We start from the raw sequence: 57,671 nt of genomic DNA, 5'->3' as shown, positions 1-57,671 counted from the left end.
GTTACAACCTCAGTCGTACTTATGCTTGTGCGAGTTTAGAGGCCGATACTTGAAGTTGTTTTAATTGGTAGACCCAAGCAAATATTGCAACATAGAAGATTGAACCGCCCGCAATCACGCCATTCCAACCGAACAGTTGCCAGCAATACAAGAGTAAGAAACCACCTAAGCTCCCGCCAATATAATAGTGAACCAAGTAAAGTGCAGTTGCTGTCGCCTTAGCGCTTGGTGCTTTTTGACTTACCCAAGAGTAGGCAAGGGTATGGGCGAAGAACGCGCCGCCACTAATCAATAACAAGCCTGCTAGCATGAACGGGACTTTGTCGACGGCAGAAATTAGCATTCCGATTAAGCTAATACACACGCCCATCAATATACCGTTTAACGGGTCAAACCGAAGTGTCCATTTGTTGGAGAGCTTAGAGCTTACCGTACCGGCCAAGTAACATAGGAATATCAGTGAAGCTAAGCCCACAGGCACTGAATGAGGTTCGGATACCAACCTAAAGCCCATTACTGAATACAGGTTAACGAATAGCGCGAAGTTAGCGCCACCAATCAACATCGCGAGCCACAAGGTACGGTTTCTTAAGTGCATCACAACCGAGCGGTTATGATGAAAGAACAACCCTTTTTGAGGTTTGAAGTTTTGTTGGTCAGGCAGGCTATACGCAATATAGAGAGCGCCGATTAAGGAGCCGACCACGAAAAACAATACCGTTGCGTGCCAGTCGAAATAATCCGTAATCAAGCCACCCAATACACGCCCGAAGATGCCACCTAATGAATTAGCCGCAATATAACCGCCGATCGCGACTGCGAATGCTTTAGGTGATAACTCTTCGACCATATAGGCAACCGCCACGCCCGCAAAAGCAGCGACTGCGATTCCCATGAATGCTCTGGCAATAACAAGTTGCAGTAGAGTGGTTGTGAACACCATGCTCAATCCGATCAAAGGAATAGCGAACAGACTGAACAGAATGATGGGTTTTCGACCAAAGGTTTCAGAAGCGATTGCCCAAGGCACCAAACTGATGGAAAGCCCCAGCGTTGTCGCGGCAAACAGCCAGTTGATCTGAGTTTCAGATACTTGGAAGTGTTCCGCCATGTGCGGCAAGATAGGCTGAAAGAGGTAAAGGTTACAGAAAATGATAAACGAACCAATCGCCAATGATTGGGTGATACGTTTGTATTGAGGACTGCCTTTATCAAACATTGACGTTGTGCCTGCGCAAGTTAGTAAGCTGTTTGTGAACAAGTTATCAGTACAGGTGCGATTAAAGAAATATATTAAAAATATCACCTCTATATATTAAATATATCGCCATGCTTGAATCAAAACCACTTCGACATTTTCTGGCCGTTGCGCAGTTTGGTAACTTCACCCAGGCTGCCAAAGCGCTGCATATTGCACAGCCTGCATTGAGTATCTCCATTAAAAAACTAGAACAAACACTTGAGTTGATTTTATTCCGTCGTGGAGATAAATCCGTCACCTTAACGGAAGAGGGAAAGGTATTGTTTGAGCATGCGAAGCGAATCGCACAGCAGTTTGACGATGCTCAGCTTGCGATGAATGAACTAAAGGGACTAGAAAAAGGCGAGGTTCGATTAGGCGCTCCAAGCATGATGGGCAGCTACTTTTTCCCTCAAGTTGTGATGGCATTTAAAAGCCAGTACCCAAACCTAAAGTTGACTCTGATTGATGCTGGCACCGCTTCTATTCGCGAAATGTTGTTAAACGGCGAACTCGATATTGGCGTAATTAATCATGAGAACGTTCCTGATGATTTGGAAACGGATCATCTGTTAAGTTCTGAGATGGTCGCCGTTGTCGGTAAGGAGCATCCGTTAGCACAACAGCCTTCGATGACCTTTGAAGAGTTCTTTGCTCAAGAGCTGATCATGTTCAAATCAGGCTACTTCCACCGTGATTTTATCGATGCGACTTGTAAGAAGTACAACCTCGATATGACCATCGCGTTCGAAACCAATTTATTGCCAATGATTCTTTCTATCGTGAAGCGAGAGTTTGCCATCACCGCGTTGCTTAGCTTGGTGACAGAATATGAAAAAGACGTGATAGGCGTGCCATTTAAAGACCCTGTAAAACTGAATCTATCGTTGGCCTGGAGAAAGGAAGGGTATTTGTCGAAAGCCGACAGAACCTTTATTGATTTCGTTAAGCGGTATGTGTGATTGAGTAAGATATAAATAAACAAAGCCCGAGTATCCTAGATTGGATATTCGGGCTTTGTTGCATAGAAGTATTACTGGCTCAGAGCACGTTAGGTGTTCTTTGAGTTATACATCTTATCGAAGTTTTTCTGATTCCAGCCGACCATCACTTGGTCACCGATTTTCAGCACAGGGATAGAACGAGCACCCATCGCTTGTAATTCTTTACGGCCACGCTGCATTTTTGCATTCGTTAGGCGATATTCAATTTTCTTCGAATCCAAATAGCGTTGTGCATCTTTACAGTGCGGGCATTTGTCTGCGACGTACAATACAACACGTTTCATTTTTACAATCTCTTTTTGAGTGTAGCTCTTGGTGAATCTCGCTAAAGTGTAACGAATCCTAGGTGATTAGAAAAGTGTGATCAGTTACACTATGCGGCTCAATTTTCAAGACCACAACGTATTGTCGTGGTGTAACTTGTACGGTCTTTCAGCATGCATCCTTCTTTACGCTATATTCAAGGCTATCCTAAGCACATTCTCGACCCGGTAACTCAACTTGTTGAATCAGGTAAATTGGTGCCGTGGTTTGAAGCTCGCTACCCAAAGAATCATGAAATAAAAAGCGAGAAAGCCCTGTTTGACTATGCGATTGAGATTAAAAATCGCTACATGAAAAAAACGCCACCGATCAGTAAAGTGATTTACGACGGCAAGATACACTTAATTAATAATGCATTAGGTCTGCACTCTTACGTCGCGAAGAATCATGGTGGAAAGATCAAATCGAAGAACGAGATTCGTATCGCCAGTGTTTTTAAAAATGCACCAGAACCTTTGCTGAGAATGCTGGTGGTGCATGAACTGGCGCACATCAAAGAGAAAGAACACGACAAAGCCTTTTACCAACTATGCTGTCACATGGAGCCGGAATACCATCAACTTGAGTTAGATGCCCGTTTATTCATGATGTATTTAGACTTAAAGAAGTAGCCCAATGAGCCAATCACAAAATAGAACTACGCTAAGCCTGTCAAAAAACAGTACCTCATCAGCAAAAACAAAAGACAACCAAGCTGAGCAAGGTAACCGTAAGCACGGTGATATTAAGCCAAATGCCGGCAAGCCAAGCAGCGACAAACATATTTCTACAAAGAACACATCAGAAAAAAACCGTAGAAACAGTGCTCCCAAAGGTGCTGACAACAAAGCAAAGCGACCTTTTGCAAAAGATAGCAAAGGTAAACCGGGTGCGAATAAAGGATCATCGAATAAGGGTTCTTTCAATAAAACTGCATTTAACAAGAACGCTGCACAGAAAAGACGTTCGGCTGAAAAGCCTCAAGGTGGATTACACCCAAGAAACCAACACACAGGTCGCTATGACTTCGAGTTATTGGTTGCAGCCTTGCCTGAGCTAAAAGAACACTTGATCAAGAACCCGGTGGGCGAAGACACCATTAATTTCTCTGATCCATTAGCCGTTAAGCTACTTAACAAGGCTTTACTGGCGCATCACTATGGCGTTAAGCATTGGGATATTCCTGCTGGTTACTTGTGCCCGCCAATTCCTGGCCGTGCAGATTATATTCACAGAGTAGCAGACATCCTTAATAGCGATGGCCAAGGTGAACCTTACAATCATGCTTCTGTGAAAGCACTAGATATCGGTGTTGGTGCAAACTGTATTTATCCAATCATTGGTGCGACAGAGTATAAGTGGCGTTGTACTGGCACGGATGTGGATCCTGTTTCAGTGAAAGCGGCGAACTTTATTGCTGAAAGTAACCCTAATCTAAAAGGTAAGATCCGAGCTCGCCTACAAGCGGACTCTGAATCTATCTTTAAAGGCGTGATTAAGGATAATGAACGTTACGATGTCACTATTTGTAACCCTCCATTCCATAGTTCTCTAGAAGAGGCGGAAAAGGGATCACAACGTAAACTGGATAACCTAGCGGCAAACCGTGCTAAGAAAGCCGGTCAGTCGTTCAAGCCAGAAACGAATAAGAAGCCAGCCAAGCAAGACAAATCGATTAAGCAAGAGAAACCAACCTTAAACTTTGGTGGCCAAAAATCTGAACTTTGGTGTCCGGGTGGCGAAGCTGCTTTCATTATGAAAATGGCGAGAGAGAGCCAACTTTTTGCTACTCAAGTATTGTGGTTCACGACATTGATTTCTAAGAAAGATAACGTCGATATGGTTCGTTCAGAGCTGGGTAAGCTAAGAGCTAAACAAGTAAAAGTGGTTGAGATGTCGCAAGGCCAGAAGGTGAGTCGCTTTATCGCATGGACCTTTATGGACGACGAGCAAAGACAAGAGTGGATTGCGCTTAAATAGCGGCTGTACTTAGTTAAGATATTAAGCAGAAATACGTACGGGCTTGTTGTTAACGCAACAAGCCCGTTTTTTGTGTTTTTCATATGCGCTAAGCAGAAAGTAACTCATCTAACTTACTCTGATATTTCTTCTCTAGAGCACTGTTACCTGCTTTGTTTTCGAGATCGACCAAGATTTTAAGCGATGGAATTTGGTAGCCATAACGCTGGTGGAATTTGAATAAACGAAGCCTAGCGTCGTTGTAATCGGCGTCACTCACTTCAATTTTTGATAGCTGTAGTATCGATTTTACGCGATTTGGATCGTGGTCAATCGCTCGTGTGAAGTAGTATTTTGCTTGGTCGGTATTACCAGCCTTAAACGCGCAGAATGCCGCATTCTCATAACTTGCAGAGACAAGGTAGTAGTAGGGTTGGTCAATAGCGCGATTGAAATATTTATCAGCTTGCTCGTATTCGCCTTGTTTACACAAGAACGTACCGTAGTTATTCAATACATTGCCGTTTCTTGAATCTAGACTGAGTGCTTTGCGGTAAGTGGTTCTTGCTTCATCTACTTCGCCAACTTGCTCGTAATAATGTGCCATCGAAAGTTGGGCGCGGTAATAGCTAGGAGCGTGTTTGATAGCGAGCTCTAGGTTTTCACGTGCCTTGACCATATTACCTTGTCCCATGTAGCCCAAACCCAATTCAATACGTGATTGAGACATCGCAATTGGATCACTTGCCATTTTTGGTGGACCTTCGGTTACAGAAACACAACCTACCAAAGAAAGAGAGGCGAATAGCGTTAGATGAGATATCAGGGTGGATTTTGGTAATAGCGACTTGTTAGGCATGTGCAGCTCCTTTTGAACACAAACCTATGATATGAAATCGAATACATTTAAGTGTTATGTCGATTATGGAATGCGACCCAAACACCATAAAAAAGCCGTGTCCCATTTGGTGTTTTATCAACAACTTATGGAAGACGGCTTAATGTGTTTGTGAATCGGAAGAAAGAACTTAGTCGTCCTTGGTGAAGTTGTCTTCGCTGAAGTGATCCAGATCGTAAGGCGTTTGTTGGTAAACGCAGTAGTTAAGCCAGTTTGAAAACAATAAGTGTCCATGACTACGCCAACTTGCTACAGGCTTGTTGTCTGGATTGTTGTTCGGGTAGTAGTTGATTGGTATCACAGGCTCCATGCCTTCACCCAAATCACGAATGTATTCGTTGTGAAGTGTATGCGCATCGTATTCAGGGTGACCGGTTACAAACACGTTTCGCTTATCTTTGGTTGCCGCAAGGTATACGCCCGCCACATCAGAAGTCGCAAGAACATCAAGGTCGGTATGCTCGGCCAAGTATTCCTGAGAGAAATCAGCATAGCGAGAGTGCGGTGCCAAAAAGGTATCGTCGAAGCCACGTAAAATTGGGTGGTACGGGTTATGTATCTCGTGGTTGTAAACCCCAGAAAGCTTATCTTTACGAGTTCGTTTTGGTAAATCATACAAGAGCTTTAAGCCAGCTTGAGCAGCCCAACACACATACAAGGTTGAGGTCACATGCTTGTTTGCCCATTCCATGATGGTTTTTAGATGATCCCAGTAGATAACGTCTTCAAATTGAACCAAGCCAAGTGGTGCACCAGTGATGATCAATCCATCAAAGTTTCTCCCTTTGACCATTTCAAATTGACGGTAGAAGTTATCAAGGTGTTCTGTCGGAGTGTTTTTACTTGGTCGGTCATCAATACGCAACAGCTCTACATCGACTTGCAATGGGCTGTTCGATAGTAGGCGTAAGAATTGAGTTTCAGTTTCAATCTTCTTCGGCATTAGGTTGAGGATCAAGACTCGAAGTGGACGAATTTCCTGTGTCGATGCTCTTGATAACGGCATCACGAAGATGTTTTCTTCACGAAGAACATCAGATGCTGGCAATTGGTCTGGAATGCGAATAGGCAAAGCTTTCTCCCTAAGCTAGATATGTAGACGTCTATACATCTAAATCTATAGTAGTTTGATACGCTTGTCGATATCCAAAATGGATAGATGTAAATTATTTGTGTTTTCTATCAGAAGCCACCTTCCGACGTCGAGGGAGTCTTATAATGTTTAACGACTACCCGAGTAAGGCATAAGTACTTGGTTCTGTTATGTAGAACTAGGCAGTTATCAGAGCAAGCAGTCAGCATTTACGATAAACTCATGTTTTCGAATTAGCCTGTAAAGTGACAGATGAAGTTAATACTCATTCGAGGGTTGCCCGGTTCTGGCAAGTCAACAAAAGCGAAAACCTACGATGCATTGCATGTCGAAGCGGATATGTATTACGTGAATGAGCAAGGTGACTACCATTTTGATCCTAGGCAGTTACAGCAAGCTCATGAGTGGTGTCAGAACACGGCTGAAAATGGCTTGAAGCAAGGGTTGGATGTTGTTGTTTCGAATACCTTTATTAAGCATTGGGAAATGAAGGCTTACCGTCAACTTGCAAGAAAATACAAAGCTGACTTGATCATCGAAGTGTGCCGAGAGCAATATGGCAGTATTCACGACATCGAACCGTCTGTGATTAAGCGCATGGCAAAAGATTGGCAAGAATAGCCTCGTGCTTATCCAGCTTGGCTGAATGGCAAATAGAATTAAATGAATAGAACAACTTCAAGGTAACGATTGAAATGGCAAAGCGCTCAGTTGTGGTCGACATGACCTCCTATGGTATCTACTCCACATGGGATTCAAAATCTAAAGACCTTCCAAAAATCCAAGAGTTCACCACTACCGTTGATGCCGAAATCGATGTGGAATTTGGCTATATCTTGAATATCAAGAAAGCCAAAGGTGAAAAAATCCGTTACTGCATCTATCACCCGGATATCACCACAGACAAGGGCGAAGTGCTCGAACCGTTCGATGGTGAAGAGCATGTCGGTAACAACGACTGGGATTTCTACTTAGGTGACACCATCTGGGCTCCTGTCTCGAACAAGTTAGGCAAATGGCGCATGACCGTGGAGCTAAAAGGCAACATCATTGCCGATAAGACATTCGACCTTGTTGCAAAAGACGAAGGCCAATTCTGGAAGCGTAGGGGTTTTTAAGCTTAATCTTCTAGCTAAACTCAGACAACAAAAAAGCCGAGTCACACGTCGTATGTGGACTCGGCTTTTTGACATTAACTAGATGGCATTTTCTATCTCATTAACGAGTAAGGTTGTCTAGTTAACAAATAAGACTGGCTAGTTAACCAGTAAGATTATTGAGTCACGTAAGCCACAACAAACTCAGTGATAGCGACCATATCTTTCACTGCAATGTACTCTTCAGTGGTGTGAACTTTCGCCATACCAGTAGAAAGGTTAACCGTTGTTAGACCTTTCGCGTTGAAGTTGTTTGCATCGCTACCGCCGCCAGTGCGTTTAGTGTTTGCTGTTACGCCAAGCTTCTCAAACGCTGATTTGATAGAAAGAATGTGCGGGTGATCGTCTGCGATAACGAATGCATCGTAAGCACGAGTCGATTCGATTTCTACTTCAGCGCCGAACTGTTTTGCACTCTCTTGGAATGTCGAGATCATGTGCTCAACTTGAGCCGTTAGCTTTTCGCCGTTTAGTGAACGTGCTTCAGCCACGACTTTAAGCTCTGGCATTACGATGTTTGTCGCTTGACCGCCTTCAACAATACCTACGTTTGCCGTTGTTTCTTCATCGATACGAAGTAGGTTCATCTTGGTGATCGCGTCTGCAGCAACTTGAATTGCGCTGATGCCTTCTTCTGGCGCTAAACCAGCGTGAGCAGGGCGGCCTTTGATCTTAGCAACAATTTTCTGCTGACCCGGAGCTGCGTTTACGATGGTGCCAATTGGGCCGCCTGTATCTAGAACAATAGCGTGCTCAGATTGAATGTAAGACATATCGAAGTTCAAAGAACCGAATAGACCGCCTTCTTCGAATACGGTGAACGCGATTTCAATGGTTTTGTGCGCTTGGCCTTCAGCTTGGATTACGCGAACCGCTTCCATGATCGCTGCGATACCAGACTTGTCGTCGCCGCCTAGAATCGTATTGCCTTTAGAGCGGATGATGCCGTCTTCAATGATTGGCTCAATGCCGATACCTGGCGTTACTGTGTCCATGTGGCAGCTGAACACTGTGCTACCTGGAAGAGTGCCATCTAGACGAGCGTAGATGTTGAAACCGTTAGACACTTCTTCAGGAACCGCCAGTTTGTGAACTTCAAAACCCAGTTCACCGAGTTGCTCAGCCAAAGCTTCAGCAATCGCTTTTTCGTTACGAGATTCACTATCAATTTTCACTAGATCGCAGAAATGTTCTACGAGACGTTGTTCATTAATTTGGGTCATTGTTAATTCTCATTTTGCTCCGTTGTTTCTAAAGAAGTCACGGAGGCTGGAACAGGAAAATAACTATAACGCCTTTTTACAGAATCATTGCCTGAGTTAAATCAAGAAAATTATCTGATTATTCTAATTTATGAGAAAAATACTACGCGGATCGACCCATGTGCAGGATTTAAATCTCCATATGTGTCGGGTACAATGTGAAACCGCTTAAGGTAACCGTCGATTAAATTGGTATGCAATCAGTAATGGCACTTATAAATGAATAACAACAGAGTGTTAGGCTCATTTTTTCTCGTCGTACTGATCAGTGTTGTACTAGGATTGTATTTGCTCTATCCAACTTATGACGACGATTTACAGACTATTCGACCAGAAACCCCAGGCGCGTACAGTCCCGAAAAAGAGTTATCAGCGACTCAATATGGCGCTGAACTCATTGAAATCCTTAATGTGTCTCGCGGTGATCCAAAGCTTGCCTCCCAAAAGCTTGAAACCTTAAAAGCAACGAGCCCTACGCAACATAAAGCCATCTATCGTGGTTATGAACTAATGATTTTATCGAATCTCGCACAGCATGATCTCGATAAACAGGCTGTGTCTGAATACACACGACAGATCAAGGCATTAGCACAGCGTGAAGATATGGAGTGGTTAAAGGCGCAATCTTTAGTTGAACTAGCGATTGAGCAGATGAGTCAAGGTGAATTAGTAGAGGCTGAATCTCAAGTTAAAGCAGCAATAAGTATCGCTGAATCAATCCAGTATGAAGAACTGTTGATAAAAGCCTACAACACTGTGGGGTCGATCAAAAACATCCAAAATGATTTTTCCGAAGCTCAGTATTTTTTTCATAAGGGCTTAAATCTTGGCAAGAAATACCCACGGCATATCTATAACAGTAAGTTGATGTCGAATATGGCATTGCTTTATATCTATCTGGAAGATTGGCCGAAAGCACTCAAACTTATCGAACAGGCCAAAAAACTCTATATCAAAAGTGGACTACGCGATGGTTCAACCATCGGTGTGTTATATGTTAATGAATCATTTGCTTATCTACGCAGTGGCGACTTAGTAAAAGGTCGAGAGGCTTATAAAAGTGCCACCAAATTTAATGATGATAGCGTAAGTGAAAGGTACAAAATCCTTCTTCTAAAAGCTCAGAGTGAAGTACTGCTAGCAGAAAAGAACTTTGAGTTAGCAAGGAAAGTAACAAACCAATGTATTGGTTACCCGGGTGTTGCAAAGTACACACTCCAACTGGGTCAGTGTTACTTAAACAGAGCTTTAGCAAATATCGGTTTGAACCAAGATAACTTTGTTTTCTTTGATCTAAAACGTTCGTCTACGATGTTTGATATTGTTGGCAGCCGTAGTTGGAAGGTGCTTGGTTTCAAAGCGCTTGCAGAATACTATGAATCTAAAGGCAACAGTGAAATTGGACTTCGGTATTTCAAGCTTTATTACAAGGGCAACAAAGCGCTGTTATTTGAAAAGCGTCAGAGTGATATCTTTTTATTAGAACAAGACTTTGCTACGGCTTCATTAGCGAAAGAGAATGAACTGCTTAATGCAGAAAAAGAGCTCGCAGAGATGACGCTAGATAAACAGAGCTTAAAAGACCGCATTGTTGTCGTACTCGGTGTTATGGTCATCATAAGCTTTGCTGTACTTCTGGTAAGGTTATGCACTATGCATAAGACCAACAAAGAGTTGGTTAAGCAATCGACGAGATGTGAGTTGACAGGTTTATTCAATAGACGCTACCTGGAACAATTGTTAACTCAGCCAATGCCATACCGTTTGTCGCCGTTCGGGTATACGCTTGCTATTTTGGACTTAGATCAATTTAAACGAGTCAATGATACATACGGACATGATATTGGGGACCAAGTTTTGGTAGAGGTTGCTAAGCGTATAGAGCGAGCGCTATCAACAAACGATGTGTTGGCTCGATGGGGTGGGGAAGAGTTCGTTTTACTGCTTGCTGGCACTCAAGACCCAGACGAACAGTTGGAAATGATAAGGCAAACAATCGCTGATCAAACGATAGAAACGTATTCCGGTCCGTTAGCGTTAACTACATCAATTGGTGCGACCATTCATTTAACGTATCAAGAATTAAATAGCAGTACCTACAAACAGCATTTGAAATCAGCAGATGACGCTTTATATCAAGCAAAACAATCAGGGCGCAACCAGGTGGTCATTGCTTAGCGAAAAATACAGCTTAGTGCGAAAATCAGCTTAAATGAACCTGTAATTTAAATACTTGGCAGCCTCATCTGAATCATTCCCCTTAGGCAGAAGCGTTTAAATTTAATCGAGTAAAAGAACCTAAAGCAACCATTCAACTAAGCAACTAAGCAACTAAGGGTGTTATCAACTCCTATTCGCTTAGTTTTTATATTATTTATTAAGAGTATTACTTAGCGATACTTTCCAACATTTCAACCAGTTCACTCTCTGTTGCTGGTTCACGAGCGAGCTCAATGACTGCTGAAGCGCCGCCTTTTAACATATAAGCTTGAGTTCCACAGTGGTCATAATGGAACCATTTACCATCGACACACACATCGGTATAACATCTTGGGTCTTGTTTGAGTTCCATAGTTATTTCCTTATTAACATTTGTCTAACGTTTTTCATGCTAATTGGTCACAACTTGGTGCGATTTGATCTGAATCAATTTAATATGTAATTGATGATTTGATTATTAAATAGGAGATGTGCGTCTTGAACTGTCGAAGCCGATAAAGAGACAGCCTCTGGCGATTAAAGCGTTCAAAGGTCATGATTCCAATTCGCAGCTCTGCTTCTTTTGCTTGCCACGTGACGCTTTTCTACATACGCTAACCACTCTCTTAATCCCTATACAAATGTGATTGTGTTGGAAAATGACTAATATCTTTATCGTTGTAATTGTTCTGGTTGTGTTCTTTTACTTTATTCAAAACTATCTAGTAAAAAATGATGACACCAAAGATCATGCTTATCAAAAGAAAGGCTCGTTAATGTCGGCGCAACAAGCGACCTTCTATAACGCACTCAAATCCGCGGTGGGTAACCATGGGGAAGTATTTGCTAAAGTGAGCATGTCTAACATTGTTGTCCCCGCAAAGGCGCACAATAAAAAGAATTGGTTTATTGCGAACAACAAAATATCACGCAGTTATTTTGACTTTGTAGTGTGCGACCCGCGAACGTTAGAGCCACGTGTAATCATCGAATTGGATAATGGAAAAGAGCTGAATAAAGGAAAGGTTGATCGCGAGAAGCTATTGATGCACGTTTGTAAATCGGCTGGCCTTCCACTTATTGGCGCTTCAATTAAGCACAGTTATCAAGTGAGCCGTTTGAAGAGGTTACTGGCAGCACACATCGATTTGATTGAGCCATCTAAAGAAGTTCGATTCTGTAAGAAATGTAGCAGCCCTATGATCATCAAACTCGCAAGCCATGGCGATTATAAAGGCCGACGTTTCTTTACTTGTAGTCGTCAACCTAACTGTACTTATACCGAGAACTACAACGTCGTGTTCGACATGGATGAAGATTCTAACTAATACATTGCGCCAAAGTGCTCAGTAAAGTAAAGGGAGAAAAGACACGAAGCATGCTGATGTCCGTAATTATCGAAGTTGAACTTAAATGTGATCTACTTCAAGCCATTGATCTGCTTTGTGTTTAAAATTTATTCTGATTGTTGCTTTTAAAAGCAAACGAACAGTTTTGTGCAAATTTATCCTTGCACGTATCCAAATCACTCGCTATTATCCATCTCGTTCTGAAGCGTTAGCCACTTAATAAAGCGGTTAGATAAGTTTCACAGCATTGCCCGCTTAGCTCAGTTGGTTAGAGTACTTGCATGACATGCAAGGTGTCACTGGTTCGAGTCCAGTAGCGGGCACCACATTATACGAAAGAGCCCACCTAGTGTGGGCTTTTTTGTGCCTGTAATTCCTTGCTTTATCAGACTCTTAGCCATTTCCTGGTCCCAAGAGATTCCATGATGTATTGTAAAATCCACCGTTTAAAGTAACACTGTTAGTAACACTACAGGAAATATGGATTGGTGATGTAACTATGGCTAGGAAAACAACCCCATTAACAGCGACTCAGATCTTACAAGCGAAACCAAAAGAAAAGGAATATAGCCTGCTCGATGGTGATGGTCTTGCATTGAGAATTAAGCCCAATGGTTCCAAATTGTGGCTCTTTAACTACTACCGTCCAATTACTCGTAAACGAGCAAACCTCAGTATTGGTAAATACCCATCAGTATCGCTTGCTAAAGCTCGAACCAAGGCTATTGAAGCTAGAGAACTACTTGCTGATGGTATTGACCCTAAAGAGCACCGTGACACTACTCTTCGAGAAAAACAGTTAGAATTGGCGAATACGTTACAGTCGGTGTTTGATGACTGGATTGAAGTGAAGAAAACAAGCGTCAAAGAGCAAACTGCTAAGAAGCTAAAGCAACGAATTGAGAAGTACCTCTTACCTGATCTTGGTAAGTTCCCCCTTGGTGACATTACGGCACCACAAGCGATAAAAACAATTAAACCCATTGCGAATCAAGGTAAATTAGAAACTGTAGGGCGCTTGTGTCGCAACCTCAATGAGATAATGACCTTTGCAGTAAATACTGGTGTGGTTGAGCACAACAAGCTCGCAGGCATTGGTAAAGCCTTTGAAACAGCTAAGGTGACCAATCAAGCCTCGTTAACTCCTGATGAACTTCCAGAGCTTCTCAAAACAATCAACTATGCATCCATTAAACCCATCACTCGCTGCTTGCTAGAATGGCAACTTCATACCATGACAAGACCTGCTGAAACGGCCGGGGCACGTTGGGATGAAATTGATAGAGAAAAGATGCTTTGGATAATTCCTGCTGAACGAATGAAAAAGGGAAGGGTACACACTGTTCCTTTAACAAAACAAACTTTAGACCTATTAGAGACGATTGATTTCATCACGGGTGATAGTGAATACCTTTTCCCTGCTGACAAAAGTAACAAAAATCACATCAACAAAGAGACAGCAAATAAAGCATTGGTACGAATGGGCATGAAGGGTAGGCAAACTTCCCACGGTTTGCGCGCATTAGCCAGTACCACCTTAAATGAGCAAAACTTCGATCCAGATATTATAGAAGCCGCACTTTCTCATGTGGATAGAGATAAGGTAAGAAGCGCATACAACCGCACAGACTACCTTGAACGTCGTAAAGTTCTAATGGCGTGGTGGAGTGATCACATTGAAGAAGCGGCTTCGGGGAACTTGTCGATGAGTGGTAAAAAGAGCCTGAAGGTTGTGGGTTAATAGATTTGAAATTTGATGTCTAGTAAATTAGAGTTACAGTGTAACTTTAAACCTTCAATAAGTTGAAAGGCATTGGCTTAGCGTAGAGTACGGTTTTCTATGGTGCATATAACCTAAATAATTTCAGACATATGTCATTTAAGTGAAATCCACTCACTTGTAAGGTATCAATATGTCAAACGTAACCGCTCGCTTAATTCGTCTCAATGAAGTACTAGTAATGACTGGCTTATCAAGGTCGGGAATGTATCGCTCTATAGAAAAACAGCAGTTTCCATCACAGGTGCCAATTGGAGATAGAGCTGTTGCCTGGGTAGAAAGTGAGGTTCAAGACTGGATTCTTGATAGGGTTGCTCACAGGTAACAAATTATGTAGCGGAGAAGGTTGTCACTTTCCGCTACATAGTAGTTTTATTGCTGCTCAATATATTATTACTTAATTTATCAATAGCTAAAAACGTGATGCCGGAGAAGGAAATTACTCGCATAGTGTTAACCAATAGCTGTTACAATAAACTATTTATAAGGTCTTCGCCGTCCTCCCAACCTTTTGGTACGTAGTCTTTCGTCCCTGTCGTTCAATGACTTTTGTAAGGTTGCATTCTTCTCCTTCAACTCTGTTATCTCTTTTTTTAGCTCCTCAATATCCAACAGTTCTTTTAATAGTGAATCAATCGCGTGCTCTTCTCGTTCCAGTTTTGGAAGAAAAAGGTTGGCCTCGAATTTCTTATTTTTGTTGTTTTTTATAAGGTTAACGGTAGCCACAAGCATTTCATTCACTACACATGTTTTAGATACTTTCCGCCGTTTAGATAGGAAATTGAGGCACTTTTTTGCATTTGGGGATAGTAAAAATGTTGACGTTTTTTCGCGCTTTGAATAACTACGCCATGCGCTTCTTAATAGGTTTACATTGTGCTTGTCTTCGCTACTGATATCGTTTTTACTCGTCCAATTATCGATGAAGTTTTGAGCAAAGCTTTCATCCATTCTGATGTCATTAGGTGGTGTTTTTTTTGCGATTTCTTCTATCCATGTCTGTCTTTTAGCATAGTTTTTTAACCACGCTGCCATTTCTAGATCGTCTGCTTTGAACCAGCTCATTCTACTTTTTAGCGATTTTTCATTCATAAAATAATACACCTGTCATCCACTCTTAAAAGATAGTAAATGTTCTATGTAAAATCTAAAAACTTTATTTTAAACATGTTTTAAATTTGTGATTAAAGTGGTTTTAAAGCTTGTAAGGCTTTCTTATAATTGGATGTAAAATAGGGTTTATATAGTTGGATCTAATGATTGTTATTAAGGTTTTATCTGAAGTTAAGCATCTTTCTCCTGAGGGAAGGTACTTATTTTTAGCAATAATCTTCGAGCAAATTCATGAGAGATATTCGTCGGTAGATGTGTCGATTTCACGTCTCCGTGAAAGCTTTGGGGTCTCTCATAAAGTTGTTTCTGAATTGCTTGAATATTTGCAATGTCATGACCTAGGGGTCGTGACAAAGGTAAAGCATGGAAAGCACAAGTTCACTTTTGATTCAGTCTATTTAGACTCATTGAAGGCGGGTGGTTTTCTATCCGTTCATGAGGCATTTTTTGAAGTTTTTTCATCAAAAATTCAAACCGTTCTAAAAGAAAAAGAGCTTAAACTCAGGCCCTCAAACCTCCTGTTGATCGGGATATTTATCCTCCATACAAATGAATTGGGTTTTATTCAGTCATCCACCACTGGGGGGAATGAAGAACGACTATCAGAAAGTAAGATTCGACGTTTAATGGGGGGGATTAATCAAGGCCGTTTGAAATCTCAACTAGCAACACTGCGTGATATTGAATTTATCAAGAGCGTGGCTGGTGGTGGTGTGTGTCCGATCTACTTCGGCAAGTTTGGCAAGCGATATCAGGTTGATTTAGCCTTTTTCTCATTGAAAAAAAGTGAAAGGAAAGTCATATCTGATAAGGACACAATAAAAAACGTGAATGGCTTAATATATGAGACGCCTGAATGCTATCTGATCTATCAAACAGCAAAAGAGTGCTCTCTGAAATATGAATTTGATTTTGAACTTCCTTTCAAACTCTCTTTTTTTACCCATCAAAAAATCAATCTTCATAAGAGGCTCGAAAAGACGGAATCTAAACGTATAACTAAAACAGATTTCGTTGATGAGTTTGATCTGTCACGACTAGTGCGCGATCCCTTTTTCAGAATGAATGGACTTACTTTAGGTATTTTGGAGAAGCTAGAAATTTTGACGGCTTTGATACTGGTGAGTCATTGGCGATCACTAACCAGTGAAGGATTCGATAAGCTGGATAAGTTACTGGAGTCAGATTCCGAAGTTCAGCAAGTTGTTCTAGAAGATTCAATATTTACGCAGAAATACCTCAATGATTCAAATGATTCAGGGTTATTAAAAGATGTGCATACATTTTGGAAGCATAGTTTGCTCTCTCTTTCTTCAGGGCTAGCAATGTCGTTAGCAAAAGTGATTCGAGGGCATTGTGGTCAAGATGCTGATTTGAAAAAGCTCAATCTCTTGATGCATGATTTTCAACACTACGTACCAAGCAAAGGGAAGTACCCTTTCTGTAATATTTCAGCGGCATATGTTGTTGATGACACCTATTACGACCTAAGTATCATTAGCTCTAAATCTCATGATAGTCAAACACTTCGAAGCGGGCGTTTGGGTGATTCGGATTGTGATAATCGAATGATCAAAGAGCATACCTATTCTATTTGGGCGAAGGCTAATACATGAGCGTTTGGTACTTAATTTCAGAGTAACTTCAAATGCTGGAATTTCGAGTTTATTACCCGGAATTGATTGAACTGTAACGTTGACATCATGTGTTTTGGGTTAAAATCAGAATGGAATGGTTCGACCGGGGCCTATGCATATCTCGTTATTGCGGTATAGTAATATTACGTATATACCATTCATCAACTTACCCTTACCAAACACAATTCAATAAAGATACTCACCTCATTAAATAACCACTCCCAATCATCCTATACCAGAGACATTCACCCCAAAGGTATAATGATGAAAAAACTTAAAACAACGACCAATGATACATTCAATGGATTGCCAATCTTAAAGCCAAAAGGTGGTTTAGTTCTAAGCTACCTTGATAAGCTGTATGACACGATTGATAAAGCCGTCACACAACACCCTCGTACGACAGCCATTAGAGTAGACTTACGTTTAGCTAAATCTTTATTGTTCGATGACACTGGAGTCATCAAGTACTTTATTGCTTCGCTGGATGCTCAGATTCAAGCTGATCTCAGTCGAAAAAAAAAGAGAGGTCAGACTGCTCGTAGTTGTAAGGTTCGATATGCTTGGTGTAAAGAAAGAAGCACGTCATTGAGTCACCATTACCACCTTGTCTTGTTATTGAACAAAGACGTGTACCATTCTCTTGGAAGGTTTGATCAAAAAGGCAATTTATCAGACATGATAAAGAAGGCGTGGTGTCGAGCGTTGGATATAAAAGCTAATGAAGGTGATACCTTAGTCCACTTCCCAGACAACCCTACCTATTGGTTAGATAAAAACTCAGATAAATTCGACCAACAGGTGGATAGCCTGTTTAAACGAGCCAGCTATTTAGCTAAGGTCGAGACCAAGCACTACGGCGATAGATTACGAAGTTTTGGGTGCTCTCGAACCTAAGAAAAGAGGGCAGAACATGCCCTCATTAATCCTTCTAAATAATTAGTTTTGAGTGACGGTTTGCATCTTAATAGCCGTTATTGAACTCACTTCTTTTTCCACTGTAGTACCAGCGTCAAAGTTGATGTAGTACTCGGTAAACGTTCCAGTTGGATATTGATAGAACATCAGTTCATTATCGCTTACGACAGCCATTCGTTCATTGGCGTCGAGTTTAGTACCACTAGACGCATCGATTGTCGTTGTAGCGGCTTGGTTAAGCTCAGCCTTACTGATATCAAAACGCATGAAGCTAGGCCGTGCACTATTATCATCGGCACTTGAGTACATGCAGTACAGTGAGGTTTGGCCTGCATTGGCTACGTGGCCACTATGCGCTTTAGAGGGTTCGAGTTGTGTAATGGTTTTGGTTGTATCATCGAACTGATACACAGAGCAATCTGAATGCATTTTATAATCACCACGAACCACACTCATGGAGGACGGTCTGTACCCATTGGTTGTCCATAGAGCATCGGTTTGGTCTAAGATAGCGCCATTCAACGTAAGCTCGATCAGTGCATCATCGGAATCTCGAATTGCATAGAGTTTATCTGCGTATAGAAATGGAACAGACAACAGTGACGTATCGTAACTAAAGTTGTGCTCGGTACCGTCTGGCTCTAGCCACGTTAAGCTATCACCACTCCAAGGAACGGCGACAATATCACCTGTTGATAGAATGACGTTGTTTCTGAAGTAATCATCAAAGACTTTAGAAATGGTAAACGTACCATCAACAAGCTCCGCTTTATGCAGGCTGAGTTCATCACTGTGCCTTAAGTAAATACGTGTGCTGTCTCCGTTGTGGGAAAAGCGTGTATTGGTGACCCAAGCCTCATGTTCAGCTTCCACCTTCTTATAGATAGGAACGCCGCTCTCGACCAATGGATAAAGATCACCGGTATTCTTGTCCTGTATGAGGGTGTAATTGCCTTCATACACCACGTCATCCACGGTGACGGTGACATTGCTCATGTTGATTGCGGAGTAGGTGGTATTTAGGTCGACGATCATATCGATAGTAGGAGTCACAACGCTCCCAGCATCATCGCCTTCAAAGCTAATCGAGCTTACCTCACCGTTTTCTGGGTTCTCATAAACGTAAGCACTTTGCCCGTCGTCTAAAGGCGTATTGAACGCTGCTGCTCTAGAATATGCACGATAGCCAGTTAGGTCATGACTACGAGGCTTAAAGGTTTGAAAACCATTATTAACAACACTCATGCTTGATATTGAGCGCGTTTGGTCGGCTGGTGGAGACGTTGGAGTATTACTATTAGAGCCCCCTCCGCACGCTGTCAGAGCTAAAGCAATGGAGCTGACGAGAGTTGTCCTGAGTAACTTAGTATTTTTCATGATCATTCCTTGTGTAGTTGTTTGAACATTTGTCTTTAAGTGTTGGTTCTCGTTTAGGTGTAATGACTTCAGATAGTGAAAATCCCTTTGGATAGGTAAACCCGAATGTACTGATGTAGATGTCTTGAATTTGATTGAGAGGGATGGCGCAAACATGGTTTTCGAATTGGTAGATCAATTGAAGGGCTTCACTCTCTAACACAAGCCCAAGTGGACAGACATACTGGAGAGTTTGTTCGCTGTTGAGATGGAGGCGAATTTCACGCTGGTAATAGATTGCTAGACAAAGCTTGTCAAAAAGAGCTTCGTCATAATTTTCTTTCTGATTTATTAACGTGTATCGAATATCAATACGTGGACCTTGGTTGTGGTCCATTAGCAAAAAGGGTGCAAATGCGCCTTGCATACTTGGTAGATAACTTTCAGGAAGTGCTGCTTTTAAACTCTCAAAAGCAAACTCAAGAAGTACAGATTCTTTAGGACCCATGAAGACATTGGGTTGGGATCTTCGATGGTAGCTATAGGGCAGGGTTCTATCGTCTTTTTCAATATCTAGGTAATCCGTCAGAATATTCAAGCAGCGTTGTACGGTACGTTTCGAACGCTTAATCCCAGTACTCGCTAATCGTTCATGAATATCATTAACTGTAACTTTTCGTTGAGTCGGTATGTGGGAGTAAATTTCAAAGACTAACTCTATATGTTCGATGCGTTGTCTGTTTGGTTTAGAAGACATGGGACCACCAAAATTTAAACGTGATCAATCGCCTCAACACTTTTGAGTGATGAGCTAAAGAATCAACTTGGTTAGGGATCGGCTGGTGGCCACACAGCCTGATTCGATTACTTTTTGTAGTTAATGACGAGCTTCTTAGCTAGAGGGTACTTAGCTATTTCATAATCTGGGTTTCTCGTTGCTAAGTTATGCGCCGATATTGCAGCAGCTGAAGCTAATCCAAAAATGACAGCAGGTCCTGAAGTCAAAGTGGCAGCCATCGTTGTAGAGCGACCTGCTGTGTATATTCGACAAGATAGATTTTGAGCCTCTATAAGCCGTTCAATCTTTTTCACTGCTTGAGAGAAGTTTTTTACCCGAGTTATGGTGAACGACTCTTTTCGTTGGATTAAAGCGATGAGCTCTTCATCATTGGTATGATGCAGTACATTACTTGTGGTCATTGTGAATCCTTAGTTGGGTGTCTATGAACCATCACTGATGGCATTAGAATAAGGATGGGTGAGACAAATAACGTCTCACTCAAATTGCGGATAATGATTATGTGAAATGGGCTGTATATTTGAATTTAAATGACCTCGGGAAAGGCCATTATTTATCCTTTGCTGCTTCTAGAATTTCACTTAGTAGATAACCTCTGTTCATCAACTCAATAGTGGCTAAGAGCCGTTTCAGATGGGTGGAAGAAAGGCGTTGAACGAATTCAAACAGTTCGTGGTCTGAACTTTGCTCTACCTCCTTTTTAAAGTGCTGATACTGTTCATTAAGGTAATGACAACTCGCGAGAGCGACTCTGATGAGCGCTTTTGTGAGCTGCTCTTTTAATGGGGAGATATTGGGCATGATTGGTATCACTTATCGGTAATGTAGTGATAAGTCGAGGGGAGGGAGTCAATGATGAAAAGTCATTCAGGCCTTGCTACATATAGGGTTAGCTCTCTCCGAAGCACGACTTTTGATGGCTGTAGTGGTCCGGTGCCTTTGTATCGTGACATAGACCCGGACGGGTTGTTCTCTCATTACGAAGTGATAGATATAGAGTCAAACGCTTCCATATCGATGTAGTTTAAGAAGTTATCCTGCCAAAGCTCGAACATCTCTACAGCGGAATAGTTGCCCTTGATTGGGCTCCATCCCCCGAACTCTGTAAAGAACGCTTGGTCTCGAAAATCAAAGTCTAGACATCGCGCCAATTCTGGATACACATTCCCAACGTAAGCAAAATCAGTGATGTATTCGACATTCCATAGACCACTGGAGATCTGTGTCATCGCGATTTCAACAGGGTGAAATCCACCAGCTTCTGAGCTGTATGAACTATCTCGAAAGTTGAACGTCAGGTAAGTACTTTGGGCTATTGACTCACACTGGGTTAATTGTTGTTGAAAATGGTTGTTTAACAGTGCGTGAAGTTTGTCTGACACAGGTAAACTTGATGGGTGAAAGAGCAGAGTAGACATATTGATGCCTCCTTGAATTTACGTGAAAGAGTGGGGTGATTGGTTAGCCTTAGCGGACTTGAGTGAGTTGTATGTCATCGAAGACATGCTGAGTTAAATGCTCATGGAAAGCGCACATCCAGGCTTGGAACACTTTTGTTGTGACAGGGTGGCTCAGGCTCGCTGCCCCTGCATCTGGTTGATAGCACCAGTGATTAAGTAGGTGGAAATAGAGATACACATCGAGCGAGTCGGTGGATTTGTCTTGATAAGTAAAATTGGCCACGAAAACCAAATTCCAATCAGAGCGTGAATTCTCCCGCTTTAACTGAATTTCTACAGGGGCGACCCCTTCCTTTGTTTTGTAGTAGCTTGTGTTTCGACAGTTGAGTGCAATGCGTGTCGTGTCTTTAGGGATCGAGTAGCGAGCTATGGTTTGCTCTAACTGCTGGTGGAGTTTGCTATTGAGGGTGATGTCACCATAGTGTTTCTCAATCATAACCAGCCTCTCTCTGCAAACGATGTGCATTGTTCCCCGACAACAATATGATCCAGAACTCGAACATCAATGAGCGCTAAAGCATCTTGTAATCTCGTCGTGATGCGCTTGTCTGCTTGGGACGGCTCAGGATCGCCTGATGGATGGTTATGAGCAAAGATAACCGCCGCTGCATTGGCCTTCAGAGCAGTCTTTACTACCTCCCTTGGATAGACGCTTGCCGCATCAATCGTCCCTTGAAACAACTCCTCAAACTCAATTAATCGGTGTTGGTTATCTAGCAACATGACGGCGAACACTTCACGTTCACTGCCGCCAATCTTAAATCGCAAATAGTCTCGGGTAGCTTGTGGGTTGGTAAATACATCGCCTCGTACATAACGATCTTCTAATATCTCAGCGGCTTTTTCTAGAACACGATGTTCATGCTCTTGCTGTGAGAGTAGTGGTGGTGAAAGTGTTCTCATTTTGGTTCTCCTTTAATCAGGCTTTAGGTAATTCACTTTAATGACATATACCTCAAAAAGGTTTGAATCAGAGTAAGCCGAGCCAGCCTCATTTTTTTTAACACTATCTCCTTATCCCATGAGGACCACAGGCATAGGAGAACGTCCCATGAGATTTTTAAAGCTAAAAGAAGTGATTGAGAAAACCGCATTAAGTCGCTCGGCGATATACAGAAAAATGGACGAGGGTGATTTTCCTGTATCGGTAAGCCTGGGAGATAGGGCAGTCGCTTGGGTAGAAGAAGAGGTGAATAACTGGATGGAAATGCGCTTGTCTGAAAGACCAAGCCATTAAGACTGAATTAACGCCACTGCACCAATTAAGGCATTACCAAAATGGTAGGCCAAAACTAGAACAAAGGAGCAAGACCATGAATGAAGAAAACTGTGCAATCTATATCGGTATCGCAACATCAAAAGGAAACGCATCAAAGCTACAGGGTGGGATTGGTATCAGTGTTTATAACTACGATGGGCAGTTAGTTGACAAAAATAATCTATTAGTCGGTGAGATTGCCGATAGTGCTGAGTTAGAGCTTATCGCATTGATAGAAGCTATAGCTTATGCCAGAGATGGAGACTGCCTGTATTCGAGTAGTGAATATTGTGTGAAAGGGTTCAATGAATGGTTAGATAACTGGAAAGCAAAGGGGTGGCGAAAATCTGATAAGAAGCCAGTAGCTAACCGTCATTTATGGCAACAGGTCGATATGCATCGAGCGAGCAAGTTTGTGGAAGTAAGGCGAGCGCATAAGGTCGGGGATTATGAACAGATGGGGAGAGCGGGGGATATGGCTAGGGAGGTGCTTTGAACTGGCTTTATTCTCCGAGATCTTAATCACAGTTATTAACACTTATCAAAGACTTAATCGTCATATTCAAACGACCTATATATTATCGAGTCAGATTGATATATAGGTCGGTTTATGTCGGGAAATACTTCTTATTACAACGAAAACGCGGTTCAGCTTTCAAACCAATATGATTCTTTGGAATTTGAAAATGTCCACCGTGCGTGGCGCATGTATTGGCCTTGTGGTGCTATAAGGGTACTTGATATTGGTGCTGGCTCAGGCCGAGATACGAGGTGGTTTGTTGAGCAAGGCTGCTCAGTGGTCGCCGTTGAACCAGCAAACGAACTTCGCCAGTTAGGGAGCTTAAATTCCTCGACTCAAGTTCAGTGGTTAGACGATGCTCTGCCTGCTTTAAGCAAAGCTAGAGAGCTGTGTAGTCATTACGATTTGATTTTAATTTCAGCGGTATGGATGCATCTAAATTCGGCGGTTCGAAAAGAGTCGATCGCTGTATTGTCTGAGCTGCTCTCCGAGAATGGAAAACTAGTGATCACATTGCGTCATGGCGGCTTTAATGATGGCCGTAGTGCTTACAGTGTTTCAGTCGAACAATTAGAAAGGTTAAGTGAAGCTGTAGGGCTGATAGTCTGTCACGTTACTGAAGACACTGATTCATTGAAGAGAACAGAGGTATCTTGGCAAACCGTAGTGTTAGAACATGCAAGATCTAACAAAAGCAAGGGTCGATAATGGCATTAGAGTACTACTTAGATCGTTTTCAAAATCTGAAAATGAACAATGCTGGTGGCAAAAAAAGTCCTCATAAAGTCTGTATGTTGCTGGCTGTTATGGATCTAATTCAAGCAGGGCATATTTCGACCAATAAGATTTGCCTTAACCAAGCCCTTAAAGAACGGTTTACTTATCACTTTGATAACCTAGCTCAGGGGGCTGACAAAAATACCCCAGAAAACCCTTTCTTCCATTTGAGAAGTGAAGGCTTTTGGCACCTTTTCTTCAATGACGGTTATGACAATACGTCAACCAGTCGTTATTCAGTAAATGCGGTCTCCCACGCATATATTGACGATGAGCTGTTTAGCTACATGAAAAGCTATATCGTTTCTAACGAACTAAAGGATGCTTTAGTTTCTAATCTATCTGATCTAGCGACGTTATATCATCAGTGGTTGATTGATATTGGCAAATCTGAAAAAACCGCGAACAACTACCTTGGGGCCATAAGAGGCTCGATATCTAATTGGTTGATGGATGTTGGCGAGTTAGAAGCACCGCTTACTGATATTAATTCGTATCGTGAGTTTGTTGGTTATGAAGAAAAAGCGAGAAAGTTGGAGCAGTTTCAAATTCGTGACTCTAGGGGGAAGGGGATGTACAGCGCCGCTTTGTCTCATTACCACAAGTTTTTAGCTGACGTATCCCAAGTCGATGTGAATGCAGACATCAAACAAGTGATGGCTGACAACACTCTGTCTGAAACTGAAAAGACCATTTTGGTCAATACAAGGGTAGGACAAGGGCACTTTAGGTCAAAACTGATTCAGATGTGGGGTGGTTGCGCCGTTACAGGGTATCGAAATACACAGCTGTTATTGGCTTCACACATTAAACCCTGGCGAGATTCTAGTAATGAAGAGCGACTAGATAGATTTAATGGTTTGCTGCTTCTTGCCAACCTAGATAAGGCGTTTGATCTCGGTTTTATCTCCTTTGATGATCACGGAAAGGTACTCATTTCAAGCTACTTGGAGTCTCCAGATGTGATCGGTTTAAAGGAAGATATGGCATTTAGCATCATGCCGGATCACAGACCATACCTTCGTTACCATCGAGGCGAGTTATTTAAGGGGCGATAATTGATTAACTCTGCCTTATCATTGAGTTAAAAGATCAGGTATGGTTTCAGCTCTTCAAAGTTCCCCACAATAATCTGCTGACCTCTAGGGTTCGAATTCAACACATTAATATCGATGTTATAAGCATCCAGAACATAGCGAACCAGCGCTGCGTTCGTCGGTATTGCTAGGGTGCCTTTTTCCATACCGTAGTCGTGTGCAATCACTTTGGCCTGGGCTTCGGTTAATCTTGAGTCGGGAATTAACTTAATAGAGAGATGAGTGTTCCAAAGCTCATCTTGTTCTTTCCCTTTTATTTTTTTTGTCTCAAGAGCTGGAACACCTCGAATTCGGCTCAGCACGAAATCTCGATAGTCTTCTGAGTGTTCGCAATAAGCTCGAACATGCCAGCGTAATGGTGTACAAACGAGTGTGTGTGGAGAGATGATCCGTTCTACTTCTTCACCATTCTTCAATGATGTGTAGCTTAAATCGACACGTTTCTTCTCTCTGATTGCTTGGACTAATGGTCGTAAAATTTCGGGTGTAATGTTGCGTGTCACTGGGCGAACCATCGTCGTATTTTCAAAGCCCATATCAAGCTCATTGAAAGTCACAGTCATATCTTCACTTCGAGATAGGATGTGTAAGTATTCATCAGCATGACCGCTCGTTAGCTTTGGATCGAAGCTATCACTGGGCTTGTAGCCTTTCAACTGCTTATCGTAGACAAGGTTGTCAGGCGCAATTTCTACCAGGTAAGTATTGATATCTTTCGACGCTTGCTGTCTACCAATACCGAAGCTTTTAATCAAATGGTTGGTTGTTAGCCGACCTTCCCACAGCGCAATGACCTCTATCATTCTGTATCGAAACAAAAGGTCCCATCTTATTGGCCATTTACTCATTATCTAATTCCTGTCTAGTTATGCGACGTGTATGTGTAATCAGTATTTACGTGTAGCTAATAACGTCATATTATTTTTTGGTTAGTATTACGTCAAGGGCAGTTGAGGAGAAAACCATGAGTGAAATTCACATCACAAGAGCGGTATATCAAGACACCAAAGAGTCGGTATCAATTGAGGACGTCGATCGTGGTCTTCAAGCCAATGTTGTATGCGCTTGCTGTGGAGCTAAATTAGTTGCGAATAAGGGACAAAAGAAAGCTTGGCACTTTTCTCACTATTTTGACGAAGCATGTGTTTTGGCGTACGAGACGCAACTTCATTTAACTGCCAAAGAGTATTTTGCAAAAGCCGGAAAGATACCTATACCGCTTGATACGGGATGGATTACCCCAGATGCTTGCGCAGAACTACAAGTCTCTGATGTGAAAATTGAAGTCTATATGGATGGGAGAAGGCCGGATTTAGTGGCGACGGTCGGAAGCGAACAGTATTGGATTGAGATAGCCAATAAGCACAAATGCGATGACGATAAAGTTTGGTATTGCCGAAGTCATGATAAGAATGTCATTGAGATAGATGTCTCTGAGTGTGGTTATCTAGACCAGTTCGACTCTTTAGAGCATTGTTTAGTGCGAACACAGTCGCTCAATGCTTGTAATGATTACCTTGATGAAATAGCAAAAAGTACAGCGCATAAACATGAAAAAGTTAGAAAACAAATTGAAGTCTTGAAGCGTTCAGAAAAGAAACTTGAAGAGCAAGAAATAAAGCAAGGCAAAGTAGAGAAAACGTTAGAAGAGCGTATCGAAGTACATCAGAAAAAGTATGAAGATCGCTTAGAGAAAATGAAACTTCGCAAAGATGCTCAGGATGAGATTCTTGCTGAATTGGAGAAAGCGATAGACTCTCATCAAACCCTATTAGATTCGGTTCAGGCGCGACATGCCCAGATTGAACATGAGATAGAAGAGAAGGTTACATCGAGGTTTAAGCAGCTTGATGAGCAAAACCAAGCCGTGCTTCTTCAGTTAAAAGGGGAGTTACAACGAGAATGGAATCTGGAGTTGAGAAAAAAGAGAGAGGAGTTTGAACAACAACTTGCGGATGAATTTAATCGACGATTTCAAAGTGAAATCGTGGCGATGGAAGAAAGACAACGAGCACATCAAAAACTAGCTCAAGAGTTAAAGGTTTTGGAACACGAAAAGTTCTTTCTGTGTGATGAGATTGAGTCTTTAGGTTTACGTAAGAAAGCAGTTTTGGAGCAACAAGGGCATGAGTTGCGAGAATCATTTACTCCACTTATTGAACAAAGAAATACCTTGACCGATGAAGTCACCGAATTGACAAAGCAGGTAAAAGCAAAATTGATAGAAGCTGATCTTGTCGATACTTATGCCAACAACCTTGTTGAGGTGAGAGACTTCTGTCTAGCTCGTTCTGACTACCGACAAACGATCAATCAACGAATGAATAAGCTCAAGTCAATAGATCGCCAATGTAAGGAATTAGCGTTTGATTGTGAGCAGAAATTCGAACGATTAGATGTAATGGTAAAACTCTCAAATGAATTCGCTAAAGCATTTAAGACTACCTTCGATTTACTTCAAATGAAGGAACTTTTAAATGAGTTACCGGAAGTCTTAATTAAGCGAGTAAATAAGCACTCCATTATGCTATCAAGAAACGCTCAAGAGGAGCTTGATGATTTTGAACGTATGGAAGTTTGATCATTTCGAATATGTGTGGGGCGAGTTGTGCTCAAAGTGGTTATTAATAGAGCGTTAGATTGCATAATGGAATGGAGATCATTGTCCATTCCTCAATTTTCTCATATTCTCACACCATTAGAATTTTCGACAAAACTATCGAGAGCTAACACGCTGAAATGACTGACCAAATATTAACCTTGAAAGAGGTGGCTGCTTATCTAAAGTTAGCCGAAAAAACAGCATATAGATTAGCAAGCGAAGGAAAGCTTCCTGGTTTCAAAGTCGGCGGTTCATGGCGCTTCAAACGTGAAGATCTTGAAGCGTGGATAGAAGAGAGGAAGCTGGCTAAATGCTAATTGATAACGTAACAACTAAAGTATCTGAAACGATTTCCAATTCGATTCAAGCAAACGATAAGCTGTCTGTAATGACAGGGCTTTTCTCCATCTATGCTTTCGATCATCTAAAAGATTCGTTGAGTCAGTTAGATTCAGCACGATTGTTATTCTCTCAAGCTAAAGGGTTTGATTCACTAGGTAGTGAATCGCCTTTCGGTGCACTGAATGGTACAGCATTAGAAAATAAGTTCCGTAACCAGTTAAATCAAAAAGCAATAGCACAAGAGTTTGCTCATTGGTTAGAGGAAAAGGCATCCGTTCGTTTAGTGCAACAAGCTGGAGCTGTTCATCAGCACATTACGCACGTAAATTCACATTCAGAATCAATTGCAATAAACGGTGCTCAATTCAATGGTCAAGGTATTGGATTAACAGAGTCGAATGGCTTTGACATGATTAGTCTTGCTAATGCAGATCAAGCTAAAGAGCTTTTAGGGTTCTTTAATCGAGTTTGGGGAAGCAAAGCACAAGTTAAAGACGCAAAAGCACTTCTACAAGCGGAGCTTGCCAAATTCACGACTGATCAAACACCACAGTTTATCTACTTCATTACGTTATATAATATTTTTAAAGATTTTGTGGGTGATCTGCAAGAAGATAAGATCCTAAAAACCAAAACAGGATTTAAAGATACAATTGTCTGGAACAAGCTGTATAAGTTTCAGAAAGATGGTGTTTTAGGTGCAATCGACAAACTTGAGCATTTTAACGGTTGTATCATCGCTGATAGTGTTGGTTTAGGTAAGACATTTGAAGCACTTGCCGTAATCAAGTATTACGAGCTTCGCAATGATAAGGTTCTTGTGCTTTGTCCTAAGAAGCTACGTGATAATTGGCTAATCTACACGCAGAACGACAAAAGAAACTTACTTTCTAGTGATCGCTTTAACTACGATGTTTTGAATCACACTGATATGAGTAGAACAGGTGGTTATTCTGGTGATATTAATCTTGAAACTATCAATTGGGGTAACTACGACCTTATAGTGATAGACGAATCTCATAACTTCAGAAACAATAATCCTAAGAAAGACGGTCGAAACCGTTACCAGAGATTACTTGAAGATATCATTCAGGCAGGGGTAAAAACGAAGGTGCTGATGCTCTCAGCTACGCCCGTTAATAACCGTCTAAATGATATGAAAAACCAAGTAGCGTTTATCACTGAGGCGAATGACCAAGCTTTACATGATCACGGTATCAACAGTATTGAAGGGACGCTAAGACAAGCTCAAACTCGCTTCTCTAAGTGGGCTGAACAAGATCCTGATATTCGAACATCGAAAGACCTTTTAGACTCGATGAATTTCGATTATTTCAAATTACTGGATATTTATACAATAGCTCGTTCACGTAAGCATATTGAAAAATATTATGGTACTGTTGATATAGGAAAGTTCCCGACTAGACTACTACCTGTCAACCTAAAAGCATCAATTGATCTTAAAGACCAGTTCCCTCCATTGGAAGAAGTGAATAAGACCATTAGAAGGTTATCACTTGCGTTCTACTCACCGATGAAATACGTGAGAATGGATAAGAAAGCTGAATATGCGAGACGATATGACCAAGAGGTTAAAGGCGGTAAAAGTGTATTTAAACAAGTAGACCGTGAAGAAAGCTTGATCCATCTTATCCGTATCAATCTGCTTAAGCGTATGGAAAGCTCAATCCATTCGTTCACGCTAACATCAGAAAAAGTGCTTACTCAGGTAGATACACTATTAAACAAAATTCATAATTTTAACGCTAATAGTAAGCCGAATCTTAGTGATGAACTGACAGAAGAGTTTGTTGCTCCGCCAATAGAAGAGATTGATGATTTAGAATTTAACTCGCCAGAACTCGCTCCATATCTAATTGGTAATAAAACCAAAGTGCGTATTCAAGATATGGATTTGGTTCGATTCGCCCAAGATCTTGAAGCTGATAGAGTATTCCTTCAAGAAATCGTTAGAGTTTCAAAAAGCATTAACTCGGAGCGTGATGCCAAGCTTTCTATGTTGAAGGAAGCGTATCTTGAGAAATGCAAGAACCCGATAAATGGTAATAATAAAAAAGTTATTATCTTTACTGCTTTTGCCGATACAGCAGAGTATCTATACAAAAACTTATCATCTTGGGCTTCACAAGAGTTGGGTCTTCACTCAGCCATTATTACAGGTCAACGCACTGAAACGACCTTGCGTGGAACGGATGGTAAAAAGTTCAAAACTGACTTGAACAGTCTTCTAACTCATTTCTCACCCAAATCAAAAGAGCGTGAAAAAGTCTTTCCTGAGTTTAAAGAAGAAGTCGATATTCTAATAGCTACCGATTGTATCTCTGAGGGTCAGAACCTTCAGGATTGTGATTACTTAATCAACTATGACATTCATTGGAATCCAGTTCGTATCATTCAGCGTTTTGGACGTATAGACCGTTTAGGTTCAGTAAATGATGTGATCCAACTTGTTAACTTTTGGCCAAACATGGAGTTGGACGAATATATCAATCTAGAAGCAAGAGTTAGCGGAAGAATGGTATTACTTGATATTTCAGCAACAGGTGAAGAAAACGTTATAGAGCAAGATCCTAAAATCAACAAAGGAATGAATGATTTAGAGTATCGCAGAAAGCAACTTGAGCAACTTCAAAATGCGGTAGTTGATCTTGAAGAAATTTCAGGTGGTGTATCTATTACTGATTTGACACTAAATGATTTTAGGATGGACTTGTCTGGGTTCTTGAGTAGCAAAGAGAATGACAATACTAGTGTATTGGAACAATCACCAATAGGTTTGTTTGCGCCAGTGGTTATAGACAAAGAAGCATTTGAATCTGAATCAAGTCAGTTTTCAGGTCTTGGTGATGAGATTGAATCAGGCGTGATCTTTTGTCTAAAAGACATTAAAGGAAAGGTTCAGGTTGAAGAAAGCTATTCGCTTGCACCTTACTATCTGGTTTATATTTCTGATGAAGAAGAAATTTTATTTTCGTTTACTCAGTCAAAACAAATCCTCGATCTGTGTAAAAAACTAGGTTCAGAGTTAACCAATATTGACCAATCAACAGAAGCTTACAATCAGTTTTCAAGATGTTCTCAAAACGGTAAACAAATGAAGCATTACCAGAATCTTTTCGCTAAAGCGGTAGAAAACATTGCTGGTAAGAGTGAAGAGATTGGAGCAACGAGCCTCTTCAATAGAGGTGGGACGGTCTTATCTGCATCAAGCACTCAAAACGTCAATGATTTTGAAGTTGTTAGTTACATGGTGATCTTGTAATGGAGCTAATTAACTTTAGAAATAACGATAAAACAGAACATATCAGTTTGATTGAAAAGGTTTGTGATAATTTAGCCCTTCCTGATTCAACGTTCCTTGGCACTCGTATCACTAAGAAGATGCTGGTGGATAACAATGATCTGACTAGCCATGACAAAAAGCTAGTAACGGACGTTATTCAATCTATCGAGTGGCAGAACACCCTTAAGCCAGAAACTCTCAATGTTCCTATTTATGTAACTGATACCGTTGAGTACATAGAAATAGCGGTAATTCGTGTTGTACTGAAAAGTGATATCAAGAATAAAATCAAACTCAAGAATGTAGCCAAGCTCTTACATACGCTGATTCCTTATCCAGTGATTTTACTTTTAGAACTAGGTGAAGAACTAGCGATAAGCCTAGCCGATAAGCGTATTAACCAAGCAGACAAGAGTAAGCTGGTTATTGAGCATATCTACAACAGTGGTTGGTTAAATTCTTCGGGCTTAACTGAAAGTCAGAATCATTTTCTTAATGATTTTTCACTGAAAAATGTATCTAGTGTTAATTACTTCGAACTCTACCAAGGTTTTATATCAATGATGGTGAGTCTTGAGGTAAGTAATATATCTCGAAGGTATATTTTCTTAAGTGAAACATTGGAAAATGATGATCTAAAGGTTAACTTGAATCTTATTCAACAAAATAATTATGAAAAGAAAAGAATTTTAAATGAAATTAATGGTTATGAAGAAGAACTGATCTCTATCAGGAAAAAATTAAGAAATGAAAGCCAAATGAATACAAAGTTGGCTTTAAATCTTGATGCAAAGAAAATAAAAAATAAATTATCTATGCTCAAGTCACTCGTCTAAAGAGAATAGTTAAAGGTTAATGGATGCCAATTTATAAAGATGTAGGAAAAGACAGGCTTGCTGCAATTGAGTGGGCTTGCAAAAAACTTGATAACTCTATTGACCGTCCCAATATGAACGCACGAGGGGTCTCAGAAGCACTCGATGATAAGGTTATGGGTGATATTGCAACGATTGTAGTTTGTAAATATTTACGTGAAGTTGGCCTTGGAGCGGTAGCTTATGATCAAATAAGAACAGATGGTTTTGAAAAACCAGATCCCGGTTGGGACGTTGTTGTTTCTAAAAATCGAAGTGGACTTAACCGTTGGGCAAGGGGTACAAAGGAACCAACAATTGTGCCTGGCTTTGCATTATCAATATCTGTAAAATCTTCTAGGTTGCCAGCAGCCGACAATATCCAACGTGCATTAAATCAAAGAGATTTTAAGATATTTAATTTAAATAATAATCAAATTTCTTTGGACTTAACTGCTGATATCGAAACTCAGGTTTACTATAACCTTGAGAAAACACAGTTATGTAATCTAAAAGTGACTAAAGAAGATGTAATCAATGCAACAATAAATAGACAAAACTGTAAAGTGATTGACGAAAAACTTATGATTAATGATCGTTATAATGAATGTATTTTGTCTAGGTGGGCTTTCTCTGAAGATATTGTAAATAAAACGAAATCAAGAATACAAGCTAATCAAAAGATTATGTGGAGTTCATTTGGTAAAAGTATGTGGATTGCTCCGCTATCAGAAGGTTTTTCATTTCAACAACTTGAGATGTTAAACAAAAGAATGAATGAAAAATAAGTTGCTTAAATTGTAAAGCTCACGATAGATATTTTAGAGGTTGATATGGAAAAGATTAAATCGGATAGTGAGATAGCTAGAAGTTTAAATATTATAAAAAATAATGTAGAACAAATTGAGAATATTTTTCCTGAAGCATTTTCTGAAGGAAGTATAGATTTTGATATCTTGAAATCATTGTTGGTCGATGGTGGTTGTAAAGTATTTGAACCTAAAGAAGAACGTTTTAGTTTCACTTGGGCTGGTAAGGATAAATCAAAAAAGATCGCTCAAACAACTTCTACAGGAACGTTAAGACCTTGTTTTGATGTTACTGACGCTTCTCTACTGTCAGAAAATATTTTTATTGAAGCAGATAACTTAGAAGTTCTAAAACTTCTGCAAAAGTCATATCATAAGTCTATTAAACTTATTTATATTGACCCCCCATACAATACGGGTAAGGATTTTGTATATAAAGATAATTTCCATAATAATTTAAATAATTATTTCCAACAAACTGGACAGTTGGATGAATCGGGAAGAAAGTTAAGTACAAATTCTGACACATCAGGTCGCTACCATTCTGATTGGTTATCAATGATGTATCCTAGACTCAAGCTTGCAAGAAACCTTTTAGCTGATGATGGAGCTATTTTTATTTCTATTGACGATGGAGAACAAAGCAATCTGAAACAAATTTGTGATGAAATATTTGGTGAGGATAACTTTGTAAATAATATTATCTGGCAAAAAAAATATTCTCCTCAAAATGATGCTAAATGGTTATCTGACAACCACGATTTTATTCTGTGTTATGCAAAAAACAAAGAATTATGGCGTCCTAATTTACTGGCTAGAACCGAAAAACAAAATACAGCATATAAGAATCCTGACAATGATCCTCGTGGAGTATGGAAGGCTACTGATTTGTCCGTTAAAACGTATGCTAGTAATAATGATTATGAAATTACAACACCTTCTGGAAGAGTTGTATCACCACCTGAATCAAGATGTTGGAGTGTGAATAAGGATAAATTTTCAGAACTTGTTGCAGATAATAGAATTTGGTTCGGCTCTAATGGTAATAACGTACCCTCATTAAAGAAATTTATTACTGAAGTTAAAAATGGAATAACCCCCCTAACATTATGGACTTATGAAGAGGTAGGGCATAATCAAACGGCCAAGCAAGAGTTAAAAAAACTGTTTCCTGAGACCAAAGAAGTGTTTGATACGCCAAAGCCTGTTTCTTTGATAAGTAGAATTTTAGATATTGGCGCAGATAAAGATTCGATTGTATTAGACTTTTTTGCTGGTAGTGGCACCACAGCTCATGCAGTAATGGAAAAGAATATTACAGATGAGGGAACTAGACGATTCATTACTGTTCAGTTACCAGAACCAACGGGAAAAAAAGATTTTGAATACATTTCAGATTTCACTTACGAAAGAATCCATAGAGCAAGTGAATCTCTAGGCTACAATGACCCAATGAAGTTTAAGCTTGATGAGACTAATATCCGCCCTTGGGATGCTGACTTTGACAACCTTGAACAAGTCCTTCAGCAAGCAACAGAATCAATCAAGGCTGATCGTTCAAGCGAAGATGTTCTGTATGAAATATTCCTAAAGTATGGCTATGACCTAACCACACCTGTAGAAACAGAAGTGGTTAATGGAAAGACTGTGTACGTTGTTGGTGCAGGTGCTTTGATTGTTTGTTTAGATGATGAGATTACTGGTGAAACTGTAGAAAGCATCGCCAAGCTTAAAGAAGAACTAGATCCAGAAACCACCCAAGTTGTATTCAAAGATGCAGGATTTGCTGATAGCAACGTAAAAACTAATGCTATTCAGATCTTGAAGCAAGCTGGTATTGACGATGTTAAAAGCATTTAGGGGATAAATTATGTCTGAAATGAAGATAAAGTTTAACCCTGATCTTGATCATCAAAAAGAAGCGATTAACGCTATTGTTGGTGTATTTGAAGGACAAGAAACGTTTCAATCCAACTTCACTGTATCAAACGCTGTTCAATCAGATATGTTTGAGAAAAATGATGGTATCGGTGTTGCCAATGCAATTAAGCTGCTCGATGAAGAGCTGTATGAAAATACACGAAATGTTCAGTTGGTTAACGGCTTACCTCAAACAGAAAATGCTAAAAATGCTCTTCCAAGTCTTGATTTTACTGTCGAGATGGAAACTGGTACAGGTAAAACATACGTTTACCTGCGTAGTGCTTTTGAGCTGAATCAACGTTATGGGTTAACAAAATTCATCATCGTTGTTCCATCAGTGGCAATCAAAGAAGGTGTTTATAAGTCTCTGCAAATGACTGAAGAGCATTTCAGAAAAGAGTATAAGAATGTTCAATATGATTACTTTGTCTATGATTCTTCAAAGCGTGAGCAGGTAAGAAACTTCGCTACTAATGATTATATTCAAATCATGGTAATCAACATTGACGCTTTCAGTAAATCCTTCACAGACCCAGAGAAAGAGACGAAAGCTAACCTGATTCACCGAACCGATGACCGTCTGAACGGGATGAAGCCAATTGAATTCATTCAAGCAACAAATCCTGTTGTTCTAATTGATGAACCTCAATCTGTGGCATCTACAGCTAACCGTAAAAAAGCAATTGCGAGTTTAAATCCGCTTTGCACGTTCCGATACTCAGCAACGTTGACTGAAAACTTCAACATGCTTTATAAGCTCGATTCGATAGATGCGTATGAGCGTAAGCTGGTTAAACAGATTGAAGTTGCCTCATTGGAAGTTCAAGACAATCATAACCAAGCGTATATCAAGCTGATTAGTGTTGATAATAAGAAATCACCAATCACCGCTAAAATTGAAATTGATGCTCAAACGAAGACTGGAAAGCTACAACCACGTAAATCAATCACAGTTAAGAGTGGTACGGATTTATTTGAAGCATCGAACGGACGAACTGTTTACGAAGGTTATGTAATCAACGACATTTACTGCGAAGAAGGTAGCGAGTATATCGACTTTACGAGCCGTGATGACATCTTAGAGCTAAGTCAATCCATAGGTGAAGTTGATCAAGATACTTATAAGCGACTACAAGTATCTAAGACCGTTGAAGAACATCTTGAAAAAGAGCTGAAATTCTATAAAAAAATCACGACTGGCGTAGATGTCATGGATCATTCCAAGATTCTAAGCCAGAAAGGCATTAAGGTTTTGAGCCTGTTCTTCATAGATAAAGTAGCGAATTACCGAGGCTATTCAAGTGATGGTGTGCCAGTTCAGGGTAAATTTGCCAAGTGGTTTGAAGAAGAGTTTACACAACAATTAAGAAAGCCAAAGTATCGAGTTTTATATCCTTCAATTTGGGTTAAGAATGATGCAGGTAAGCCAACTTTAAATGAACATGCGCTCAAAGAACTAGCTAGTTCTGTTCACAATGGCTACTTTGCTCAAGATAAGAAAAAAGATTCGTCAGGTAATCCTCTTTTCGCAGAATCAAAACTTTCAGCAAAAGGTGAAGGTGGTAAAACGGCTGCTGATGAATCTGCTTATAACTTGATTATGAAAGACAAAGAAAAGCTTTTATCAATGGATGAAAAGCTTCGATTTATCTTCTCTCACTCTGCCTTGAAAGAAGGCTGGGATAACCCTAACGTATTCCAAATTTGTACTCTAAACGAAACTAATTCTGTGATGAAGAAGCGTCAGGAGATAGGTCGTGGGTTACGTTTAGCAGTAGATCAGTCGGGTGAACGTGTACCGTATGGCTTTGAGGTAAATACTCTTACTGTAATGGCGAATGAATCTTATGATCAGTTTGTTGCAGCTCTTCAAAAAGAGATTGAGGAAGAGGAAGGGATCAAGTTTGGTGCAGTTGAAAAACACCAATTTGCAAATATTGTCATCTCTTCGAATAAAGAGTCTGATGAGCACGATACTAAAGAGTTTCTTGGTGCTAAAAAATCAGAAGAGATTTATCAGCACTTAGCGGATAAAGGTTACATCGACAAGAAAGGCAAAATCTTAGATTCTCTTAAAACTGATCTGGTTGATAATACGGTTAGTTTACCTGAAAGTGTTCAAGAACATTCTGATGCGATTCTTGCAACTTTAACTAAGGTTGCTAAAGGCTTAAGCATTAAGAAACATGAAGAGAAGAAAACGGCAACACTTCGTGAAGATAATGGTAAGCAAATCGTGCTTGGGGATGATTTTAAAGCACTCTGGGACAGAATTAAGTACAAGACGACTTATCGAGTGAATTTTAGCGTTGGTGAGCTTGTACAGAAGTGTATCAAGGAAATCCGAGCGTCAGTTGCGGTTGCTAGTGCTAAGTTTGAATATAAAAAAGTAAAAGTAGCGGTAACAGAAGCGGAACTTGAGACTTTTGATGAAGAGTCAAAGATCCAATACTACCGTAATCGAAATTTCCAACTTCCAGACGTAGTAACGTATCTTGAATCAAACACGAACCTAACCCGTAAGACGGTGGTAGATATCCTACTTGGGCTAGGTGATAAGTTAGAAGCATTCAAGAACAACCCACAGCGATTCATCGAACTTGCTAGTGAAGTGATCCGTAAACAAATGCGTTTAGCTATAGTTGATGGTATCTCATATCACAGAATTGGAGATGAAGATTACTACGCTCAGGAGTTGTTCCAAGAAGAAGAGCTTACTGGTTACCTTAAAAATATGGTTGAGGCGAACAAATCTGTTTACGATTACATCATTTGTGATTCAGATACAGAGTTCGAGTTTGCAGAAAAGCTTGAAGAATCAACAGACGTTAAGCTTTACGCCAAATTACCAGCGTGGTTTAAGATTGATACTCCATTAGGCAGTTATAACCCTGATTGGGCGGTATTGATTGATAAAGAAGATGGTATGGGTGATCAGCTCTATTTTGTAGTTGAAACCAAATCTAGTATCTTCTCTGATGATTTACGTGCTTCTGAGCAAGCTAAAATTGATTGTGGTATTGAGCACTTTAAAGCGTTGTCGCAAGACAAGAACGGTAAAGCCTTAGATAACTCAGCTAAGTTTGTGAAGGCTGATAGTTATAATACTTTTTCAATACAGCTAGAAAGTTAAACCAAAAAAAACACTCTGCATAGAGCAGAGTGTTTTCATCTAGTGGTCCTGGTATTAGTCAACCTAAGTAATGAAGGTCCTCGAAGGCTTTTAGGTTATGCAATGGATTTGATTGTGACCGGAAACCTGAAAGAAGCAAATGGTAATTCTAATCGAAAGTTAAATCGTTATAAATTCTTAAAATCAGAAAGCTCAATGGTAGGGCTACTCCTTCACTCACATTATGCTAAGGAGTCTCCGGATATGCTTAGTTTGAAATTTTGCACATGAGTTTAGAGGTCACTTGATTATTTTTCAGATAATGCAGGTTAGATTCTTCTATAGTAACACCAGAAGTAACACCTTAAAACTCTACTTTTATAATGTTTATATTAATCAATTTGATAGGTGTGATAGTAGAGTCCAGTAGCGGCACCACATTATACGAAAGAGCCCACCTAGTGTGGGCTTTTTTGTGTCTGTAATTCCTTGTTGTATCAAGCTCTTAGTCATATTTTGGCTTCAAGAGAACCCATAGCACGTTGTAAAGTTCACCATTATCCAATGAAATATAGTTAATCTAAGCAGCGATCTACGTCTAGTAAGAGATGTAATTAACAGTTTCGTGAATGTGTAGTTGACGTGATGACCGTTCAAAAAATAAGGTTGGCTTATTCGTATTGATGAATATTCTCATTTTTGAGTACAAATTCACGTTGGTAAGCTAGGTATGGAACTCACTTCGGTATTAAAAGAACTACAAGCTTTTGTGTATGCAGAACATGAAGCTAGCATGGAAAAACTTCTAGAAACTTGGAAGAAACCTTTAGAAGAAAAACTATTAAAAGGCGAAACTCAACGAATAGAGTCAGTAAGATGTTCCGGGTCTAATCATCTGGAAGTCGTATTGGGTGATAATGAATCACGTTTTAGAGAAGGCGACATGATTTGTTTGCATCTTGGTGACCCAAGTAACCATAAAGTGTTTGGTCAAGTAGCGATTGAAGCTGAAAACGATGGAGAGTGGTTGCTCAAAGTCAAAGTAGATCAAAGCTTACTTCCACAACTAAGTGAAGGATGTTATGCCGACCCTGCAGGCATGGACTTAAAACCGTTTTATGACAAAGCTTTGGCTGATGTAGCAACATCGAAAGTCGGCAGAGACGTATTGCTGCCTATGCTTTCCGGACATTTGAATACGGAAACGATTTATGACGAAGACTTTGATGACGCTGCCGATTATGCCGAATCTCGAGGATTAAATGAAAAACAGAGTGAAGCTGTTGGTATTGGTGTCGCATCTAAATACTTAGCGTGTATTCAAGGTCCTCCCGGAACGGGTAAAACAAAAGTTATTAGTATTATCGCCAAGCTTCTTGTAGAGGCAGGGCAGAGAGTTTTCATGACTTCTCATACCCACATGGCGATCAATAATGCACTCAATAAAATTGTAGAGGAAGGGGTTCCTGTTGCAAAAATTTGTGCGAGTGGCGGTAAGAAATCACTGAGCGACAAGGTTCAGCATTTTGAATACGCATCAAAATGGCAAGATATACCGGACACTGGGTATGTGATTGGTGCGACACCTTTTGCTACCTGTAGTGAGCGACTTGAAAGCTTTACATTTGACACCATCATTTTTGACGAAGCTAGCCAAATTACTGTTCCATTGGCGTTAATGGCAATGAGAAAAGGGTGTCGATTTGTATTCGTTGGGGATCATAAGCAGCTTCCTCCTGTGATACTTTCTCAATCCGTTCTTGAGGACAGTTCGGCTTTCTCTAAGATGATTATTGGCAATGAAAAGGTTTCGGTATTGTTAAGCCAAACTTATCGGATGTCTCCAGCCTTAACTGAATGGCCTAGTAACTGTTATTACAAGGGCGAATTAGAATCGAAAAGACCACCAACGCTGTCATCATTTTCTCTACCTAAAAAACCTCACAAGTATTCCGACGTCCTCTCTAGCGATCGACCTTCTGTATTTATCAAAACTCCAGGGGTCAATGCCCGAAGTGTGAATAGAAAAGAAGCGGCGTTAGTGGCCGATTTGATAACCGCGGCTGTTGAAGCGGGTCTATCTGCTGAAGAGATAGGTGTCGTTACACCGTTTCGGGGTCATGCCAAAGCTTTAAAGTCTTGCCTTCAGGATAAGTTGGGGATATTTGGATCAAAATTAGTGGTAACGGATACCGTGGAAAGGATGCAAGGCCAGGAGCGGGAAATGATTATAGTTTCATTTTGCTCCTCAGATCCGCAATACATTAGCGCTATTGCTGAATTCTTTTTCCAAGCGGAACGTCTCAATGTCGCCATTACTAGACCCCAGACTAAGTTGGTTATTGTAGGTCCCGAAATCCCAGAAGGCATGCTGCAACAGGTGGATGATCCTAAGGTGCGACAAAACATTGAAGATTATAAATCTCTGGTTCGTCACTGCTATAAGGTGGAAGTAGATTAATGGCACATATAGATACGATTACAGGCTTAGACCGCAAGCATCGACGTCATTTCAAAAAGGTATTCAATAAACTCAATGACGAATTTTTTATTCGTGAGTCATTATTAGAGTCTTTACAAGTTGCTCCTTGTATTATTGAGGGTCCTTGCAATAGTTGGGTGTTTGTTGGAGTCCATTCAGAGAAACCAGATAGTATTAGTCTTTCTAAATTGTTGAAGTTTAATGACTCGATGTTGACGTTAGGTTTAAAGCCTATTCAGTATCTAGCTGTCGTCGATAATATGATTGTGGAAGAAGAAAGTACTTTCCAAATTGACGGTTCTCTCCAAGTTAATACTTATCCCCAAGTGAATAGTTCTTTCTCTGATTATGTACAAATAATTGAGAACAAAACGTTTATTGAGCGTGGTGAAAAACTAATCCACGCCGCACTAACCGAGTTCACAATCGACTCACATTCACGAATCAAGCGCACGTTTTTTCCAGAGTCGGTTATTCCCGCGCAGTGTAGTACTCGTCGAGGAAAAGCCTCCGTAGACAATACCGCAAAGCTGCTCCCATTTTTTTTAGATTACGATCAAGAATTGGCTACTAGGCTAGATATGGTTGAGTCTGTCGATTCTGAAGAAGAAGGTCAGGAAGACATTTCAGTAAGGTTGATAAATGGGGTCGCTGGGAGTGGGAAAACTCTGATTTTAATTAATCGTGCCGTTTTGTATTGTAAAAAATACCCGGGAAAAAAGGTCCTTCTTGCGATACACAATAAGCCAGTGACGGAAGATATTAAATACAGGTTCGAAACTTGGCTTAAAGGCAAACCAGATAACCTTGAAATTGCTACCTTTCATTCATTTGCGCTAAAGCAGTACAGTAAAAGTCATCAGCGTGTTAAGCCAGTATTTGGCGATGCGAATATGAAAGAAGAAAAGAAGACCGTTTTAAGTGATAAAAATGAAGCTTACACGCAACTATCGTTAACAGATGAGCAGATTTGGTCCGAACTAGAGTACATCAATGACTATTTAATTAAAGACAAAGAAGAGTACTTGGAATTCGATCGACAGGGTCGTGGGTTTGCACTACAAAAAAGTCAGCGAGAACATATTTGGCAGCTATATGTTGATTTTTCTGCTCGATTGTCGTCGGTTAAGAAGTACCTACCGAGTTTATATATCAAGGAAGTGGCTCTATCAGACAAACCTCTTGAACAGTATGATCACATACTGCTTGATGAGGCTCAATTCTTCGCGCCATCTTGGTTACAGTTAATTAAACGCTCATTGACGCCGGGGGGACAATTATTTATTTGTGCTGATCCTAACCAAGGTTTCTTAAAAAGCCGTTTAAGCTGGAAGAGCGTAGGTTTGAATGTTCGAGGGCGCACTAAGCGTTTGAATCATTCTTACAGAACGACTTATGAAATAATGGTCGCAGCTAACGCTCTGCTCGATGATCTCGAAGGAAGCCCTGAAGATTACGTGAAGCCTGACTATGAAAAAATGGCAAGAGGACACAAACCTCAGATTATATATTCTCGAAATGCTCAAGATGAGAAAAAGAGGTTCCTGAACGAACTCGCAGTCCTGGTGCAGTCGGGAACAGTCGCTCTTCATCAGATCATGGTTTTATGCAGCCCAGAGTATAATCCATGGGCGCTAAAGCAAGACATTGAAAAACGAATTGGTTCTAACAAGGTCATTAACTACAACAACTCCAAAGAGTTAGCGGATAACGTAGGCAGCAAAGTTAGACTGCTTAATATCAATAGTTGCACGGGTATGGAGTCTGGTACGGTGTTTGTTCTTGGCTGTGGTCAAATAATTAACCAGCCTAAAAATCTAGAGTTGAGCGATTCGGAAAGGGAAGAAGTACTGCAAGAATCAATGCGAAAACTTTATGTAGCAATGACTAGGGCTGGGCAAAAGTTAGTTGTTTTCAGTACTGAAGAGTTTCCAGTTAGCGTTGAAAAACATATTGAAATTACGGGAGAAGTTACCCAAGTTTAGTTGCAATTTATTTATCATAAGTAACTCTTAATCAATGCAAAAAGTCGCATTTACGATACAATACCACGCAATAAATCTTGGCTCCGCTGTTCAGAGCCAAGTCCTACATTATTCGAGTAATTAAGAACATGGCAAAAGCACCCGCTAACAAGAAACCCGCCTCAAAAGCTAAGCCTACGTCAAAAGCTAAAAAAGCGACCAAAGGCTTTGAAGAGACCCTTTGGGATACCGCTAATCAGCTGCGTGGCAGCGTTGAGTCATCTGAATACAAACACGTGGTATTAAGCCTTGTGTTCTTAAAGTTCATCAGCGATAAGTTTGAAGCGCGCCGTCAGAAGATGATAGACGACGGGCAAGAAGCTTTTGTTGAGATGAAAGAGTTCTACCAACAAGACAATATCTTCTTTTTACCAGAAGATGCGCGCTGGTCATTTGTTAAAGCGCGCGCTAAGCAAGATGATATCGCTATCATTATCGATACCGCTCTATCAACCATCGAAAAAAACAACCCAAGCTTGAAAGACGCTCTGCCAGACAACTACTTCTCGCGTCAAGGTTTGGAAGTGAAAAAGCTGGCGTCACTTATCGACAGCATTGAAAACATCGATACGCTGGCGAACGAATGCGACATGAGCGAAGAGGACTTAGTCGGTCGTGTTTATGAATACTTCCTAGGTAAGTTTGCAGCAACCGAAGGCAAAGGTGGTCGAGTTCTATACGCCTAAGTCAGTGGTAACACTATTAGCTGAAATGCTAGAACCTTTCCAAGGCAAAATCTACGACCCGGCTTGTGGCTCGGGCGGTATGTTTGTTCAGTCTTTAAAGTTCATTAAAGAGCACGAAGGGCGCACCAAAGATATTGCTATTTATGGCCAAGAGCTGACCTCGACCACTTATAAACTGGCGAAGATGAACTTAGCCATTCGCGGTTTATCGGGCAACTTGGGTGAGCGTGCAGCCGATACCTTCTTTGCTGACCAGCATAAAGACTTAAAAGCCGATTACATTATGGCTAACCCACCGTTTAACCTTAAAGGTTGGCGTAATGAAGCCGAGTTAACCGATGATGCGCGCTTTGCTGGCTACCGTACACCGCCAACAGGTAATGCCAACTACGGTTGGATTTTGCACATGCTCTCGAAGCTAAGCGAAACAGGCACAGCAGGCTTTGTTTTGGCGAACGGCTCAATGAGTTCAAGCACGTCCGGTGAAGGTGAGATCCGTCAGCAGCTAATCGAGAACGATCGCGTTGAATGTATGATCGCTTTGCCGGGGCAGCTGTTCTTTACTACGCAGATCCCTGTGTGCATTTGGTTTATCACTAAAGACAAAACCGAAAATACCACCAAAGGTTTCCGTAACCGCCAAAAAGAGACTTTGTTTATTGATGCCCGTGAAATGGGCGCCATGATTAGCCGCACCAACAAAGAGTTGACTAAAGACGATATTGCGCTGATTGCTGACACTTACCATGCATGGCGCTGTGATGAAGCAGAACTTAAAGCGCGTATTGAACGTGGCGATGGCAAAGTAGAGAAGTATGAAGACAAAGCAGGTTTTAGCAAATCAGCGACCATTGCTGATATCAAGGCTAACGATTTTGTATTGACTCCGGGGCGCTATGTTGGCGCAGCTGACATAGAAGATGATGGCATTCCGTTTGAAACCAAGATGAGTGAGCTTTCACAAACCTTATACAGCCAAATGAATCAATCTCAAGAGCTGAATAAAGCGATTCGTCGTAACTTGGAGGTGTTGGGTTATGGGGAGTGAGTGGATACAGTCAGAGTTGGGTGATGTCATTGAACTCAAACGTGGATATGACCTTCCGAAAACAAAGCGAATTGATGGAAATGTACCTGTTATTTCTTCCTCTGGTCATTCCGGTTTTCACAATGAAGTGAAAATAAAATCGCCAGGTGTTGTAACTGGTCGATATGGCACGATTGGGCAGGTTTTTTATATAGAAGAAGATTTTTGGCCTTTAAATACAACGCTTTATGTAAAGGATTTTAAAGGGAATGATCCATTATTTATCTATTACTATTTGAAGACCGTATCTTATAAAGACTATACGGACAAAGGTGCTGTACCCGGGGTAAATAGGAATGATCTTCATAGGGCTAAAGTACTTTTACCCAAGTGTCCTAAATACCAGAATAAGCTAGCTATTCATTTACGAGATTTGGATAGAAAAATTACCCTCAACAACCAAATCAACCAAACCCTAGAGCAAATGGCACAAGCGCTGTTCAAATCTTGGTTTGTCGATTTTGATCCAGTTAAAGCTAAAATGAATGGTGCACAGCCAAAAGGGATGGATGCGCCTTTTCTTTTAAAAGAAGTTGCCTCGCTTTTCCCAGAAAAGCTCGTTGAGTCTGAACTGGGTTTGATTCCTGAAGGTTGGAGTCAGGGCGTGATTGCAGATATTGCCAAACTAAATGCGAAGTCATGGACAAAGAAAAACCAACCCGAACAAGTTCACTATGTTGACCTAGCAAACACAAAAAATGGTGTAATTGAAACAGTCACAAGTTATGACTTCAGTGAAGCGCCATCACGAGCGAGAAGAATCTTGAACTCTGGGGATACCATTGTTGGCACTGTACGTCCGGGAAATCGATCTTTTGCATTTATCGGTGATACAGAACAACCACTTACAGGTAGCACAGGCTTCGCTGTTTTATCGCCAAAAGAAGAGTGTTGGACATCGTTTGTTTACCTAGCTACTACCAATGATGACTCTATTGACGAGTACGCTCGTCTAGCTGATGGTGGAGCATACCCTGCTATTAAGCCTGTAGTTGTTGCTGACACTCCATGTGTAATCCCTACAAAGGATGTTGCGCAAAAATTCTGGCAGCTTACTGAAGCTATGTTGAAGAAAGCTCATCAAAATCGCCTTGAGAATGAGGTGCTGGCTAAGCTACGTGACACTCTACTTCCTAAATTGCTTTCCGGCGAAATCGACTTAGAAAACCTGCAAGTAGAACAAGCTAAAGCACTAGCAGAGTAACCTTTCGTCATTCCAGAAAGTGAGGGACGAACTTATCAGGAATCTCGTTTTTGGTGGTGATGAAAAGCGAGATCTCAGATACCTCGTCCCTCGGTTCTGAGATGACGAAGGCGAGGTTCTAAGCTGACGAAGGTGAAGTCCTAAGGTGACGAATCAAACACACCTCAGATGACAGAACAAAACTGATTTGCGCCAAAAACAAACTCAAATAACTCAATCTAGAAAACAACAAACAACGTCAAACAGCAGTAGGAAAAGGCGATGAGCTTAAAATTTACTGAAGCCAAACTCGAACAGGCCATTATTGAGCTATTAGGTGAGCAAGGCTACCCACACGTAGTGGGTGAACAAATAGCGCGTGAAGACAAAGAGCAAGTACTCATTGTCGATGACTTACGACGCTACCTTGCCAAGCAGTACCGAGGCGATGGTATAACCGAGAGCGAAATCGACACAATTGTCCGTATGATCTCAACGTTGCCTGCCAGTGATTTGTACCATAGCAATAAAACCTTCTGCCAATGGCTAACCAATGGCTTCTTGTTTAAGCGTGAAGATCGCTCAAAGAAAGACCTCTATATTGAGTTAATCGATACAAGACATTTGGTACAAGCCTTACGCCTTATGTTTGTGCCGTTGCTAGAGAATAAATCTAAACCAGACAACTCTGATAGAAAAGTTGCTGAAGGTAACGTTACGTACTTAGAAACAAATCGGTTAGAAGCGACTGACACCAATATCTATAAAATCGTTAACCAGCTAGAGATTGAAGGTGTCGATGAACAAGTTCGAATCCCTGATGGCATCCTTTATGTGAACGGCTTGCCGCTGGTGGTGTTTGAATTCAAAAGTGCCGTGCGAGAGAAAGACGCGACCATTTTTGATGCATGGAAGCAAATCTGTGTGCGTTATCGCCGTGATATTCCCAAGCTGTTCGTCTACAACGCGATGTGCATCATCAGTGATGGTGTGAACAACAAAATGGGTAACCTGTTTGCGCCGTATGAGTTCTTCTACGCATGGCGGAAAGTAACGGGCAACGAGTCTACCGAAAAAGAGGGTATTAACTCCCTCTACACCATGATTGCCGGGTTGTTTAACCAAACTAGATTACTTGATGTGATGAAGAACTTTGTCTTCTTCCCTGATACTTCTAAGAAAGAGATAAAAATCTGTTGTCGTTACCCGCAGTACTACGCAGCGCGAAAGCTTTACTACAACATCGACAAAGAACGTAAGCCATACGGTAGTGGTAAAGGCGGTACTTACTTTGGTGCAACAGGGTGTGGTAAGAGCTTTACCATGCAGTTTCTATCTCGCCTATTGATGAAAAGCATCGATTTTGAAAGCCCGACCATTGTACTTATTACCGACCGTAATGATCTCGATGATCAGCTTTCTAAACAGTTCTGTAATGCCTCTGATTACATTGGTGATGAGATGGTGGTGCCAGTTAAAAGCCGTCAAGATTTAAGAGATAAGCTACAAGGCATCAAGAGTGGTGGTGTGTTCCTGACTACCATCCACAAGTTCACCGAAGACATCGAATTGCTTTCAGAGCGTACAAACATCATCTGTATTTCTGATGAAGCGCACCGTTCACAGGTCAACCTTGATAAGAAAGTGGTGATCAAGTATCAAGATGGTGTAGCCGTCGATGTGAAAGAGACATACGGCTTTGCTAAGTATCTACATGATTCTCTACCAAGCGCGACTTACGTTGGTTTCACTGGAACACCAATAGATGCCACCCTTGATGTATTCGGTCATGCAGTAGACAGCTACACCATGACAGAATCGGTTAATGATGAAATTACGGTTCGTATTGTTTATGAAGGCCGAGCAGCTAAAGTCATTCTTGATAACAGCAAGCTAGAAGAGGTCGAGAAATACTACCAAGCGTGCGCAGAAGCGGGCACCAATGAACATCAGATAGAAGAGAGTAAGAAAGCTTCTGCCAATATGAACGCGATTCTTGGCGACCCTGACCGTATTGAAGCTTTGGCGAAAGACTTTGTTGAACATTATGAAGGGCGAGTTAAAGAAGGTTCTACGATAAAGGGCAAGGCGATGTTTGTCTGTGCGAGTCGTGAAATCGCGTTTGATTTTTATAAGCAAGTCAAAATCTTAAAGCCAGAATGGTTCGAGGAAAAGCTATCAATTGATGGTGCTCTTTCTGAAGGTTCGGGGCTGACTGATAAAGAGAAAGAAGAGTTAAAGCCACTTGCGATGGTGCAAATGGTGATGACGCGCGGTAAAGACGATGACCCAGATCAGTACAGCCTGCTAGGGACAAAGGAATATCGAAAATCGCTCGACCAGCAGTTTAAGAGTCCTAAGTCGAATTTCAAAATAGCCATTGTAGTCGACATGTGGCTAACAGGTTTTGACGTTCCTGAATTGGATACGATCTACATCGATAAGCCGTTGCAGAAACACAACCTGATTCAAACTATCTCACGTGTTAACCGAAAGTTTGAAGGCAAGGGGAAAGGGCTGGTTGTCGATTACATTGGTATCAAGTCGCGAATGAATCAAGCCTTAGCGATGTATTCAAAGGCTGATGAGACTAACTTTGAAGATATTCGTTTTTCCGTTATTGAGGTGAAGAACCATCTCGATCTGTTAAGACAGATGTTCCACAAGTTCGATACGTCCGGTTATTACACAGGAGAGCCGTGTAAGCAGCTAGAGTGCCTTAATCAGTCGGCAGAATACATCCTTCAAACCAAGAAAGGCGAAACCCGATTCATGGCTTTAGTGGGCCGTATGAAGGCGGCTTATGATGTTTGCTGTGGTAGTGAATTGTTATCTCAGCAAGAGCGTGACCAAATTCACTTCTATATCGCAGTACGCTCTATTATCTTTAAGCTAACCAAAGGTGATGCACCAGACACGGCACAAATGAATAAGCGTGTTCGTGAGTTAGTGGCAGAAGCACTCCGTGCCGATGGGGTCGAAGAGATCTTTACCATTGGTGATGAACACGCCGAAGCTATCGATATTTTTGATGAAGACTACTTGGCTCGTATCAATAAGCTAAAGCTGCCTAACACCAAAATTCAGTTGCTTCAAAAGCTGCTAGAGAAGGCGATAAGTGACTTCAAAAAGGTCAACCAGCTACAAGGTATGAACTTCTCTAAGCGCTTCCAATCGCTGGTGGAGCAATACAACGAACGTCGTGAAAATGATGTGTTGAATGGTGAGGAGTTCGATACCTTCTCTCAAGAAATGACCGACATTATCTTTGATATCGTGAAAGAAATGGGCTCGTTTGAAGACCTAGGCATCGACCTAGAAGAGAAAGCGTTCCTCGATATCTTGAATCACATGCGCAAGAAATACGATTTCACTTACGACGATGACAAGATGCTCGAATTGGCGAAGGAAATGAAAACCACGGTAGACAATGTCGCCCAATATCCAGATTGGGCAGGGCGCGATGATATCAAAGCCAAGTTGAAAGTGGATTTAATCTTACTGCTACACAAATACGGCTTCCCACCAGTAGCGAACGATGATGTTTACAAAGGCGTGCTAGAGCAGGCTGAGAATTATAAGAAGAATGGGTGATAACTAGTCACCCACTAAGAATGGAGCATTTCTAGCTCTAAACGTTAATTTGGCAAGGATGTTTTATGTTTATAGAGTTTTTATTGAGCCTCGATCCAAACACAGTGTTAAAGATATCGTGTGGTATTTTGGTGGTAACATTTGGTATGGGATTTCGGCTGATATATCAGGAAAAGCCTTCTAACTTAGTTCGCCAATTTCCAAGCTATTTAACCACTGGTGGGGTGTTTTTTACCTTCTTAGGGATCGCGATAGGGTTACTTTCGTTTGACCCGAACGATCTAAACAATAGTATTTCTTCCTTACTAGATGGTCTTAGTCTCGCCTTTTGGTCCAGTATCTTTGGTATGCTTGGTTCAATAGTATTGAAGGGGATCATTCATTTAAAGCTTGATAAAAACCGTAGTGTTGTCACAGCAAACCAAATGCATCAGGTATTAAAAGAAGGAAACAAAAATAATGACTCTAGCCAAAATGCGATTTTGTCTGAGTTAAAAAAAATGACAAGAGCGACTGAGCAAGGAAATAAAGAGAGTCAACAGAATTTCGACTTACTCAGCCAAGAATTACGCGACTTTTCCTCCTCTCTTTCACAGCAAACTTCTCAGCAAATTGCTGAGTCGTTAAATGAAGCGATTAAAGATTTTAACAAAGGGCTTGTTGGACAGTTTGGTTCAAATTTCCAAAGGCTCGATGATTCGGTTGTAAAGCTACTCGAATGGCAAAGTAACTATAAACAACAAGTGGCGCAACTGACGGATGCATTTGAGAGCGCTGTCGAGAGTGTAAGTGCGACAGAAGTAGCGCTAGAGAATATTGCATCACACACTCAAGTCATACCGAGTGCGATGAGCAACTTAGAGAATACGACGGATGTCTGGCAGAACCAATTGAATGAACTAGACGAGCGGATATCCGTATTTGCTGAAATGCGTCAACATGCACTTTCCGCTATACCTGATATTGAGGGGAAGATGGATGAATTGTGCAAAACAGTCAATAGCTCTTTAGACAAGGTGTGTACTAGCATGGAAAGTGGTGCTCGTTCAGCTTCTTCTACTTTGCAAAACAATGCGAAACAGCTTAGTAGTGATTTTTCAAATGTTTCTAATGAGATAAAGGGTGAAATTAACGATGCGCATAGGCAAGTAGCGACGATTAGTCACGAGTTCTCTTCAGCTGCTGAGTCGATTAAGAATACGCTAAAAGATTCGGTTGATGATCTAAATAGCCAGCTGAGTTCATTAGTTAAAGGTACAAAGAGTGATGTTAAGAACATTGGTGACACATTAGTACACGTTGACAAAGAACTTATGAAAAAGCATCGAGAACAGCTTTCCAAAAGTAGCGACTTTGCAAGTGAGCATCACGAGTTGTTAATTGAGCAAATCAAACAGTTAGTGGAGATGCAAACCAAATCTGCGTTAAAAGTGGGTGAGCACATCAATCAAAGTTTGCTTGATAACTCAAAGGAGTTTGAGCAAGGGATTCAGGATAAGCTGAGTCGAGTGTTGACGGATTTAGGTAGTGGTTTGGTTCAAATTACTCAGCAATTTTCTGAAAACTATCGCCAATATGAGCAAGAATTTACTCGTAAAAGTATTGAACATGAAGAGATGGTATAGCCATGCATCAAGATTTATTTAGTCCAGACGCAGAAAGTTCAGAATCGAGTCATTGGCTCTCGGTATCTGATCTAATGGCAGGTTTGATGGTGATCTTCTTGCTTATTAGTGTCGCCTTGATGAATCGTATTGATGTGGAAAAACGCGTGATAAAGGCAATGGACATAACTATTAGTGAAGCCCAAGTTCGTATTCACCAAGCTCTAGAAAAGGAATTCACGCAAGATTTCGATAAATGGCAAGTGGAGCTTGCGGCGGATAAATCGCTTAGTATTGATTTTTATGCTAAACCCTATCACTTTGTATCTTCAGAATCCGAATTATCTCCCGCGTTACTGAGTACTCTGAAAGTGTTCTTCCCTCGTTACATTAATGTGCTAGAGCAATACCAAGATGATATTCAAGCAATTCAGATTGAAGGACATACTTCTTCTTATTGGGAGGGTTTGAACTCATTTGAGGCATACAAACAGAATATGATGTTATCTCAGAATAGAGCGAGTGCTGTATTCGAAAAGGTAGTGAACTTTGACGGGATATTGGAGCAGCATGGCAGTTGGGTGATGAAAAAGCTCGCGGCATTAGGTTATGGGCCTGCTCAACTGCGTTTTCATGCAACTGGTAAAGAAGATTCAAGTCGTTCTCGAAGAGTGTCATTTAAGGTCATAACTAAATCGGAAATCAAAGCCAAAGAGATTTTGGAGAAGCTATAATGCTGGATTTGGATTTGAGAGAGTTTAGTGCCCTCGTTGAAGGAATTACTTCTTCACCGCCCAAAAAGTTAGTATCGATAAGCTTTGAGCCTGTCGATTATTCGAGAGTATTAGAAAACTATCAGCACGCGCGAGTGATCGGAGAATTTGATAAAGAGGTTTCCGTTTACAACGACTTATTTCATTACGATGGACATGGAGTAATTGTTTATATAAAGGAGCATGTTGATCTGGAACTTGTAACTAAAGACCCCTATACGCATGGAAAAAAATACCATTTAACTAATTGCTCTACAGTCCAAATCGAAAAAAAACAGAATCGATTTGGTCGATTTGTTGCGTTGCAATATACCAACGAGCTTATGCCAATTTCTGATAGTAAGGGGAAACAAGCTGAAGCCATGCTTTGCGTGTGTAAGTCGTGTATGAGGGAGTTAAAATTCAGACCTTATTTGTTAGCGAAAGGTGAGAGTGAAAAGGAACGTATTTGTCGCGAGTTTGATCTTGTTGAGTTTTTAAAAAAGCGTGATTGCTACTTTCCCGATGAATATCTACCGATAAGGCTCGCTGAATACAGTTCATTCTCTTATGCGGGGAATTGGCGCGAGATGAGCATTAGCTATAGAGCGAGCCAGCAATACTGCTGTGAGCAATGTAGAGTCTCTTTAGTAACGCGTAAAACGTTGCTGCATACCCATCATATCGATGGTGTGAAGTCGAATAATTCTGTTAGAAATCTGATGGCACTTTGCAAGGAGTGCCACAGTAAACAACCTAACCACGGCAATATAAAGCTTTCAGAGGAAGAGTTGTCTGACCTGAAAGAACTAAGGTGCGCAAGTACTTAGGCCTTTCTAGTTGGTTTTATAAGAGGGTTGATGCGGACTTTTTAGTGAGGAAGTGCAAACTCTATGAATGCAGTGCCTATTTCGGCGACGTGTATAAAAAACTGTTAAATCGAGCTTTATCGTTCAGAAAAGTTAAAATTGGTGATACTTGATTTTTATCAATGAGTATTTCAGCCTAAACAACCGCTTTAGCTGAAATACTTGAGTAGAGCTCTAACCTCGAATGATCATTTGTTCGCGCTCTGGACCTACTGATACCATCACGATTGGCACGCCCATCAACTCTTCGATACGCGTAACGTAATCTTGTGCTGCTTGAGGAAGGCTCTCAAACGTGCGGCAGCCAGTGATGTCTTCATCCCAGCCAGCCATATCTTCATATACAGGCTTTAGTTCAGCCGTTTGTGGCCAAATCGGGTTCTCAGTGTGCTCTCCTGAGTAAGCGGTACAGATCTTAAGTTCAGACAAACCAGACAGGCAGTCAATCTTAGTCAGTGCGATTTCCGTTGCAGCTTGCAGGTCAACACCGTTGCGAGTTGCTACCGCGTCGAAGTAACCCATATCACGTGGGCGGCCTGTTGTTGCGCCGTATTCGTTAGAGCTTTCGCGGAAGCTGTCTTGCTCTTCCATTGCAGTCACTAGCGTACCAGTACCTACAGATGAGCTGAACGATTTAGCAACAGCAATAACTCGCTCGGGGCGAAGGGCAGGTAAGCCACTACCGATACCCGCGTATGCAGCGGTTACATTTGAAGATGTCGTCCAAGGGTATTCACCGTAAACAAGGTCACGGCCTGCACCTAACTGAGCTTCGAACAGTAAGTTCGCGTCTTGCGATTGCAGTGCTTTAAGCGGCTCAGTTACGTTGCAAATGAATGGGCGCCAAGCTTTAGTCACTTCAAGTAACCATTCTGTCATTTCAGAAGCAGTCTGAGAGAAGTCACATTGTGGGTATAGCGCTTTAAGTTGAGGCATCTTCCAATCAAGTAAGAATTGAATGCGTTGCTCCAAAATTTCAGGTTGATTCAACCAGCCAACAAGAATGCCTTTCTTCATCACACGATCGCCGTAAGCGGGTGCAATACCTTGACGTGTTGAACCGTAAGCACCATCGCCTAAACGTTCTTCTTCAAGTGTGTCTTCAAGCGCGTGTAAAGGTAGACAAAGTGTCGCACGGTCTGAAATCGCCATTTTCACTTTTATGCCAGCTGCTTGTACTTCTGCAATTTCTTGAGTTAGCGCAGCAGGGCTGATCACCATGCCAGGGCCAAGAACTGCCGTACAATCAGGATTAAAAATACCACTAGGCAGTTGATGCAGTTTGAATGTACCGAAGTCGTTTACTACGGTATGGCCGGCATTGTTTCCGCCTTGAAAGCGAATGCTAGCAGAAGCTTGGTCTGCTAAAAAATCAACGATACGGCCTTTGCCTTCGTCACCCCAGTTTGCGCCCACAACAACGATAGATGGCATAATTTTTCTCCTGACTGATTGAGAAGTCATGGTAGGCCTATAAAGTGGATAAGAGAAATTAATTATCTTTATTATCTTGATAAGGATTTCATATATCCTTAAGGTCTTAACCTATAAGCAAGATCCCCTATTGCGTTCGTCCCTCACTGTAGGGAATGACGATGTGGGGGTATCCCTCGCTTTTGAGGATGATGTAAGTGACAAGAGAGAGGACATGATGCTGGATATCAATTTGTTGAAGACGTTTGTGACGCTAGCGGAATATAAGCATTTCGGAAAAGCTGCCAACGCACTCCATATGACACAACCCAATGTGAGTTTGCACCTAAAACAACTGGAACAACAAACACGCATTAAGTTGATAGAGCGAAGTCCGTTTCAACTGACTCAAGCAGGTGAAAGGCTGTTAGAGACAAGCCTAAGAACGTTACTCGAACTGCAGATTTGTCAGGCCGATCTCAATGCGATTAACGATCTCAAAATAGGGACGTTAACCATCGCTGTGAGTGACATCATTTCTCGATTCTTATTGATCCGTCCTTTTCAGAAGTTCAAAGCGCAGTATCCGGGTATTGACCTTACCTTGTTGAACACCACGTCATCTCAGGCATCGAGTTTAGTTAAAAACGCTCAGGCGGATCTTGGTTTTGTGATTGCCAAAGAGCAACACAACGAGTCGCTCTATTTTACTAAGCTTCAAGAGCTTTCATGGTGTGCGTTAGGCGATGGGCTCGACATGCAAGACTCTGATAGCAAGTTAGAAAACGAGTTTGAAAATCACGATGTAGATACGGAACTCACCTTGATTCTACTTGGCCACGATACGAGAACTCGCGACTTCATTGATGAAGGTTTACCAAGCCTTAATCTACCCAATCATAGAGTCATGGAAGTAGGGAGTGTTGACGCTCAAATCGACTGGGCAGAAGCTGGGTTTGGTGTCGCCATCATTCCTGAGTTTGCGATATCCACTAAGCAGCATTTGAAATCAAAAGTGACACCATTAACGAACTTCTCTAGTACGAGCCTTGGCTATATCGTGAGGCAGAACCAAGTCTTGTCTAAAGCGACCAAGCAGTTATTAGGTTGGGTGAATGATGAGATTACTCTGTTACAAAACAAATAAACGCCATCACTGACTTTGAGTTACCTGAGCCTGCCAAGTGTGGGCTTTTTGTGTTCTGTTAATCATCGTTTCTAGCATGTTAATTCGTAGGTGACTTCCCAAAATAAAAGGGTCGCTAATGAAGTGCTTGGTTGATACGGTATAATTCAATGATATGAAAGTTAATTTAGTACGCTAGTTTGGTAAATAGAACATGAAAAACACTGATTTTAGTCTGATCCCGTATTTTGTTGTCATGATGGAAGAGCTCTCTATCTCGAATACCGCGAAACGTTTTGGCGTTACTCAGCCCGCAATTAGTAAGGCGCTTAACCGACTAAAAGAAACCTATGATGACCCGTTGTTTGTAAAAACAAAGGAAGGCTATAGACCGAGCAGTTTTTGTTATGACATCTACCCTCAGATAAAACAGGCCTACGATGCCTTTGAATCGACTTTCCCGAGTAAGCGAAAGTTCGACCCAACAAAAATTGAAAGGTCGTTTAATGTCGCTTGTATTAGTGGTGCAACTTATTCATTGATGAAGCGTGTATCCGATATTCTCTATGCGGAAACACCAGATATCGGTCTTCATATTGACCCTTACTATACCGCAGACATCGTTCTAGACCTTCGCCAACACCGATATGATTTGTGTATAGTCCATACGCCTATCAACGATCCGGCAATGGAATGTATTCAGCTCTCTAACGAACCTATGGTGGTTGCTTATGATAAAAACCACCCTAGATTAGGGAACGAGATTACGTTGGAAGAATACCTTGAAGAGAAGCATGTTCTTCATAGTATGTGGGATACAAAAGAATCGCCGTTAACCAAAACCAGTAAGTATGCGAAAAGTAGAAAGGTTGCACGAAAGGCGCCTGGCCCATTTGAAATGCTTGATATGGTAAGAGGGACGGATTGGCTTTGTATTAGTCAGAAATCGATACTTGAAAGGTATGGCTTGCTGGATGATTTTAAGCTGTCGCCTTTACCGTTTGAATCGGATCTTGGTACTGAATATCTGGTGTGGCACAAGAGTCGTAATGCAGATATGGCGCATTCATGGTTTAGAAAAAAGATTGTTGATGCCTCACAAAAAAAGCCCCAGTGGGGCTTTAATTAGTCAGTTATCTTTAATGGTCGTTAGCCGGGTTATCTAGCTGTTGCTCCGCTGTTTAACCCTTGCTCCGCTATTTGGCGTTTTGTGCTTGCATTTGCTGAATTAGCTTTTGCATTTTTAGCGTGTTGTAATTGATCTCTGCGGCACTGAAGCCTTGGCCTTGTTGCATTGGGTAATCGTTTAGAGAGCCCATGAACTTAATCACTTCTTGAGACATTGGTACGAATAACCACATGTTGTCTACCATCCAACGAGTGTACATACCAGATTCTTTCGCTGCGGTTTCAAACGGGTCCATACGTAGGTTCGTAATTGAAGCCCAAGCTGGAGCTTGACGGATAGCCGATTGCATTGTGCCTTCCATCACAGCGAAGCTTGCTTTCCAATCGTTCCAACGAAGCGCATTGAAGTCACCGTTTGCAGAGAAGTAAAAGATAGTTTCACGGGGTGACTTTTCAGCCTCTCCTTCAAAATATGGTATAAAGTTTGAGCCATCTAAGTGAACACGCCAATCTTTATTATTTAGAGAAATACCTTCTTTAAGGTCTTCAACGATAGAGTCATTACCGGCAGCAGCAGCTAGTGTAGGTAACCAGTCTTCTTGAGACATTAGCGCATTAACCGCAGAGCCAGGTTCGATTACACCAGGCCATTTCACGATTTGTGGAACACGCATGCCGCCTTCGTAAGTTGTGCCTTTTTCACCGTGGAAAGGAGATGTACCACCGTCAGGCCATGTGAACTTCTCTGCACCGTTATCAGTAGAAAGGATAACAATAGTGTTGTCAGCAACCTCTAAGCGTTCAAGAGTATCAAGCAACGCGCCGACGTTGTCGTCTAATTGAGCCATACCATCAGCGTAGATGCCTTGACCCGAAATACCGCTGTAATGTTCGTTCAGACGAGTCCAAACGTGCATGCGAGTCGAGTTGTACCAGATAAAGAACGGCTTATCTTCTTTTACAGATTTCTCCATGAACGTGATAGCGGCTTCGGTAAAGTCCTCATCGATGTTCTCCATACGAGCGCGAGTCAGTGGACCCGTATCTTCGATTTTGCCATCAGAGGTTGCTTTGATAACGCCGCGAGGCCCGTAGTTCTTTCTGAATTCTGGGTCTTTAGGATAAAAGTAGGTTTCAGGCTCTTCTTCCGCGTTTAAGTGGTAAAGGTTACCAAAGAACTCATCAAAACCATGGTTTGTAGGAAGGTGTTTGTCTTGATCGCCTAAGTGATTTTTACCGAATTGTGCCGTTGCGTAACCTTCTTCTTTAAGAGCATCACCAATGGTAGGAGCCCAGTCAGGAATCCCGTGTGCAGAACCTGGCATACCGATAGTAAGTAGGCCGGTACGGAATGGGTGTTGACCCGTCACGAACGAAGCACGGCCAGCCGTACAAGATTGTTGTGCGTACATATCCGTAAAAATAGCACCCTCATTAGCAATACGATCGATGTTCGGCGTTTCATAGCCCATCATTCCACGGTTGTATGCGCTAGTGTTGTAGTAACCAAGATCATCTGCCCAGATAGCAAGAATGTTCGGTTGGTCTGCCGCAGCGACGCCTTGAGCAACGCTGAGTGCGCTCATTGCTAACACGGT

At 41.2% G+C, this 57,671-nt stretch carries 47 protein-coding genes, 1 tRNA gene and 1 pseudogene; 33 read left to right on the top strand and 16 right to left on the bottom strand.

Annotated elements, in window-relative coordinates; all coding sequences use genetic code 11:
- Positions 1-19: 19 nt before the first annotated feature.
- On the bottom strand, positions 20-1,219 hold the full coding sequence (locus tag MED222_RS11670) for an MFS transporter (protein WP_009846919.1): 1,200 nt from the start codon (positions 1,217-1,219) through the stop codon (positions 20-22).
- A gap of 110 nt (positions 1,220-1,329) precedes the next feature.
- Between MED222_RS11670 and MED222_RS11675 the strand changes: the two genes are divergently transcribed.
- Positions 1,330-2,202, top strand: a complete 873-nt coding sequence (locus MED222_RS11675; protein ID WP_009846918.1) for a LysR family transcriptional regulator — start codon at positions 1,330-1,332, stop codon at positions 2,200-2,202.
- Between the two features lie 89 nt (positions 2,203-2,291).
- Here the strand turns inward: MED222_RS11675 and MED222_RS11680 are convergent, their stop codons facing one another.
- Complete coding sequence (locus tag MED222_RS11680) at positions 2,292-2,528, bottom strand: glutaredoxin family protein (RefSeq protein WP_004734934.1); 237 nt, start codon at positions 2,526-2,528, stop codon at positions 2,292-2,294.
- A 153-nt stretch (positions 2,529-2,681) separates the two neighbouring features.
- Here MED222_RS11680 and MED222_RS11685 point away from each other — a divergent pair, with 153 nt between their 5' ends.
- Both MED222_RS11685 and rlmF read left to right on the top strand, forming a co-directional pair.
- Positions 2,682-3,179 (top strand): YgjP-like metallopeptidase domain-containing protein, encoded by a 498-nt coding sequence (locus MED222_RS11685; protein WP_004734935.1) that lies wholly within the window; start codon positions 2,682-2,684, stop codon positions 3,177-3,179.
- Positions 3,180-3,183: 4 nt separating this feature from the next.
- Complete coding sequence (rlmF, locus tag MED222_RS11690) at positions 3,184-4,527, top strand: 23S rRNA (adenine(1618)-N(6))-methyltransferase RlmF (RefSeq protein WP_009846917.1); 1,344 nt, start codon at positions 3,184-3,186, stop codon at positions 4,525-4,527.
- 88 nt (positions 4,528-4,615) lie between these two features.
- Here the strand turns inward: rlmF and pilW are convergent, their stop codons facing one another.
- Both pilW and metA read right to left on the bottom strand, forming a co-directional pair.
- Positions 4,616-5,365 (bottom strand): type IV pilus biogenesis/stability protein PilW, encoded by a 750-nt coding sequence (pilW, locus tag MED222_RS11695; protein ID WP_009846916.1) that lies wholly within the window; start codon positions 5,363-5,365, stop codon positions 4,616-4,618.
- Positions 5,366-5,534: 169 nt separating this feature from the next.
- Entirely contained in the window at positions 5,535-6,476 is a 942-nt protein-coding gene (gene metA, locus MED222_RS11700) for a homoserine O-acetyltransferase MetA (RefSeq protein ID WP_009846915.1), read from the bottom strand.
- 273 nt (positions 6,477-6,749) lie between these two features.
- Here metA and MED222_RS11705 point away from each other — a divergent pair, with 273 nt between their 5' ends.
- Together MED222_RS11705 and MED222_RS11710 are read left to right on the top strand one after the other, a co-directional pair.
- Positions 6,750-7,118: an ATP-binding protein gene (locus MED222_RS11705; protein WP_009846914.1), complete on the top strand. Its 369-nt coding sequence runs from the start codon at positions 6,750-6,752 to the stop codon at positions 7,116-7,118.
- 74 nt (positions 7,119-7,192) lie between these two features.
- Positions 7,193-7,615, top strand: a complete 423-nt coding sequence (locus MED222_RS11710; protein WP_009846913.1) for a DUF3859 domain-containing protein — start codon at positions 7,193-7,195, stop codon at positions 7,613-7,615.
- 155 nt (positions 7,616-7,770) lie between these two features.
- Here the strand turns inward: MED222_RS11710 and MED222_RS11715 are convergent, their stop codons facing one another.
- Positions 7,771-8,877: a M20/M25/M40 family metallo-hydrolase gene (locus tag MED222_RS11715; protein ID WP_009846912.1), complete on the bottom strand. Its 1,107-nt coding sequence runs from the start codon at positions 8,875-8,877 to the stop codon at positions 7,771-7,773.
- A 258-nt stretch (positions 8,878-9,135) separates the two neighbouring features.
- Here MED222_RS11715 and MED222_RS11720 point away from each other — a divergent pair, with 258 nt between their 5' ends.
- On the top strand, positions 9,136-11,094 hold the full coding sequence (locus MED222_RS11720; protein WP_009846911.1) for a tetratricopeptide repeat-containing diguanylate cyclase: 1,959 nt from the start codon (positions 9,136-9,138) through the stop codon (positions 11,092-11,094).
- Between the two features lie 208 nt (positions 11,095-11,302).
- Here the strand turns inward: MED222_RS11720 and MED222_RS11725 are convergent, their stop codons facing one another.
- A complete protein-coding gene (locus MED222_RS11725) occupies positions 11,303-11,488 on the bottom strand; it encodes a hypothetical protein (RefSeq protein ID WP_009846910.1) in 186 nt (61 codons plus the stop codon).
- Between the two features lie 286 nt (positions 11,489-11,774).
- Between MED222_RS11725 and MED222_RS11730 the strand changes: the two genes are divergently transcribed.
- From MED222_RS11730 to MED222_RS11745, 4 genes are all read left to right on the top strand, one after another.
- Positions 11,775-12,443, top strand: coding sequence for a DUF2726 domain-containing protein (locus MED222_RS11730; protein ID WP_009846909.1), 669 nt, complete (start codon positions 11,775-11,777; stop codon positions 12,441-12,443).
- Between the two features lie 270 nt (positions 12,444-12,713).
- Positions 12,714-12,790: transfer RNA gene (locus MED222_RS11735), tRNA-Val, on the top strand.
- Positions 12,791-12,963: 173 nt separating this feature from the next.
- Positions 12,964-14,205 carry an integrase domain-containing protein gene (locus MED222_RS11740; RefSeq protein ID WP_009846908.1) on the top strand — a complete coding sequence of 414 codons (1,242 nt, stop codon included), beginning with the start codon at positions 12,964-12,966 and terminating at the stop codon, positions 14,203-14,205.
- 172 nt (positions 14,206-14,377) lie between these two features.
- Positions 14,378-14,569 (top strand): helix-turn-helix transcriptional regulator, encoded by a 192-nt coding sequence (locus MED222_RS11745; protein WP_009846907.1) that lies wholly within the window; start codon positions 14,378-14,380, stop codon positions 14,567-14,569.
- Positions 14,570-14,721: 152 nt separating this feature from the next.
- Here MED222_RS11745 and MED222_RS11750 read toward each other — a convergent pair whose 3' ends face one another.
- Positions 14,722-15,336: a hypothetical protein gene (locus tag MED222_RS11750; protein ID WP_009846906.1), complete on the bottom strand. Its 615-nt coding sequence runs from the start codon at positions 15,334-15,336 to the stop codon at positions 14,722-14,724.
- Between the two features lie 164 nt (positions 15,337-15,500).
- Between MED222_RS11750 and MED222_RS11755 the strand changes: the two genes are divergently transcribed.
- Positions 15,501-16,973, top strand: a complete 1,473-nt coding sequence (locus MED222_RS11755) for a hypothetical protein (RefSeq protein WP_009846905.1) — start codon at positions 15,501-15,503, stop codon at positions 16,971-16,973.
- 282 nt (positions 16,974-17,255) lie between these two features.
- Positions 17,256-17,891: an inovirus Gp2 family protein gene (locus tag MED222_RS11760; RefSeq protein WP_086027540.1), complete on the top strand. Its 636-nt coding sequence runs from the start codon at positions 17,256-17,258 to the stop codon at positions 17,889-17,891.
- Between the two features lie 42 nt (positions 17,892-17,933).
- Here the strand turns inward: MED222_RS11760 and MED222_RS11765 are convergent, their stop codons facing one another.
- The 6 genes from MED222_RS11765 to radC form a co-directional block, all read right to left on the bottom strand.
- Entirely contained in the window at positions 17,934-19,289 is a 1,356-nt protein-coding gene (locus MED222_RS11765) for a hypothetical protein (protein ID WP_009846903.1), read from the bottom strand.
- A complete protein-coding gene (locus MED222_RS21510; RefSeq protein WP_032555214.1) occupies positions 19,276-20,025 on the bottom strand; it encodes a hypothetical protein in 750 nt (249 codons plus the stop codon). The genes MED222_RS11765 and MED222_RS21510 overlap by 14 nt, the downstream gene beginning before the upstream one ends.
- A 107-nt stretch (positions 20,026-20,132) precedes the next feature.
- Positions 20,133-20,468 (bottom strand): hypothetical protein, encoded by a 336-nt coding sequence (locus tag MED222_RS11770; protein WP_009846901.1) that lies wholly within the window; start codon positions 20,466-20,468, stop codon positions 20,133-20,135.
- A gap of 576 nt (positions 20,469-21,044) precedes the next feature.
- The gene (locus MED222_RS11780) at positions 21,045-21,485 is read right to left on the bottom strand and encodes a DUF2787 domain-containing protein (protein ID WP_004734954.1); all 441 of its coding nucleotides are present in this window, start codon (positions 21,483-21,485) and stop codon (positions 21,045-21,047) included.
- Between the two features lie 49 nt (positions 21,486-21,534).
- Positions 21,535-21,963: a DUF2787 domain-containing protein gene (locus tag MED222_RS11785; RefSeq protein ID WP_009846899.1), complete on the bottom strand. Its 429-nt coding sequence runs from the start codon at positions 21,961-21,963 to the stop codon at positions 21,535-21,537.
- Positions 21,960-22,430 (bottom strand): RadC family protein, encoded by a 471-nt coding sequence (radC, locus tag MED222_RS11790; RefSeq protein WP_009846898.1) that lies wholly within the window; start codon positions 22,428-22,430, stop codon positions 21,960-21,962. The genes MED222_RS11785 and radC overlap by 4 nt, the downstream gene beginning before the upstream one ends.
- Positions 22,431-22,578: 148 nt before the next feature.
- On the opposite strand from radC, the gene MED222_RS11795 reads away from it, so the two are divergent.
- From MED222_RS11795 to MED222_RS11810, 4 genes are all read left to right on the top strand, one after another.
- Entirely contained in the window at positions 22,579-22,764 is a 186-nt protein-coding gene (locus tag MED222_RS11795) for an AlpA family transcriptional regulator (protein ID WP_009846897.1), read from the top strand.
- Between the two features lie 76 nt (positions 22,765-22,840).
- Positions 22,841-23,281, top strand: coding sequence for an RNase H family protein (locus tag MED222_RS11800; protein ID WP_004734958.1), 441 nt, complete (start codon positions 22,841-22,843; stop codon positions 23,279-23,281).
- A 114-nt stretch (positions 23,282-23,395) separates the two neighbouring features.
- Positions 23,396-24,013, top strand: coding sequence for a class I SAM-dependent methyltransferase (locus tag MED222_RS11805; RefSeq protein WP_009846896.1), 618 nt, complete (start codon positions 23,396-23,398; stop codon positions 24,011-24,013).
- Positions 24,013-25,140 carry an HNH endonuclease gene (locus MED222_RS11810; protein ID WP_009846895.1) on the top strand — a complete coding sequence of 376 codons (1,128 nt, stop codon included), beginning with the start codon at positions 24,013-24,015 and terminating at the stop codon, positions 25,138-25,140. Before MED222_RS11805 ends, MED222_RS11810 begins: the two co-directional genes overlap by 1 nt.
- Before the next feature lie 26 nt (positions 25,141-25,166).
- On the opposite strand, the gene MED222_RS11815 is transcribed toward MED222_RS11810, so the two are convergent.
- Positions 25,167-26,027, bottom strand: a complete 861-nt coding sequence (locus MED222_RS11815) for a helix-turn-helix transcriptional regulator (RefSeq protein WP_032555213.1) — start codon at positions 26,025-26,027, stop codon at positions 25,167-25,169.
- 116 nt (positions 26,028-26,143) lie between these two features.
- Between MED222_RS11815 and MED222_RS11820 the strand changes: the two genes are divergently transcribed.
- From MED222_RS11820 to MED222_RS11885, 15 genes and pseudogenes are all read left to right on the top strand, one after another.
- The gene (locus MED222_RS11820; RefSeq protein ID WP_009846893.1) at positions 26,144-27,760 is read left to right on the top strand and encodes a competence protein CoiA family protein; all 1,617 of its coding nucleotides are present in this window, start codon (positions 26,144-26,146) and stop codon (positions 27,758-27,760) included.
- A 158-nt stretch (positions 27,761-27,918) separates the two neighbouring features.
- Positions 27,919-28,098 (top strand): methylation-associated defense system helix-turn-helix domain-containing protein MAD1, encoded by a 180-nt coding sequence (gene mads1 / locus MED222_RS11825; RefSeq protein WP_009846892.1) that lies wholly within the window; start codon positions 27,919-27,921, stop codon positions 28,096-28,098.
- Complete coding sequence (locus MED222_RS11830) at positions 28,092-31,406, top strand: helicase-related protein (RefSeq protein ID WP_009846891.1); 3,315 nt, start codon at positions 28,092-28,094, stop codon at positions 31,404-31,406. Before mads1 ends, MED222_RS11830 begins: the two co-directional genes overlap by 7 nt.
- Positions 31,406-32,263, top strand: a complete 858-nt coding sequence (locus MED222_RS11835) for a DUF4391 domain-containing protein (protein WP_009846890.1) — start codon at positions 31,406-31,408, stop codon at positions 32,261-32,263. Before MED222_RS11830 ends, MED222_RS11835 begins: the two co-directional genes overlap by 1 nt.
- 23 nt (positions 32,264-32,286) lie before the next feature.
- Positions 32,287-33,069: a hypothetical protein gene (locus MED222_RS11840; protein ID WP_009846889.1), complete on the top strand. Its 783-nt coding sequence runs from the start codon at positions 32,287-32,289 to the stop codon at positions 33,067-33,069.
- A gap of 45 nt (positions 33,070-33,114) precedes the next feature.
- Positions 33,115-34,950: a site-specific DNA-methyltransferase gene (locus tag MED222_RS11845; RefSeq protein WP_009846888.1), complete on the top strand. Its 1,836-nt coding sequence runs from the start codon at positions 33,115-33,117 to the stop codon at positions 34,948-34,950.
- A gap of 10 nt (positions 34,951-34,960) precedes the next feature.
- Positions 34,961-38,146, top strand: coding sequence for a type III restriction-modification system endonuclease (locus tag MED222_RS11850; RefSeq protein ID WP_009846887.1), 3,186 nt, complete (start codon positions 34,961-34,963; stop codon positions 38,144-38,146).
- 709 nt (positions 38,147-38,855) lie between these two features.
- Positions 38,856-40,586: a DEAD/DEAH box helicase gene (locus MED222_RS11855; protein WP_009846886.1), complete on the top strand. Its 1,731-nt coding sequence runs from the start codon at positions 38,856-38,858 to the stop codon at positions 40,584-40,586.
- A complete protein-coding gene (locus tag MED222_RS11860) occupies positions 40,586-42,592 on the top strand; it encodes a UvrD-helicase domain-containing protein (protein WP_009846885.1) in 2,007 nt (668 codons plus the stop codon). The genes MED222_RS11855 and MED222_RS11860 overlap by 1 nt, the downstream gene beginning before the upstream one ends.
- 128 nt (positions 42,593-42,720) lie before the next feature.
- Positions 42,721-44,365 (top strand): annotated as a pseudogene (locus MED222_RS21505) (N-6 DNA methylase).
- The gene (locus tag MED222_RS11865; RefSeq protein ID WP_009846882.1) at positions 44,355-45,608 is read left to right on the top strand and encodes a restriction endonuclease subunit S; all 1,254 of its coding nucleotides are present in this window, start codon (positions 44,355-44,357) and stop codon (positions 45,606-45,608) included. Before MED222_RS21505 ends, MED222_RS11865 begins: the two are co-directional and overlap by 11 nt.
- 261 nt (positions 45,609-45,869) lie before the next feature.
- Positions 45,870-49,181, top strand: coding sequence for a type I restriction endonuclease subunit R (locus MED222_RS11870; RefSeq protein ID WP_009846881.1), 3,312 nt, complete (start codon positions 45,870-45,872; stop codon positions 49,179-49,181).
- A 65-nt stretch (positions 49,182-49,246) separates the two neighbouring features.
- On the top strand, positions 49,247-50,806 hold the full coding sequence (locus MED222_RS11875; RefSeq protein WP_009846880.1) for a hypothetical protein: 1,560 nt from the start codon (positions 49,247-49,249) through the stop codon (positions 50,804-50,806).
- A gap of 2 nt (positions 50,807-50,808) precedes the next feature.
- Entirely contained in the window at positions 50,809-51,519 is a 711-nt protein-coding gene (locus MED222_RS11880) for an OmpA family protein (protein ID WP_009846879.1), read from the top strand.
- Positions 51,519-52,367, top strand: a complete 849-nt coding sequence (locus tag MED222_RS11885; RefSeq protein WP_009846878.1) for an HNH endonuclease — start codon at positions 51,519-51,521, stop codon at positions 52,365-52,367. Before MED222_RS11880 ends, MED222_RS11885 begins: the two co-directional genes overlap by 1 nt.
- A gap of 213 nt (positions 52,368-52,580) precedes the next feature.
- Here MED222_RS11885 and MED222_RS11890 read toward each other — a convergent pair whose 3' ends face one another.
- Positions 52,581-53,840 carry an adenylosuccinate synthase gene (locus tag MED222_RS11890; protein ID WP_009846877.1) on the bottom strand — a complete coding sequence of 420 codons (1,260 nt, stop codon included), beginning with the start codon at positions 53,838-53,840 and terminating at the stop codon, positions 52,581-52,583.
- A gap of 214 nt (positions 53,841-54,054) precedes the next feature.
- Between MED222_RS11890 and MED222_RS11895 the strand changes: the two genes are divergently transcribed.
- Both MED222_RS11895 and MED222_RS11900 read left to right on the top strand, forming a co-directional pair.
- Complete coding sequence (locus MED222_RS11895) at positions 54,055-54,966, top strand: LysR family transcriptional regulator (RefSeq protein ID WP_032555212.1); 912 nt, start codon at positions 54,055-54,057, stop codon at positions 54,964-54,966.
- Between the two features lie 193 nt (positions 54,967-55,159).
- Entirely contained in the window at positions 55,160-56,074 is a 915-nt protein-coding gene (locus MED222_RS11900) for a LysR family transcriptional regulator (protein WP_009846875.1), read from the top strand.
- A gap of 67 nt (positions 56,075-56,141) precedes the next feature.
- Here MED222_RS11900 and MED222_RS11905 read toward each other — a convergent pair whose 3' ends face one another.
- Positions 56,142-57,659, bottom strand: a complete 1,518-nt coding sequence (locus MED222_RS11905) for an arylsulfatase (protein WP_032555243.1) — start codon at positions 57,657-57,659, stop codon at positions 56,142-56,144.
- Positions 57,660-57,671: the final 12 nt, after the last annotated feature.

This window comes from Vibrio sp. MED222, assembly GCF_000153005.1.
Taxonomy (GTDB): domain Bacteria; phylum Pseudomonadota; class Gammaproteobacteria; order Enterobacterales; family Vibrionaceae; genus Vibrio; species Vibrio tasmaniensis_A.
The sequence above is the reverse complement of the archived record's forward strand: the minus strand, read 5'-3'. Positions and strand labels throughout refer to the sequence as shown.

Bases quoted from the DNA above. Each gene is read 5' to 3' on its own strand.
- MED222_RS11670 (WP_009846919.1), bottom strand. From the start codon at position 1,219: ATGTTTGATAAAGGCAGTCCTCAATACAAACGTATCACCCAATCATTG.
- MED222_RS11675 (WP_009846918.1), top strand. From the start codon at position 1,330: ATGCTTGAATCAAAACCACTTCGACATTTTCTGGCCGTTGCGCAGTTT.
- MED222_RS11680 (WP_004734934.1), bottom strand. From the start codon at position 2,528: ATGAAACGTGTTGTATTGTACGTCGCAGACAAATGCCCGCACTGTAAA.
- MED222_RS11685 (WP_004734935.1), top strand. From the start codon at position 2,682: ATGCATCCTTCTTTACGCTATATTCAAGGCTATCCTAAGCACATTCTC.
- rlmF (WP_009846917.1), top strand. From the start codon at position 3,184: ATGAGCCAATCACAAAATAGAACTACGCTAAGCCTGTCAAAAAACAGT.
- pilW (WP_009846916.1), bottom strand. From the start codon at position 5,365: ATGCCTAACAAGTCGCTATTACCAAAATCCACCCTGATATCTCATCTA.
- MED222_RS11705 (WP_009846914.1), top strand. From the start codon at position 6,750: ATGAAGTTAATACTCATTCGAGGGTTGCCCGGTTCTGGCAAGTCAACA.
- MED222_RS11710 (WP_009846913.1), top strand. From the start codon at position 7,193: ATGGCAAAGCGCTCAGTTGTGGTCGACATGACCTCCTATGGTATCTAC.
- MED222_RS11715 (WP_009846912.1), bottom strand. From the start codon at position 8,877: ATGACCCAAATTAATGAACAACGTCTCGTAGAACATTTCTGCGATCTA.
- MED222_RS11720 (WP_009846911.1), top strand. From the start codon at position 9,136: ATGAATAACAACAGAGTGTTAGGCTCATTTTTTCTCGTCGTACTGATC.
- MED222_RS11725 (WP_009846910.1), bottom strand. From the start codon at position 11,488: ATGGAACTCAAACAAGACCCAAGATGTTATACCGATGTGTGTGTCGAT.
- MED222_RS11730 (WP_009846909.1), top strand. From the start codon at position 11,775: ATGACTAATATCTTTATCGTTGTAATTGTTCTGGTTGTGTTCTTTTAC.
- MED222_RS11740 (WP_009846908.1), top strand. From the start codon at position 12,964: ATGGCTAGGAAAACAACCCCATTAACAGCGACTCAGATCTTACAAGCG.
- MED222_RS11745 (WP_009846907.1), top strand. From the start codon at position 14,378: ATGTCAAACGTAACCGCTCGCTTAATTCGTCTCAATGAAGTACTAGTA.
- MED222_RS11750 (WP_009846906.1), bottom strand. From the start codon at position 15,336: ATGAATGAAAAATCGCTAAAAAGTAGAATGAGCTGGTTCAAAGCAGAC.
- MED222_RS11755 (WP_009846905.1), top strand. From the start codon at position 15,501: ATGATTGTTATTAAGGTTTTATCTGAAGTTAAGCATCTTTCTCCTGAG.
- MED222_RS11760 (WP_086027540.1), top strand. From the start codon at position 17,256: ATGATGAAAAAACTTAAAACAACGACCAATGATACATTCAATGGATTG.
- MED222_RS11765 (WP_009846903.1), bottom strand. From the start codon at position 19,289: ATGAAAAATACTAAGTTACTCAGGACAACTCTCGTCAGCTCCATTGCT.
- MED222_RS21510 (WP_032555214.1), bottom strand. From the start codon at position 20,025: ATGTCTTCTAAACCAAACAGACAACGCATCGAACATATAGAGTTAGTC.
- MED222_RS11770 (WP_009846901.1), bottom strand. From the start codon at position 20,468: ATGACCACAAGTAATGTACTGCATCATACCAATGATGAAGAGCTCATC.
- MED222_RS11780 (WP_004734954.1), bottom strand. From the start codon at position 21,485: ATGTCTACTCTGCTCTTTCACCCATCAAGTTTACCTGTGTCAGACAAA.
- MED222_RS11785 (WP_009846899.1), bottom strand. From the start codon at position 21,963: ATGATTGAGAAACACTATGGTGACATCACCCTCAATAGCAAACTCCAC.
- radC (WP_009846898.1), bottom strand. From the start codon at position 22,430: ATGAGAACACTTTCACCACCACTACTCTCACAGCAAGAGCATGAACAT.
- MED222_RS11795 (WP_009846897.1), top strand. From the start codon at position 22,579: ATGAGATTTTTAAAGCTAAAAGAAGTGATTGAGAAAACCGCATTAAGT.
- MED222_RS11800 (WP_004734958.1), top strand. From the start codon at position 22,841: ATGAATGAAGAAAACTGTGCAATCTATATCGGTATCGCAACATCAAAA.
- MED222_RS11805 (WP_009846896.1), top strand. From the start codon at position 23,396: ATGTCGGGAAATACTTCTTATTACAACGAAAACGCGGTTCAGCTTTCA.
- MED222_RS11810 (WP_009846895.1), top strand. From the start codon at position 24,013: ATGGCATTAGAGTACTACTTAGATCGTTTTCAAAATCTGAAAATGAAC.
- MED222_RS11815 (WP_032555213.1), bottom strand. From the start codon at position 26,027: ATGAGTAAATGGCCAATAAGATGGGACCTTTTGTTTCGATACAGAATG.
- MED222_RS11820 (WP_009846893.1), top strand. From the start codon at position 26,144: ATGAGTGAAATTCACATCACAAGAGCGGTATATCAAGACACCAAAGAG.
- mads1 (WP_009846892.1), top strand. From the start codon at position 27,919: ATGACTGACCAAATATTAACCTTGAAAGAGGTGGCTGCTTATCTAAAG.
- MED222_RS11830 (WP_009846891.1), top strand. From the start codon at position 28,092: ATGCTAATTGATAACGTAACAACTAAAGTATCTGAAACGATTTCCAAT.
- MED222_RS11835 (WP_009846890.1), top strand. From the start codon at position 31,406: ATGGAGCTAATTAACTTTAGAAATAACGATAAAACAGAACATATCAGT.
- MED222_RS11840 (WP_009846889.1), top strand. From the start codon at position 32,287: ATGCCAATTTATAAAGATGTAGGAAAAGACAGGCTTGCTGCAATTGAG.
- MED222_RS11845 (WP_009846888.1), top strand. From the start codon at position 33,115: ATGGAAAAGATTAAATCGGATAGTGAGATAGCTAGAAGTTTAAATATT.
- MED222_RS11850 (WP_009846887.1), top strand. From the start codon at position 34,961: ATGTCTGAAATGAAGATAAAGTTTAACCCTGATCTTGATCATCAAAAA.
- MED222_RS11855 (WP_009846886.1), top strand. From the start codon at position 38,856: ATGGAACTCACTTCGGTATTAAAAGAACTACAAGCTTTTGTGTATGCA.
- MED222_RS11860 (WP_009846885.1), top strand. From the start codon at position 40,586: ATGGCACATATAGATACGATTACAGGCTTAGACCGCAAGCATCGACGT.
- MED222_RS11865 (WP_009846882.1), top strand. From the start codon at position 44,355: ATGGGGAGTGAGTGGATACAGTCAGAGTTGGGTGATGTCATTGAACTC.
- MED222_RS11870 (WP_009846881.1), top strand. From the start codon at position 45,870: ATGAGCTTAAAATTTACTGAAGCCAAACTCGAACAGGCCATTATTGAG.
- MED222_RS11875 (WP_009846880.1), top strand. From the start codon at position 49,247: ATGTTTATAGAGTTTTTATTGAGCCTCGATCCAAACACAGTGTTAAAG.
- MED222_RS11880 (WP_009846879.1), top strand. From the start codon at position 50,809: ATGCATCAAGATTTATTTAGTCCAGACGCAGAAAGTTCAGAATCGAGT.
- MED222_RS11885 (WP_009846878.1), top strand. From the start codon at position 51,519: ATGCTGGATTTGGATTTGAGAGAGTTTAGTGCCCTCGTTGAAGGAATT.
- MED222_RS11890 (WP_009846877.1), bottom strand. From the start codon at position 53,840: ATGCCATCTATCGTTGTTGTGGGCGCAAACTGGGGTGACGAAGGCAAA.
- MED222_RS11895 (WP_032555212.1), top strand. From the start codon at position 54,055: ATGATGCTGGATATCAATTTGTTGAAGACGTTTGTGACGCTAGCGGAA.
- MED222_RS11900 (WP_009846875.1), top strand. From the start codon at position 55,160: ATGAAAAACACTGATTTTAGTCTGATCCCGTATTTTGTTGTCATGATG.
- MED222_RS11905 (WP_032555243.1), bottom strand. From the start codon at position 57,659: ATGAGCGCACTCAGCGTTGCTCAAGGCGTCGCTGCGGCAGACCAACCG.